The organism is Ruegeria sp. AN11 (assembly GCF_056536005.1).
The window spans coordinates 563109-620779 of the sequence record NZ_JBQFJD010000001.1; the positions used below are offsets into that span (position 1 = coordinate 563109).

53 protein-coding genes, 1 tRNA gene and 1 pseudogene (2 of these 55 cut by a window edge) are annotated in these 57671 nt (G+C 54.9%); 27 read left to right on the forward strand and 28 right to left on the reverse strand.

From position 1 onward, the window contains the following. A protein-coding gene (ctaD, locus tag ACR3EQ_RS02780; RefSeq protein ID WP_170616413.1) for a cytochrome c oxidase subunit I crosses the window boundary here: on the reverse strand, positions 1-1051 show its 5' portion. Its footprint begins 608 nt before the window's first position; only the first 1051 of its 1659 coding nucleotides appear in the window; the start codon lies at positions 1049-1051; its stop codon lies off the left edge, out of view. Between the two features lie 288 nt (positions 1052-1339). Between ctaD and ACR3EQ_RS02785 the strand changes: the two genes are divergently transcribed. Beyond that, positions 1340-1759: an HIT family protein gene (locus ACR3EQ_RS02785; RefSeq protein WP_170616411.1), complete on the forward strand. Its 420-nt coding sequence runs from the start codon at positions 1340-1342 to the stop codon at positions 1757-1759. A 2-nt stretch (positions 1760-1761) separates the two neighbouring features. Here ACR3EQ_RS02785 and ACR3EQ_RS02790 read toward each other — a convergent pair whose 3' ends face one another. Further along, positions 1762-2175, reverse strand: a complete 414-nt coding sequence (locus tag ACR3EQ_RS02790; protein ID WP_480489678.1) for a MerR family transcriptional regulator — start codon at positions 2173-2175, stop codon at positions 1762-1764. Between the two features lie 80 nt (positions 2176-2255). On the opposite strand from ACR3EQ_RS02790, the gene ACR3EQ_RS02795 reads away from it, so the two are divergent. Continuing rightward, positions 2256-3188, forward strand: a complete 933-nt coding sequence (locus tag ACR3EQ_RS02795) for a cation diffusion facilitator family transporter (protein WP_480489679.1) — start codon at positions 2256-2258, stop codon at positions 3186-3188. A gap of 308 nt (positions 3189-3496) precedes the next feature. Here ACR3EQ_RS02795 and lipB read toward each other — a convergent pair whose 3' ends face one another. Both lipB and ACR3EQ_RS02805 read right to left on the reverse strand, forming a co-directional pair. Continuing rightward, a complete protein-coding gene (gene lipB / locus ACR3EQ_RS02800) occupies positions 3497-4153 on the reverse strand; it encodes a lipoyl(octanoyl) transferase LipB (RefSeq protein WP_170616405.1) in 657 nt (218 codons plus the stop codon). 39 nt (positions 4154-4192) lie between these two features. Then, positions 4193-4852 carry a DsbA family oxidoreductase gene (locus ACR3EQ_RS02805; RefSeq protein ID WP_170616403.1) on the reverse strand — a complete coding sequence of 220 codons (660 nt, stop codon included), beginning with the start codon at positions 4850-4852 and terminating at the stop codon, positions 4193-4195. A gap of 140 nt (positions 4853-4992) precedes the next feature. On the opposite strand from ACR3EQ_RS02805, the gene ACR3EQ_RS02810 reads away from it, so the two are divergent. The 4 genes from ACR3EQ_RS02810 to ACR3EQ_RS02825 all read left to right on the forward strand — a co-directional run bounded on the left by ACR3EQ_RS02810 (position 4993) and on the right by ACR3EQ_RS02825 (position 8845). After that, a tRNA-Leu gene (locus ACR3EQ_RS02810) sits at positions 4993-5079 on the forward strand. 107 nt (positions 5080-5186) lie between these two features. Beyond that, a complete protein-coding gene (locus tag ACR3EQ_RS02815; protein WP_480489680.1) occupies positions 5187-6764 on the forward strand; it encodes a site-specific integrase in 1578 nt (525 codons plus the stop codon). 297 nt (positions 6765-7061) lie between these two features. After that, on the forward strand, positions 7062-7586 hold the full coding sequence (locus ACR3EQ_RS02820) for a hypothetical protein (protein ID WP_170616399.1): 525 nt from the start codon (positions 7062-7064) through the stop codon (positions 7584-7586). A gap of 266 nt (positions 7587-7852) precedes the next feature. Beyond that, a complete protein-coding gene (locus ACR3EQ_RS02825; RefSeq protein ID WP_480489681.1) occupies positions 7853-8845 on the forward strand; it encodes a hypothetical protein in 993 nt (330 codons plus the stop codon). 151 nt (positions 8846-8996) lie between these two features. On the opposite strand, the gene ACR3EQ_RS02830 is transcribed toward ACR3EQ_RS02825, so the two are convergent. Continuing rightward, complete coding sequence (locus ACR3EQ_RS02830) at positions 8997-10430, reverse strand: sensor histidine kinase (protein ID WP_170616395.1); 1434 nt, start codon at positions 10428-10430, stop codon at positions 8997-8999. A 271-nt stretch (positions 10431-10701) separates the two neighbouring features. Here ACR3EQ_RS02830 and ACR3EQ_RS02835 point away from each other — a divergent pair, with 271 nt between their 5' ends. Beyond that, entirely contained in the window at positions 10702-12066 is a 1365-nt protein-coding gene (locus tag ACR3EQ_RS02835) for a cytochrome P450 (protein ID WP_170616393.1), read from the forward strand. Positions 12067-12129: 63 nt separating this feature from the next. Here ACR3EQ_RS02835 and ACR3EQ_RS02840 read toward each other — a convergent pair whose 3' ends face one another. Next, positions 12130-13266 (reverse strand): response regulator, encoded by a 1137-nt coding sequence (locus ACR3EQ_RS02840; protein WP_480489682.1) that lies wholly within the window; start codon positions 13264-13266, stop codon positions 12130-12132. Positions 13267-13669: 403 nt separating this feature from the next. Beyond that, a complete protein-coding gene (locus tag ACR3EQ_RS02845; protein ID WP_170616389.1) occupies positions 13670-14410 on the reverse strand; it encodes an acyl-homoserine-lactone synthase in 741 nt (246 codons plus the stop codon). A 556-nt stretch (positions 14411-14966) separates the two neighbouring features. Here ACR3EQ_RS02845 and ACR3EQ_RS02850 point away from each other — a divergent pair. Further along, positions 14967-15908, forward strand: a complete 942-nt coding sequence (locus tag ACR3EQ_RS02850; RefSeq protein ID WP_170616387.1) for a response regulator — start codon at positions 14967-14969, stop codon at positions 15906-15908. Between the two features lie 352 nt (positions 15909-16260). Here ACR3EQ_RS02850 and ACR3EQ_RS02855 read toward each other — a convergent pair whose 3' ends face one another. The 13 genes and pseudogenes from ACR3EQ_RS02855 to ACR3EQ_RS02915 form a co-directional block, all read right to left on the reverse strand. Continuing rightward, complete coding sequence (locus ACR3EQ_RS02855) at positions 16261-17289, reverse strand: IS110 family RNA-guided transposase (protein WP_480489683.1); 1029 nt, start codon at positions 17287-17289, stop codon at positions 16261-16263. Positions 17290-17391: 102 nt separating this feature from the next. Next, positions 17392-18149: pseudogene (locus tag ACR3EQ_RS02860) on the reverse strand (IS5 family transposase). Positions 18150-18396: 247 nt separating this feature from the next. Beyond that, the gene (locus ACR3EQ_RS02865; protein ID WP_480491735.1) at positions 18397-19362 is read right to left on the reverse strand and encodes a M15 family metallopeptidase; all 966 of its coding nucleotides are present in this window, start codon (positions 19360-19362) and stop codon (positions 18397-18399) included. Positions 19363-19399: 37 nt separating this feature from the next. Next, complete coding sequence (locus ACR3EQ_RS02870) at positions 19400-20332, reverse strand: IS5 family transposase (RefSeq protein WP_480491737.1); 933 nt, start codon at positions 20330-20332, stop codon at positions 19400-19402. Positions 20333-21293: 961 nt separating this feature from the next. Further along, complete coding sequence (locus tag ACR3EQ_RS02875) at positions 21294-22280, reverse strand: type II secretion system F family protein (protein ID WP_170616074.1); 987 nt, start codon at positions 22278-22280, stop codon at positions 21294-21296. Positions 22281-22296: 16 nt separating this feature from the next. Further along, positions 22297-23265 carry a type II secretion system F family protein gene (locus tag ACR3EQ_RS02880; protein ID WP_170616076.1) on the reverse strand — a complete coding sequence of 323 codons (969 nt, stop codon included), beginning with the start codon at positions 23263-23265 and terminating at the stop codon, positions 22297-22299. After that, positions 23262-24650: a TadA family conjugal transfer-associated ATPase gene (locus tag ACR3EQ_RS02885; RefSeq protein WP_480440180.1), complete on the reverse strand. Its 1389-nt coding sequence runs from the start codon at positions 24648-24650 to the stop codon at positions 23262-23264. Before ACR3EQ_RS02885 ends, ACR3EQ_RS02880 begins: the two co-directional genes overlap by 4 nt. Before the next feature lie 14 nt (positions 24651-24664). Continuing rightward, positions 24665-25891 (reverse strand): AAA family ATPase, encoded by a 1227-nt coding sequence (locus ACR3EQ_RS02890; RefSeq protein ID WP_170616078.1) that lies wholly within the window; start codon positions 25889-25891, stop codon positions 24665-24667. Beyond that, positions 25891-26538 (reverse strand): TadE/TadG family type IV pilus assembly protein, encoded by a 648-nt coding sequence (locus tag ACR3EQ_RS02895; RefSeq protein WP_480489684.1) that lies wholly within the window; start codon positions 26536-26538, stop codon positions 25891-25893. The genes ACR3EQ_RS02890 and ACR3EQ_RS02895 overlap by 1 nt, the downstream gene beginning before the upstream one ends. Then, positions 26535-27032 (reverse strand): TadE/TadG family type IV pilus assembly protein, encoded by a 498-nt coding sequence (locus tag ACR3EQ_RS02900; RefSeq protein ID WP_480489685.1) that lies wholly within the window; start codon positions 27030-27032, stop codon positions 26535-26537. The genes ACR3EQ_RS02895 and ACR3EQ_RS02900 overlap by 4 nt, the downstream gene beginning before the upstream one ends. A gap of 12 nt (positions 27033-27044) precedes the next feature. Continuing rightward, positions 27045-28583: a TadE/TadG family type IV pilus assembly protein gene (locus tag ACR3EQ_RS02905; protein ID WP_480489686.1), complete on the reverse strand. Its 1539-nt coding sequence runs from the start codon at positions 28581-28583 to the stop codon at positions 27045-27047. 8 nt (positions 28584-28591) lie between these two features. Beyond that, positions 28592-29551, reverse strand: coding sequence for a Flp pilus assembly protein CpaB (gene cpaB / locus ACR3EQ_RS02910; protein ID WP_170616087.1), 960 nt, complete (start codon positions 29549-29551; stop codon positions 28592-28594). Between the two features lie 135 nt (positions 29552-29686). Then, a complete protein-coding gene (locus tag ACR3EQ_RS02915; RefSeq protein ID WP_170616089.1) occupies positions 29687-29863 on the reverse strand; it encodes a Flp family type IVb pilin in 177 nt (58 codons plus the stop codon). A 522-nt stretch (positions 29864-30385) separates the two neighbouring features. On the opposite strand from ACR3EQ_RS02915, the gene ACR3EQ_RS02920 reads away from it, so the two are divergent. From ACR3EQ_RS02920 to ACR3EQ_RS02950, 7 genes are all read left to right on the forward strand, one after another. Beyond that, positions 30386-31216, forward strand: a complete 831-nt coding sequence (locus ACR3EQ_RS02920) for a helix-turn-helix domain-containing protein (protein WP_170619042.1) — start codon at positions 30386-30388, stop codon at positions 31214-31216. Between the two features lie 993 nt (positions 31217-32209). After that, a complete protein-coding gene (locus ACR3EQ_RS02925; protein WP_480489687.1) occupies positions 32210-33388 on the forward strand; it encodes an acyltransferase family protein in 1179 nt (392 codons plus the stop codon). 254 nt (positions 33389-33642) lie between these two features. Next, complete coding sequence (locus tag ACR3EQ_RS02930; RefSeq protein WP_480489688.1) at positions 33643-34626, forward strand: glycosyltransferase family 2 protein; 984 nt, start codon at positions 33643-33645, stop codon at positions 34624-34626. 5 nt (positions 34627-34631) lie between these two features. Further along, the gene (locus tag ACR3EQ_RS02935) at positions 34632-35573 is read left to right on the forward strand and encodes a hypothetical protein (RefSeq protein ID WP_170806155.1); all 942 of its coding nucleotides are present in this window, start codon (positions 34632-34634) and stop codon (positions 35571-35573) included. Then, positions 35570-37585, forward strand: a complete 2016-nt coding sequence (locus ACR3EQ_RS02940; RefSeq protein WP_480489689.1) for a hypothetical protein — start codon at positions 35570-35572, stop codon at positions 37583-37585. Before ACR3EQ_RS02935 ends, ACR3EQ_RS02940 begins: the two co-directional genes overlap by 4 nt. Before the next feature lie 128 nt (positions 37586-37713). Further along, positions 37714-38712, forward strand: a complete 999-nt coding sequence (locus tag ACR3EQ_RS02945; protein ID WP_170616101.1) for a glycosyltransferase family 2 protein — start codon at positions 37714-37716, stop codon at positions 38710-38712. Positions 38713-38743: 31 nt separating this feature from the next. Continuing rightward, positions 38744-39724, forward strand: a complete 981-nt coding sequence (locus ACR3EQ_RS02950) for a hypothetical protein (RefSeq protein WP_480489690.1) — start codon at positions 38744-38746, stop codon at positions 39722-39724. 6 nt (positions 39725-39730) lie between these two features. Here ACR3EQ_RS02950 and ACR3EQ_RS02955 read toward each other — a convergent pair whose 3' ends face one another. Next, positions 39731-40033, reverse strand: coding sequence for a DUF6476 family protein (locus ACR3EQ_RS02955; protein ID WP_170616105.1), 303 nt, complete (start codon positions 40031-40033; stop codon positions 39731-39733). On the opposite strand from ACR3EQ_RS02955, the gene ACR3EQ_RS02960 reads away from it, so the two are divergent. The 5 genes from ACR3EQ_RS02960 to ACR3EQ_RS02980 all read left to right on the forward strand — a co-directional run bounded on the left by ACR3EQ_RS02960 (position 40032) and on the right by ACR3EQ_RS02980 (position 44550). After that, positions 40032-41069: an RluA family pseudouridine synthase gene (locus tag ACR3EQ_RS02960; protein ID WP_170616107.1), complete on the forward strand. Its 1038-nt coding sequence runs from the start codon at positions 40032-40034 to the stop codon at positions 41067-41069. The genes ACR3EQ_RS02955 and ACR3EQ_RS02960 overlap by 2 nt on opposite strands. A 142-nt stretch (positions 41070-41211) precedes the next feature. Continuing rightward, on the forward strand, positions 41212-42114 hold the full coding sequence (gene rpoH / locus ACR3EQ_RS02965) for an RNA polymerase sigma factor RpoH (RefSeq protein WP_170616109.1): 903 nt from the start codon (positions 41212-41214) through the stop codon (positions 42112-42114). 209 nt (positions 42115-42323) lie between these two features. Next, on the forward strand, positions 42324-43298 hold the full coding sequence (locus ACR3EQ_RS02970) for a Gfo/Idh/MocA family protein (RefSeq protein WP_170616111.1): 975 nt from the start codon (positions 42324-42326) through the stop codon (positions 43296-43298). A 66-nt stretch (positions 43299-43364) separates the two neighbouring features. Then, positions 43365-43634: a DksA/TraR family C4-type zinc finger protein gene (locus tag ACR3EQ_RS02975; protein WP_170616113.1), complete on the forward strand. Its 270-nt coding sequence runs from the start codon at positions 43365-43367 to the stop codon at positions 43632-43634. A gap of 19 nt (positions 43635-43653) precedes the next feature. Beyond that, a complete protein-coding gene (locus ACR3EQ_RS02980) occupies positions 43654-44550 on the forward strand; it encodes a DMT family transporter (RefSeq protein WP_170616115.1) in 897 nt (298 codons plus the stop codon). A gap of 6 nt (positions 44551-44556) precedes the next feature. Here ACR3EQ_RS02980 and ACR3EQ_RS02985 read toward each other — a convergent pair whose 3' ends face one another. The 4 genes from ACR3EQ_RS02985 to ACR3EQ_RS03000 form a co-directional block, all read right to left on the reverse strand. Beyond that, the gene (locus ACR3EQ_RS02985; protein WP_480440186.1) at positions 44557-44793 is read right to left on the reverse strand and encodes a hypothetical protein; all 237 of its coding nucleotides are present in this window, start codon (positions 44791-44793) and stop codon (positions 44557-44559) included. Continuing rightward, positions 44790-46610, reverse strand: a complete 1821-nt coding sequence (locus ACR3EQ_RS02990; RefSeq protein ID WP_170616117.1) for a M3 family oligoendopeptidase — start codon at positions 46608-46610, stop codon at positions 44790-44792. Before ACR3EQ_RS02990 ends, ACR3EQ_RS02985 begins: the two co-directional genes overlap by 4 nt. A gap of 82 nt (positions 46611-46692) precedes the next feature. Continuing rightward, complete coding sequence (locus ACR3EQ_RS02995; protein WP_170616119.1) at positions 46693-47670, reverse strand: alpha/beta hydrolase; 978 nt, start codon at positions 47668-47670, stop codon at positions 46693-46695. Beyond that, positions 47670-47960: an SCP2 sterol-binding domain-containing protein gene (locus ACR3EQ_RS03000; protein WP_170616121.1), complete on the reverse strand. Its 291-nt coding sequence runs from the start codon at positions 47958-47960 to the stop codon at positions 47670-47672. Before ACR3EQ_RS03000 ends, ACR3EQ_RS02995 begins: the two co-directional genes overlap by 1 nt. Positions 47961-48029: 69 nt before the next feature. On the opposite strand from ACR3EQ_RS03000, the gene ACR3EQ_RS03005 reads away from it, so the two are divergent. The 6 genes from ACR3EQ_RS03005 (at position 48030) to ACR3EQ_RS03030 (ending at position 53883) form a co-directional block, all read left to right on the forward strand. Continuing rightward, complete coding sequence (locus ACR3EQ_RS03005) at positions 48030-48599, forward strand: tetratricopeptide repeat protein (RefSeq protein WP_480440189.1); 570 nt, start codon at positions 48030-48032, stop codon at positions 48597-48599. Positions 48600-48620: 21 nt separating this feature from the next. Beyond that, complete coding sequence (locus ACR3EQ_RS03010; protein ID WP_170619041.1) at positions 48621-51428, forward strand: helicase-related protein; 2808 nt, start codon at positions 48621-48623, stop codon at positions 51426-51428. A gap of 6 nt (positions 51429-51434) precedes the next feature. After that, positions 51435-51800, forward strand: coding sequence for an RNA-binding S4 domain-containing protein (locus tag ACR3EQ_RS03015; RefSeq protein ID WP_170616127.1), 366 nt, complete (start codon positions 51435-51437; stop codon positions 51798-51800). A gap of 66 nt (positions 51801-51866) precedes the next feature. Then, the gene (gene fdxA / locus ACR3EQ_RS03020; RefSeq protein WP_170616129.1) at positions 51867-52205 is read left to right on the forward strand and encodes a ferredoxin FdxA; all 339 of its coding nucleotides are present in this window, start codon (positions 51867-51869) and stop codon (positions 52203-52205) included. 282 nt (positions 52206-52487) lie between these two features. Beyond that, positions 52488-52997 (forward strand): CarD family transcriptional regulator, encoded by a 510-nt coding sequence (locus ACR3EQ_RS03025; RefSeq protein WP_170616131.1) that lies wholly within the window; start codon positions 52488-52490, stop codon positions 52995-52997. A gap of 118 nt (positions 52998-53115) precedes the next feature. Beyond that, positions 53116-53883 (forward strand): ion channel, encoded by a 768-nt coding sequence (locus ACR3EQ_RS03030; protein ID WP_170619040.1) that lies wholly within the window; start codon positions 53116-53118, stop codon positions 53881-53883. Here the strand turns inward: ACR3EQ_RS03030 and cobS are convergent. After that, positions 53880-54644 (reverse strand): adenosylcobinamide-GDP ribazoletransferase, encoded by a 765-nt coding sequence (gene cobS, locus ACR3EQ_RS03035; RefSeq protein WP_170817259.1) that lies wholly within the window; start codon positions 54642-54644, stop codon positions 53880-53882. The two genes, ACR3EQ_RS03030 and cobS, sit on opposite strands and share 4 nt — an antisense overlap. Positions 54645-54723: 79 nt before the next feature. Here cobS and cobT point away from each other — a divergent pair, with 79 nt between their 5' ends. Then, positions 54724-55737, forward strand: coding sequence for a nicotinate-nucleotide--dimethylbenzimidazole phosphoribosyltransferase (gene cobT / locus ACR3EQ_RS03040; protein ID WP_170616135.1), 1014 nt, complete (start codon positions 54724-54726; stop codon positions 55735-55737). 31 nt (positions 55738-55768) lie between these two features. On the opposite strand, the gene ACR3EQ_RS03045 is transcribed toward cobT, so the two are convergent. Both ACR3EQ_RS03045 and ACR3EQ_RS03050 read right to left on the reverse strand, forming a co-directional pair. Next, positions 55769-57649 (reverse strand): monovalent cation:proton antiporter-2 (CPA2) family protein, encoded by a 1881-nt coding sequence (locus ACR3EQ_RS03045; protein ID WP_170616137.1) that lies wholly within the window; start codon positions 57647-57649, stop codon positions 55769-55771. A gap of 19 nt (positions 57650-57668) precedes the next feature. Next, positions 57669-57671: the end of an Lrp/AsnC family transcriptional regulator gene (locus ACR3EQ_RS03050; RefSeq protein WP_170616139.1), read on the reverse strand. 453 nt of this gene lie beyond the right edge of the window; the window shows 3 of its 456 coding nt (coding positions 454-456); its start codon lies beyond the right edge, outside the window; its stop codon occupies positions 57669-57671.

Below are 57671 nucleotides of genomic sequence, written 5' to 3' on the forward strand. Positions count from 1 at the left end.
AGAAGACCTTAACGCCTGTCGGAACCGCGATGACCATCGTGGCAAGCATGAAGTAGGCCTGCTGACGCAGCGACATGCCAACGGTGTACATGTGGTGCGCCCAAACGACGAAACCCAGAACACCAATCGCGATGATCGCCCAAACCATCGGCAGGTAGCCGAAGATCGGTTTGCGCGAGAAGGTCGCAATGACATGACTGATGATGCCAAAACCAGGCAGGATCACGATGTACACTTCCGGGTGTCCAAAGAACCACAGGATGTGCTGATACAGGATCGGGTCACCGCCACCGGCCGGATCAAAGAAGGTGAAGCCAAAGTTGCGGTCCATCAACAACATGGTGATCGCGCCTGCCAGAACCGGCAGCGACAGCAGAATCAGCCATGCAGTGACGAATATCGACCAGCTGAACAGCGGCACCTTGAACAGGGTCATGCCCGGGGCGCGCATGTTCAGGAAGGTGGTGATCATGTTGATCGCGCCGAGGATCGAGGAGGCGCCCGATACGTGCACGGCGAAGATCGCAAGGTCCATGGACATGCCGCCCTCGGTCGTCGACAGCGGCGGATACAGAACCCAGCCCACGCCCGAACCGGCCTGATCGTTGCCGCCCGGAGCCAGAAGCGAAGCCACACCGAGCGAGGTACCCGCGACGTACAGCCAGAAGGACAGGTTGTTCATCCGCGGGAAGGCCATGTCCGGTGCACCGATCTGCAACGGCATGAAATAGTTGCCAAATCCGCCAAACAGGGCGGGGATGACCACGAAGAACATCATCAGAACACCGTGATAGGTGATCATCACGTTCCATAGGTGTCCGTTGGGTGTGCACGGGTCGGCCATGAAGCCTTCCAGGCACATGTACTGAACACCGGGGTGCATCAGTTCAAGCCGCATGTAGACGGTCATCAGAACCGAGATCAGACCGGCCAGGGCCGAAACGATCAGGTAGAGAATCCCGATGTCCTTGTGGTTGGTCGACATGAACCAGCGGGTAAAGAAACCGCGATTGTCTTCATGCTCGTGACCATGAATGGCTGCGTCTGCCATTTAGGTGCCTCCTGTTACAACACTACCGCACAGTCGGACCTCTCCAACGCGCGGGATTCCTGCTGGTTTTAGATTGCGAGGGGACGACCTTCAATGGTCGAGTTTGATCTGGATCAAGATTAATTGTCGCGGGCAGGAGGCTTCCACGACATTTTTGACCCGGTGGTGCCTGCTATTTGGCTATTGCAGTACGGTTTTCAAGAGGTGCGCCCGGTTCCCGTTTCCGTGCTTGACCCCTGGCAAGTTGGATCGCAGAACGGGTAGCAGTACCAAATCGGGAGAAATGCCATGACGGGCTACGACAATGACAACATCTTCGCCAAGATCCTGCGTGGTGAAATCCCAGCGACCCGTGTTTACGAAGACGATGACACGCTTGCCTTCATGGATATTATGCCACGCTCGGACGGTCATCTTCTGGTCATACCCAAAACACCGTGCCGAAACGTTCTGGATGCCTCACCCGAGCAACTGGCTGCTGCAATGGCGACCGTGCAGAAAATGGCGAGGGCGGTAAAGGCGGCCTTTGACGCGGACGGCGTCACTATTCAGCAGTTCAACGAAGCCGCAGGCGGACAGGAGGTTTTCCACCTGCATTTCCATGTCCTGCCTCGGCACGAGGGCGTTTCGATGCGCCCGCCGGGAAATATGGGTGATTTCGACCTCATCGCCCAACATGCCGAGAAAATTCGCGCATCTCTGACCTGACTCTAATGCGCCCCATCGCAGGTGTCATGATCCCCGAATGCATGCAGAACGGCACAGACATGATCATGATGCCCGTCACATGCTTTGGTGATGCGGGCCAGTTCTTTTTCCAGCCGGGCCAGACGTGCGATCCGGTCGCGGATGTCAGCCAGTTGACGCTCGGCGATGTCATGCGCGCGGTTCAGGTCATCCCCTTGCGCGCCTTCCAGGGTCAGTAGAGCTTCGACTTCGGCAAGGGGCAGCCCAAGATCGCGCGTGTGGCGGATGAACTGCAAGCGCCGCAGCGCAGCCGCATCATACCGCCGCTGGTTCCTGGCTGTGCGCGCAGGTTTGGGCAACAGCCCTTTTTCTTCGTAAAATCGGATGGTGGGAACCTTGACCCCAGTATGGCGGGACAAATCACCGATTGAGTACATTTTATTGGCCTGCCACTTGAACCTCTAGTTACTAGAGGAATTACATTGCTTTAAGAACCGAAACAACAGGCGCTCTTTACATGGCACATCAGCACTCGCACTCTGGTCACAGCCACCATCATCACATCGACCCAAAGGCCGGAGATGCCCGTGTCGCCTGGGCAATCGCCGTCAATTTGTTCCTTACACTGGCGCAGATTGTCGGCGGCATTCTGTCCGGCTCGCTCGCGCTGATCGCCGATGCGCTGCACAACCTGTCGGATGCCGCAGCGCTGTTCATCGCCTTTTTCGCCCGCAAGATCGCACGGCGACCCGCCGACCCGCGCATGAGTTTCGGGTATGGCCGGGCCGAGGTCGTGGCAGCGCTGATCAACTACACAACGTTGATCGTGCTGTCCGTCTACTTGATGTACGAAGGTGTCACGCGGTTCATCCAGCCGGAACCGGTCAATGGCTGGATTGTCGTCTGGATTGCCGGGATTGCTTTGGTCGTCGACCTCATCACTGCGGCACTGACCTACTCAATGGCCAAGGAGAGTATGAATATCCGGGCGGCCTTCCTGCACAACGTGGCAGACGCGCTGGGGTCTGTTGCCGTGATTATCGCCGGAACATCGGTCATTGTGTTTGATTGGACATGGGTCGATCCCGCAGTCACGATCATGATCTCGGTCTACATCCTTTGGCATGTCAAAGGTGAGATCGGTGAAACGATCCGGGTTCTCATGCTGGGGGCGCCCCCCGATCTGGAGCCGGAACAGGTTGCCACGGCCATCGAAGAAGTCGAAGGCGTAACCGCCGTACACCACGTGCATATCTGGAGCATGCAGGAGCGCGAACCGGCGCTGACCGCACATGTCATTGTAGACGAGGCGTCCTGGTCCGACGCCGGGGCCGTCAGATCAAGGATCAGGCAGAGCCTGAAAAACCGATTTGGGATTACGCACGCAACGCTGGAGTTGGAGCGAACTGACCAATGCTGTCCCGCATCTTCCCGCTTTGGACATCAGTGAAACATGCGTTTAATGAGAATTGCCGTTCCGATTTGGGGTCGGAACGGCAGACTCGTAACCAAACACATATTCGGATTCTCCGGGCAAGCCCGTGATCACCGGTTAACATACCACTCACTTTAGAACGGTGAACTCATACTACTCGTTAACGTCTTCTTTGTATCGGCCAGAATTAAACTTTGCATAAATATCACCGGAAATGTGGGTAATAATAGTTAATGAACCCACTGACCGGGAAACAGATGCCAGAGGAGTCGGTGATTGTTACTGCATGTTGGGCAATAGGCGCCTTGCCACCGGCCGATCGGTCAGGAATCACCCGCGGAAAAAGCGTCGTCAAAGGTTCTCTGGAGGGCAGAATCCACATCCGCCAGTGTCACCGGCAGCCCCAGATCGACAAGGGATGTCACCCCATATTCGGTGATGCCGCACGGTACGATGCCCGTAAAATGATCAAGATCAGGTTCGACATTGATCGAAATTCCATGAAAACTGACCCATTTCCGCAGGCGTAGCCCAATGGCCGCAATTTTGTCTTCGGCAGGCTGGCCCGTAACGATAAGCGGCTTGTCATCCCGCCGCACCCAGACGCCGACACGACCGTCGCGGATCTCTCCGCGGACGTTGAACTCGGCAAGTGCTGAAATCACCCAGTTTTCCAGCTGTTTCACAAACCTGCGCACATCCCGGCCACGCTTGTTGAGATCCAGCATGACATAGGCCACACGCTGGCCTGGTCCGTGATAGGTGTATTCGCCGCCGCGTTTGCTTTGGTAAACAGGAAACCGTTCCGGATCGGTCAGATCCTCAATACGCGCGGATGTCCCCGCCGTGTAAAGCGGGGGATGTTCCAGCAACCAGATACACTCCTGCGCGTCGCCCGAGGCGATCGCGGCCACGCGCGCCTCCATGAAGGCCACGGCGTCTTCGTATTCGGTCAGCCCTTCGGTGATCTTCCATTCCATACCGGCCTCTTATCCTGCACTGGGGTCAGGGAAAAGGGGTCAGGCGGCTTCGGACAGGCATCGCTGCAATACCTGAGCATACGTGTCCTGACCCTGAGCGCCGGTCAGCATGTACTTGCCCCCAAACACCATAGCCGGAACACCTGAAATACCCCGGCTTGTCCAGAATTGCTGCTTTTCTCGCACGGCAGCCGCGTGGGTGCCGCCAGCCAGTGCGTCCCGTGCCGCGTCAGGGTTCAAACCTGCCGCTCGCACTACCTGCATCAATACATCAATGTCCGAGACATCCTGCTGTTGCGTGAAATAGGCATCAAACAAAGCCAGTTTCAGCGGATGCTGACGCCCCTCATGTTCTGCCCAATCCAGCAATTGGTGTGCGGCAAATGTATTCACGATCCGGCTGTCATCGTTGAAGTTGAAGGTAAACCCAAGCTCAGCCCCCAGCGCTGTCAGCCGTTCGCGTACCTGCTGGCTTTGTTCACGTGTCGAGCCGTATTTTTCGACAATATGCTCTCTCAGGTTCTGACCTTCCGGCGGCATGGCGGGGTTCAGCTCAAACGGATGCCACCGAAGACGGGCAAGCACACCTGTTTGTTGCAAAGCAAGATCAAGCTGACGAAATCCCACAATACACCATGGGCATACCACATCCGAAATGATGTCGATCTGAACAACGGGACGGGGATCGGATGTTGTCATCGAGAGCTCCTGCGCGGGAATCCTGTAGTCGGTTTGGTTGATTAGATAAGCAGAGGGCAGGGGATTTCAAACAGGTGTCTTTTGCCTCTTCACAACGTCTTCATCAGCGTCTATACGCCCTCTACCAAGTCACTGGCAGTGCGGTCGTGGCGGAATTGGTAGACGCGCAGCGTTGAGGTCGCTGTGGGGTAACTCCCGTGGAAGTTCGAGTCTTCTCGACCGCACCAGTAATTCACCCATAAAAATAAAGAACTTCGTGAAAATAGGGTCTTAGCCTTGCAAAGCGTCACATTGGTCGTCACATTAGATAATGTGACGATTGAGGGATTGGTGGATGAAAAAGGTTGCTGACACTATTCAGTTGCGTGGGCGGTATCATGTGAAAATCGCGATACCCGAGTCGATTAGGGCGCATTGGGCTGGAAAAGATGTTTACCAAAAATCCACCAGATCGACGGACCCGGTTGCTGCCGCAAAGGAGGCGCGGCGCATTCGTGCAATCATGGATGCGCAGCTTGAACAGGCTAAGGCCGAAGAGGGTTGGCGGGCATTGGCCCGACACTTGCCGCCAGATCAAAGAGCGCTGCTGGACAAGGCCGGTGGATTGTCCGGGCTTTTGGATGAGTTCGAGCGAAGCAAGAAAGCACTGGCTTTCTTAGAGGCCGGTAAGCCCGCTGACGCGGGCGCATTCGACGTTGAGGTCGGGCCAAGAGGCGCGCCCACTAAGGTGCTGATTGACGAGTTGGCTGACCCAGAAGAGCTACAGTTACAGCAAGCAGAAAACCACGCCGCGTCAGCGGCGATACGCGCCCAGACAAATGCGCGGGGTAGGGTGTTGCGCCAGATTGGTCAAGACGTTGATCTTGTCGGCGACGTGTTCAGCTTGCGCGATCTGGTCGAAGATTGGGCACCGTCCGTTGATGCACATACCGCAGAAAACGGGCGTACATACGTCAGGCGGTTCACTGAACTGCATGGCGAGATTGGATTGCAGGACATTACCGGCGCTCACCTGCGGGAGTTTACCGACGCACTCAAAGGTCTTCCCAAGGTCCAGAGCGGCAAGCGTCGCGAAATGACAATTCAGCAGCTAGTTGCAGATGCCAAGAAGACCGGGGCGGACACCATCGGTTATGCCACTCAGAAGAAATACTTCGACATGCTCAAGGGTCTCATGTCTCACGCTGTTGGGCGTCGCTTCGTCGAAGCCGACCCTTGGGTGGGCATGAAGCTGGTTAAGCCCAAGGTGAAGCACAGCGCCGAAAAGGCCCGCCGCGCCTTCACGGGTGAGGAAGTTGGCAAGATATTGGAATTCGTCAAAGGATCGAATGCGGACCAATATGGTAGCACGACCGTGGACCGCTGGGCACCATGGATTGCTGCCTGCCACGGGTTGAGGATTCAAGAGGCCTGCCAGCTTCGGACAAAAGACTTCGAGGAAATCGGTGGCGTTTGGTCAATGAAGATCACCGATGAAGGCGAAGACCAAAAAACCAAAAATGCGGCATCTGTTCGTTGGGTGCCTGTCCATCCCGCATTGATCGCAGCCGGATTGCGTGGCGTGGTCGAAGCCCGACCGGCTGACGCTTTCGCATTCAACCAATTTGGGCGATACGCTAAGAAGCTGGAAGAAATGACGCCGGACACTCGTGGGCGCGTCAGCGCCGACTACGGCAAGCGGTTCTCATACCTGTTGCGTTCCAAGCTAGGCATCAAGGACCCCAAGGCGGTCTTTCACAGCTTCCGTCATCGCTTTCAGGACGCCTGCGACAACGCCAATATATCTGATGCGCATCGTCGTTACCTGACAGGCCGCGCCAACAGAGATGCTGTTGAGGGTGGCTATGGTGATGGTGCTGGCATGCGGTATCTGTTTGACAGCTTGAAACAGGTTGACCCGCTCGATCATTAATCAGTCAGTTTTTTGTGTTCTGGATGCCTGCTGTTTGCACCGGCTGTGCAGAAAACGGAAACTCAGCTAATATGATCAAGGGTCAGGGTATTTTCGGTGGCTCAGGTAATTGGTTGGCTCATTTAGTGTTGATTAGGCACGCACGTATTTTGTTCTTGAGAGGAGATAATTCAGTGACAGATCAAATTGAATCCGAGAGTGCGACTTTTGACGGTTCAACCATTAGAATTCAAAGGGACACTCGCGGTCGAGCTGCCTGCGTCGTTGAAGGTACAAGAGTCCTTCTGAAAGACGGGCATGAAAAGCCAATTGAAGATATTCAGCCATTTACTGCGGACAAGGCTGGAGACGAACTTATGTATCGAAGGTTCGACGGTATATCCGGTTGCTTTGATAGCAGGCCCAGAAAAAGAATTCCCCGTCGTCGTGGTGGAAGTCGAAACTGATAGAGCGAAGTACAAAGTAAAGGTTTCTAAATGGCACTCGTTAATGAGAAACTACTACTCATTGGTACAAGCTTACGTTTTAAAGCCGGGAGACAAGCTTCTAACATCAACGGGCACGGGTACAGTCAAGTCCGTTGGCTTTGAGCCTTATGATGGCGACGTGTGGAATGTTTTCTTAGCGAACAAGGCGTTCATCGATAACCTTGGTGATATGACGATGGAGATGATTTACGCCTTCCGTAGGAACTCGTTGCTTGGATTGAAACCCAAAGAGCACATCATACTAACTGATGGGTTGGCTTCAGGTTCGTTTGTTATGCAAATGCAACAGATCGACTTTGTCAGAGACGGAATGAACATAAACGAGTTCGCATAGCACTTCACTAAAGTAAGCCTGCGTAAGCAGGCTTTCCATTTAACGCGTTGCATCTTTTAGGTCAGCATTGCTGACCTTGAGCCGTTTTTGCGGTTTTCTTGCTTTGTTCCCAGCTCAGGTGCATAATCCGCACAGAACGGGATGAATGATCCAAGGAAAACTTTCTTTATTTGTGAGTAGGTTAACAAGTGTTGACTGTAAGTCAAAGCGATCTGGCCCACGCGGTCGGGCTAACGCGGAATACTGTGACGGCCCGTGCGCGTGGGTTGGATTATACCACAGGTGCAATGGGTGCGCGGCTCTATCGGCTGGCGGATGTTTTGCCGTCGATCAAACCGAGAGAAAGAGGCGCTGTTCCCGAACTTTTCAAAGCTGCTCGAAGTGACGGTGAAGAGCTTTGGGTGGGTGATAACGCTGTTACCCGAGCCCGCCGCTTGGAAAGATGGTTACGGGGTGAACAGGTCGAACGCCTGTTGCCTCTCGCATTCATCTCGAAGCCAAAGGTTGCCACCGGCGCGTCTCTGCTTGCCGCATCTTCATACATCATTGCTGCCGGTGTATCGGAACCATCGGCTGCACTTCCTTCGTCTGAAGAAGAACGCCGTAAGACGATCTTTGCCAGCCTGCGGAAGCAGAAGCCTTACGGCCTTTTTGACAATGTGTCCGGTGAAATCACGTCTGATGCATTGGCCTCAGTACTGACGGCGACGACTTTTGAGGGGCGAGTTCTCGGGAAGTCTGAGATGGCAACCGTATCGGCAAACGCAATGTTCGTGATGACGTCGAACAATGCTCGCCTGAACGAAGACCTAAAGCGACGTGCATTCCTGATCCGCCTAGATGCCAGGATGGAAAACCCAAAGGACCGGAAGGAATTTAAGTTTGATCTTGAAGGCACTTACGTTTCGGACCATCGCGGAGAACTACTGTGGGCCGCGCTGACGCTCATTAAGGCGTGGGTAGTGAACGGCGTGCCCCGACCGGAGAAAGTCCCGCAAATGGCCTCCTATGGCGAATGGGTTAGGGTACTTGGCGGGGTTCTCGAAAACGCGGGCGTCAGTACGTTCCTTGGAAACGAAGACCAGAAGGATGCTGTTGCGGCTATCAATGAAGCTGAGGGCATCAATAACTTGATCGCGGTCTGGTGGGAAAAGGCAAATGATCCTCAGCAGCAGTTTGTCACAACAGAGATGGTTGCTGGCACGGATGAAGGTTTGGTGGCCTTGTGTTTCGCTGAAGATATTGAACTTGAGGGGTAAAGAGAACCCGAAAAGACGCAGACCTTATCTATGATGCTACGGCATTGGGCAAATTCCTCGGCGATCACGCTGACGCGTACTTCAATATTGAGGGTGTGGAAAAGGGGAACCTCGGCGTTCAGCCGATTTGTGCAACAGAGCTGGGATTCGGCTAAAGTTGCTTGGTTTGCACGGCGCAGGTTAGTGAGGTGTGCTCGGCTCCGGCGGAACCTACCTCGTGCCCGCTTATCGCGGGAAACATAACAAAGAACTCTGTGCCTTCACCAAGTTTGCTTCTGTAGTCTATTGTTCCGCCAAAATGCTCAACAATTTCCTTTGAAATGTGCATCCCGAGTCCGGTACCGCCTGCGTGACGTTCATCGGAGGAGTCTATCTGGGAAAAGCGATCGAAAACTTTGTCATGGAACCCCTCAGGTATCCCGATGCCATGGTCTTTGACGAAGAGGCGAATATTCCCGCCGACCTTCTCGCATCCGACGGTTATCTCGCCTCCATCAAGGGAGAATTTAGCTGCGTTGGAGATAATGTTGGCCAACACCTGAAGAAGGCGGGAAGCATCACCTTTAACGTACAGATCATTGTTTCCTCTTAAGTCTTCTACAATTTCTACGTTGTGAGCACTGGTGTATCCCATGTTACAGGCAATCGCTTCCTGAATTAGCGCATGTACATCAACAGTTCCTTCACGGTAGTTCATCTCGCCCGCTTCCATTTTTTGAATGTCCAGCACATCATTGATTAGGGATGCGAGCCGTTCGCAGTTTTTACCTGCTAAATGAATGAGGCTTTGCATTGAATCTGGAGCTTCACCCAATGCGCCTGTGTTGATTAGGTCAAGTGATCCCTTGATCGAAGTGAGAGGCGTGCGCAGTTCATGGCTAACTGTCGATATGAACTGAGTTTTCGCAATGTAGGCCGCTTTTGTTCTTTCGTGCTCTGCTTTGAGCTTTTCGAGTTGTTCCAAATTCCTGCGGTAGAGCTTCAGGAACACCATCGAACAGTCAATCAGAAAGTACATTACAAAGATAACGGTGAAGAAGTGCAGCCAGAGTTCAGATGAAAGCTCGGGGCGTTCGGTCCAGATATCCTTGACGACAATCAACATGAACGATACGCCGTACATGGTCAGACGGACAATCATTGCCCACAGAAACTGATGGTTGTTCATTGCTGCAAACAACGCCGCAGCGAACAAGAAGAACATTGGAGTAAAGTGACCACCGGCGGGCTGTGCGAATGCAACTGAAACAGCATACAGGCAGATTGCAGATGAACTGAGGATCGTGTTCAACAGAATCCAAACAACCATCATACCAATTGCTTTGTGCTGATCTGGCTTTAAGCGCGGTACGCGTTTGGCCAGCAATAAATCTTGCGCTTCGCAAATGAGAATTGTCCCATAGAACAGCATGGCGTTAACGGGATCGAAGAAGAACGCAGTCAAAATGGTCGTGGCCAGATAAATAGCCTGCCGCTGCCACAGAAGCGCAAAGCTCATGGCAGTATAATCTATGATGTTTTGCAGAAGCCGGTTTTCCGTTTCACCGGAGTCCCGGTCCGGTAGATTGGCGTCGATGGCTGTCATCTAAATGTCTTCGTTTTTTGCGCTTGGACAGTACCATTAGCGGCACAATGAGGACTTAGTTGGTCTGAATTGGGTTCACAGTTTGGCGCTAATCCTTTGAAGGCCACCGTGATTGTTGGCGTTTCACGCAAGATTCTGGTGTGAGAGGTTGAAAAACTTTTGTTGCGCAAATGCAGTGTGGGGCGCCCAAAATTGACGATCTCGTTGCTAAGTGCGTTTTTTTTTATCTTAATGTGCCAGAAAGAAGGAGAAAATCTTAAAGGGTTGGGGTTTGACTGCTGTTGAATTTACGAAGTTGGGGCAGGGCGCTGCCGCTCCTGTTTCGGCTAGGCTTGCAAAAAAGCCGGTGACACTGCTTCAGTTTGCAAGGTCCGCTGGTCGAAACATGTTTGAAGTCATCCCGGCCGAAACTCTACGTGAAACTTATGTTCGTGGGCCTTTGAACATACACTATATCTGTGATCCTGAAATAATAACCGAGTTACTTGTCGGGCAGGGCCGTTCTTTTCCCAAAGCCAAGTTCACTAAAGACATTATTGGATCGGCTGTAGGCAACGGGTTGATACTCTCTGAAGGGGAAAAATGGCGTCAGCAGCGGCGTAGGTATTCTCCACTATTCGCCGCCAGGAACCTCCCGGTTTTGGCCCGGCATTTTGCAGAGACTGGTGTCGAGATTGCGGATTCATTGGCGGAACACGAAGGCCCTGTAGATATTGCACAAATTGCGCCTGCATCAACGTTGACGAATATTTCTAGGGTAATTTTTTCGGGTAACAAGAAAGTCAGTTCAGAGCAGATACGCATGGGGCTGATCAAGTATTTTGAGTACATTTCTGATTTGTCTCTTTTCGATTTAATGGGTTTGCCAAAGTGGGTGCCGCGCAAGAATTGGCTACGCAGCCTGGCCCCGGTCACCAATATGCGGAACCTCGCCGGACAGGTCATTGATCAGCGTCGCGCCGAAAGCCGCAGCGAGCCACAGGACTTCCTTGATTTTATGATTGAGGCGTTGAAAACAGATTTCGAGGATGAAGCGACAACCGTTGACAACCTTTTAACCTTTGTCGTCGCTGGCCATGAAACTTCCGCCAACGCTCTGGCCTGGGGGTATTATCTGCTGGCGTTGCACCAAGATATGCAAGCTAAGGTTAGACAAGAAATTCGGTCGGTTCGCCCAAAAGGTCCAATGGAGTTTTCTGACCTGGAAGCAATGCCACTCCTGCGCGCCCATGTAAAAGAGACGCTGCGGCTTTACCCTTCAGCCGCGTTCTTTGCTAGAGACGCATCTGCCGACCTTGAAATCAAAGGGGTAAAGATTGCAAATGGTGACGCGCTGTTCTTCCCAGTTTACTCTTTGCACAGAAACGAAAAACTATGGGATGCTCCTGACCACTATCGACCCGAACGGTTCTTGGGATCTACACTACCTCGAGGTCAGTACATTCCATTTGGAGATGGTCCCAGAATCTGCATTGGTGCTCAGTACGCTGAAACTGAAATCATGGTACTTATGGCTTCGGTGCTCCGTCGAATAAATTTTTCGATTACAGAGTCTGAATTGCCGGAACCAGTTTTGACATTCACCATGCGTACCAGTGGCCCACTCATCCTCAACGCCGAACGGGTTCGCGAATAAAGTTGATATCTAAACTCCAGTGCCTGACCTTTGATCGACGTCAGGCCTGGCGATAGAATTCGCTTACTGCCGGCGAGTGAGGTAAGTGTTATCGCCGTACAGCTCACGCAAGACTACATCAAACAGTCTATCGTTGACCATTTCTTTGCGATGCGGTGTGGGCTCAGAAAATGTGGAAGAGGTTGTAACCAGGCCCTTTCTGAGATTGGCCTCACGATGATTTACGTTTTTGATAGCCATGTCCAAAGAGGCGAATGCTCCAACCTTCGTAAAAGAACGAAGCGATACCGGTGTACCTTTCACCACTTTAAGATGGACAGATGCGCAGCGGTTGCTGAGAACAGTCCCTAGTTCTTGGTTTAGGAAAGCTTCGGTCGGAATATTCTGGGTGCATTCCCGCCCATGTGTAACAATGAGAAATGCGCCACTCCCGCGATAGGAATAGATTCCTCCAGCAGCCTGTGTTGTTCTTTCAATGCAGAATCCAATGTCGGAAACAGATCGCCGAAAATCACCAAAATTCTTCAGATCAAAGTGATACTCGGCGTCACGAAATTTGATTGCGGTGACCCAGGTGTCAAATCGACGCCTCCGTGAAAGCTGCTCGACATAGTTGTCGAATTCGACATACCCCAAGCAGTGTTCTTGCTCGTCGATAGACAAAGGATCCTTGAAATTGAATTTCTGGTTGAAATCCAATTCACTGCGAAGATTTTCTATCGACGCCGATGAGGATTGGGTTTTCTTTCTCTCCATCATCAGAAGGTGAGCGGCGTTCATACGGCTGCGCAATTCAAAGAAGTCGAAGGGTTTAGTTACATAATCAAACGCGCCTTCTAAAAATGCCTTCTCGATGTTCTGCCTGTCATCCAGTGCAGTCAGCATTATGACAGGTGTTTCCAGATTTTCCGGCAGGTTTCGGATTTGTGAAAGCAACTCTATCCCCGAGGTTCCAGGCATCTGAATGTCAACAAGCAGACAGTCGAACGGGGATTCTGCTGCTTCTATCATCCCAAGCGCTTCATCAGCTGAACTGGCAGCAGCCACATTGCAGTTTTCGAGTTCAGGAAGTGCTGACTGGAGCAATTTCAAGATGTCAGGATCATCATCAACCGCCAGTACAGTAAGTGCGGTCTTTCTTTGTGCTCGATGCTCTAGATTTCTTTGGAACCGATCACTGCCAAATGTGGAATGTCTCATAACTGGTGAACCGTCGATATCCTCATAACGGGGTAAACTTATGAGGAGAGTGGGTCGAAACAGCGGCAAAAATGGAGAAAGTCTTCGTAGAAAGGGGCTTTTTCTTGACCTTTATTTGGCGCCAACGGCCTCAACAACGAATTGCCAGTTATTGTTGTGAACTAGCGTCGCTTTCTCGTAACGTTATTATTTCGGCAATCTGTTGGCGCCAAAGGGCAGTATACGATTGCAAAACTACGGAATTGAACAACGGTTAGAAGTCCAAGCATCGACTCTGGGAACCCCACGAAAATGCAATACAGCCGAGTTTTCCCAATAGTCTTAAAATCAACCTTAGTTGCAATGAAATATGCGTCGGGCGTCCAAGAGTAAATAAGACAATCTAGTGGGTGAGGTGTTCCATTTACTTGTGGATGTTGAATAAAACCGACTGACTGATGGTGCCATCGATGGAAAACTTTGCGCCGACAGGCGAGGCATTGATGCCCAGTCGCCGTGACCACCGTGCCCAGACTGAGGGGACGATGCCCAGGATGCTGGTTGCACCACCTTCCATCGCGACAGTAGTCATCTGGTGAAACAACTCCTGTTGAACCGGAAGCCTGCGTGACGATGCAACATCCTTTGCCACGAAGAAACGGGATGCTTCCCAAACAGAGCGCTTTACCGGGGCGTCAATAAATAGAACGTCAGATGGTATTCCTTTAAGGATACCTCTTTGCGCGTCGCGCAGCATATAACTATATATCCCGCACTCTGCAGTCGTGGGCAGAAGTCGCACACCTCCTAAGACCTCACCGAATTCATGCAACACAACCCATCGACAGGCTGGTGTGTCGTATTGGTCAAATTCCATCCCGTCAGCTTCACCAACTTGCCACTTTAACTGGTCAATGAAAATTGATTTTCTGGTTTCAAGGTATTTTGCCAGAAGGGTGCCATGCTCGTAAATATTGCGAAAATTAAGTGTAGTCGCGCGAATATGGCCAATGTTGCCACGTGGCTTTGGCGGCTTGCTATTGACAGCAAAAATTTGTAGACGCGCCAAAGTATTTGGTGCGCCTGAAGTGCCGTTAGCAGGTGTCAGTTCCGGAAGCCCCTCCGGGACCGGGTATGTCTGCTTATACCTGAGTGGTTGGTCCATATTTTACTCATATTTCCGACACACTTATGGCAAGATTCAACTCAGCAAGTCCACAACCCTATGCGGTAGTTGCCCGAATAGATGGATAGGTGTGTCTAAATCTCCTCCCTTCCTTTGGTTACCTTCGCCGCCTGACCAAAAACTTTAGAAAGTTCTTGGCTTCTATTTTTTCCCGCAGGTTCCAATTATTTCCCCATGTCTGGCAACACACTGAAAAATATAGATTCTTTTATGTATTCCTTTCAAATTTTTGATGGATCAGGCGCGGTTTCGCTATCCGATAGTATTTCGAGGCAGTCGTGACGGTTGATAGAAGCAAAGTTATAATGGCATCAATAATTGGAGGGATTTGCTTTTCAGTATGCGCTCTCGCACGGGAAGAATTGTACAAGGTAAAAATAATGCACAGACATAAGGAAGCCCACCTTATGTCACCGTTTTGCCGCCTTCGTAAGAGAGGATGAGAACACCCTGAGTGTATCATGCGCCAGCCAACCGTTGCCTGAAGTCTGCAATGCCCAACGGTTGGCGAGGCGTAAAAGGTTGGTGAAAAGTTATGCGTATACTTGCTGTAGACGACGATCCTAGCATCCTGGAGTTGCTAGATAGAGTTCTAGACGCGTTCGGTTATAAAGACGTCGTCACCGCCAGAAGTGGGCCAGAGGCCATTGAAATACTGTCACGACCTAACGAAGCGTTCGACTGCTTGTTACTGGATGTGCAGATGCCGCAAATGAACGGCATAACTCTTTGCGAAGAAGTGCGAAAATTACCAGAATACAAGTACACGCCCATTATCATGGTGACCGCCATGGTGCAAAAAGAGTACATCGACGAAGCATTCGGAGTTGGGGCAACGGACTACGTTACAAAGCCTTTTGAGTTCTCTGACCTGAAGCAGAGGTTGTCTGACGCCTATAGAATGGCAGCGGAACGAAGAGCCGCAATCGAAGTGCTGGAAGCTGAAGCGGATTTTGAGTTGTGTTTTGGCAATAGTCCGGACGTTCGCTTAATTGATCCGCAATGTTTCGGAGATTTGCCCGGTTTCATTGGGTTAGCTGAATTTGAGAACTACGTAATTCAGCTTTCAACGATGCACTCCATGGCTGCAAAGCTTGTGGCGGTGAAATGCATAGGCGCCGAACAAATCTATGAGACGAGCACGGTCAGTGAATTCCGTAGTGCCATGACTTTAGCTGGTACAGCGGTTCTGTCAGCTAGTCAGGAAGGGCGTAAAGTGGCGACCTATTGGGGAAATGGCGTGTTCTTGGTGATCTACGACAATCAAATTAATTTGAGCGTGGACCAGTTAGGAGCTCCGCTTCCCGAGGCATTGAAAGAAATTTCCGGTGACACCACTTCAGGTCGGCCAATTGGCTTCCAAGTTAGCGAAGAAGTTATGCTTAAAGCCAAAACCAAGATGGAGGCGTTGTTCTTGATAGACAAGGCCGTCGAAATGGCTGAAATGTCGGAGGGTCGAGCGGCGAATATCGCTTGAAAAACTGCATATATGGATGGTGATTAGGGTCAGGACTTCGGTAACGGGGTCGTCTCAGTCAAGCGATTTACGCAGTCAATTTGATCCGCCAGGGCGGTTCGCTGGGATCGGGTTTGCTTGCCTTAGCTGTCTGGCTGTCTTCGGTTGAGGTCCTTCGGGTACATGCTTCGGTTCGTGGTCAGCGCGGCGGCTGCCAACATGATGCGGGTTCGATGTAATTCCGATGTGCCCATCTCATAGGCGTGCTTGACGAATGTCAGCTACTGTCCTGACCTCGGCATCATCGGAACCACGTCCCTGCGGGACCTCGACAGCCTGCGATCAGGCAGGCAACGGGTGACGTGGCGACCGGTCAGGCAAGGTTTGGCGCGGCATCCGCTTGGAAGGTTGTGCCATTGATCCAAATCCGATGGAGGATGACAGCGATGCGGCGTGCGAGGGCGACCATCGCGATTTTGCGACCACGCCGCTGTGCGAGCTGCGCTCCCCATGTTCTCAGCCATGTCGATCGGCCACGGTTCATCATGACAGTTGCGGCCTGACATAATGCTCGTCTTAGATTGACGTCACCAGCTTTGGTGATACCGCCTGACACGTCCCGTTCACCGGACTGGCTGCGTGAGGGTGTCAGGCCAACCCAGGGACCAACCCTCTTCGAAGACCGAAAGCGGCTCGGATCATCGACAGCTGCGCAAAAAGTCAGCGCGACGACTGCACCGACCCCTGGCATCGTCATGAGGCGGCGGCATACGGGGTCATTCCCAGCCAACTGGCGCACGCGCTTTTCAAGACCGGCCAGTTCCTGTCGCAGGGATGCTCTGGCCCGAAGCATAGGTGCTGTCGCGGTTTCCAGCATCGGATTGCCATCCGCCAATTCCCGAATGCGCGTCTCGAACCTACCGCGAGAGATCGTGCCGACCTTAAGGCCAAAGTTCCGCAGCAGTCCGCGCAACGACATTTCCAAAGCGATCATATTCTGCTGGATAGCCTTTCGAGCGCCGAGAACGGCTCGGGTTTCCTTAGCAGAGACGGATTTACAGTGGACCGGACGGAACCAGCCGAGATGAAGAAGGCGTGCAATCCCTTCTGCATCGCGTCGATCCGTCTTGATCGGCATCGCCTTCAGCGCTCCTTTCACCTGGCGCGTTTCCATGAGCACGGCATCAAGGCCAGCTTCTGTCAGCCCTCGGTGCAGCCATTGCGACAGTGGCCCGGCTTCCAAGCCAATTACCACGATGCTGCCGTCAAGTTCGTCCAACCAGCGTGCCAGAGCTTCGGGTTCACTTTCGGTCTCCGCCTCTTTGACGATCTGGCCATGCTCGCTGACCACACAAACTGCAGTCTTCGCCAACGACACATCCAATCCAATAAACAACTCCATCCCGTCGTCCTCCATGTGGGTTCAATACGGGAATGGCGACAACTCAACGCGGATCTGGCAAGTGGCAACGGCGGTGCGTGACGCAGGCCCCGTTACAGCATCTCATAGCCAATAGATAACGAGTGCTGCGAGGGCGATTGCTGACAGGAAGACCTTCGGGCACCTGTCATAGCGGGTTGCCACACGCCGTCAATCCTTCAACCTGCCGAACATGATCTCGATCCGGTTGCGCCGTCTGTAACGACGCTTGTCGTACTTAACCGGTTTCTTCCGCTGCTTCCGGCCAGGGATGCAGGCGCGTATCCCCTTGTCTTTCAACGCTTCCCGGAATCAATCGGCGTAATAGCCACGATCCCCGAGCAGCCAATCAACATCCGGCAGGCCGCTCAGCCGTGCCCGCGCACCAATTTAATCGCTGACCTGACCGGCGGTGATAAACAGGTTGAGCGGACGTCCCCGGTCGTCGCAGATGGCATGCAACTTGGTGTTCATGCCGCCCTTGGTGCGACCGATCAGGCATCCACGCCCCCTTTTTTGACGCCCAAACTGGTTGCGGTACGGTGGGCTTTCAGGTAGGTGGCATCGATCATCACGGTCTTCTCTTCACCGTGTTCGGCAGCCAGACCGGCCATCATCCGGGCGAAGATGCCTTTGTCGCTCCACCGCTTCCAACGGTTATAGAGCGTCTTGTGTGGGCCATACGCCGAAGGGGCATCGCGCCATCTCAACCCATTGCGATTAATGAAGATAATGTCGAATAACACACGTCGATCATCAACGCGTGGTTTGCCGTGGGACTTGGGGAAGAAAGGCTCAAGAAGTGCCATCTGCGCATCAGTCAGCCAGAAAAGATCAGACATGGTCACCGCCCGATTTTCGAACCGTGAACCACGCAGCCAAGCGGAAATCAATGGGTCCTGACCCTAGACCTTGCCTCCGCTTGTAAAAGTCCATGCTGTGGAAAATCAAGCAGATCAGAAACCCGTGTGTCTTGATCTAAAAGCACCCCTTTTGTGGTGACCCGCAGAAAGGGTGCTTCTGTTGTTTTTGGGTTCACAAAACTAGTGAATTGGACACGGTGCCAGCTTCTGGCAGGGCGGAAAACGCTCACTTAGCCATTTCAAAGTGCATTCCATCCTTGGTCTTGTTGTAATGTCCGCCCCAGTAGAAACCCGCATTATTCGCGATTTCGACGAGCTCGCGGACAGACCCTTTGTTCCCGCATAGCGCAGGCGTCTTCTTCCAGCGGTTCCAATGGGTGCTGATGTCGATTGCAGATCCAAAAGAATGGTTGCTCAAATTGCTAACTTTTGCACTGCTCTTTTTCCCATGACCTTTAGTGGGATGGGGAGCCTTGTCTCGTTTGTAACGAGGCACGAAGCAACCTGCGTAATTGAGAACAAGGTGAAGCAAACTCGCGTCCTCCCAATCATCAAGGAGGCTTTTGATCCTGGGAACCATAGGCTTGTGACACCTGATGTAACCTCTGTATCCCGAAGCGAACTCAAATCGGTTGTCGTAAAAGTTGACGATGAAGTCTTCTTCCCAATCTGAAGATTTTCCGTCATGCGACCCTTTTACGACGATAGCTTCCTCATCGTGCCGTGGCGGCTTGGACTTTTGAATAAAGTCAAAAGCCGTAAACTTCTTGTTTCGCCAAGCATTAGTGGGCGACTTCAGCTTAGCAGGTTTGGGTAGCCAGTCGATCCCAGACCGTTTTTTGTAGTAGTCCTTTGGCAGAATATTGTAGCCCAAAGTAGCTGCAGCTTTCAGAGTTTTTTCATCCACCCTGCCATTTGCGGTTAAGCCATTCTGCATCTGAAAAACCTTAGTACCTGTTTCAGAATTGCTCCCGAAAATAGCATCGATGATGCCCACTTGAGGGATGTTATTCTTTAACAGAAAATATTGCCATCTTTGGACTTCCGCAGGAACGTTGTTCCCACCCCGTGAGAGCTTAAATATAAAAAACCTCCATCGAAAACTATAGCTAATGGGTTGTATAATAACATAAATCCAAAATTTTCGAAGGCTTCGAGATCTTTGCGATTGCGAGGGCTCTGTTGCACAAATCGGCTGAACGCCGAGGTTCCCCTTTCCCCGAACGGACTTATCTCACAGCTCCCGTGACGGGTATGCCGAGCGCGGTGTAGCCGTTCAGGACGGCGATGCGGACCTGGAACTCGGCGACCTGTCGCTCGAAGTCCCTCGCCATGAGCCGTTGTCCCAGCAGTTTCACACAATGCATCTTGGTCTCGACGCGGCTCCGGCGGTGGTAACCGCTCCATCTTCGCCAGAGGGCGCGGCCGAGGTATTTCGATGCCCGCAGCGCCTCGTTGCGCGCTACGGCACCAGCGGTGACGGTCTTCCATGGCTTGGCGTTCTTGCCGGGCGGGATGACGGCGTGGGCGCCGCGGTCAGCGATGGCATCGTGGCAATTGCGTGTGTCGTAGGCCCCATCTGCCGTGACGATGCCGATTTCCTGGTCCGCCGGGATCTGGCCGAGCAGGTCGGGCAAAACCGGTGCTTCACCAATGTGGCTCCCGGTGATCTCAACAGCCCGGATCTCCAGCGTTTCCTCGTCAATCCCGAGGTGGACCTTGCGCCAGACGCGATGCTTCGGGCCACCATGTTTGAGGGCGTGCCATTCGCCTTCGCCCTCGACCTTGATGCCGGTGCTGTCGATCAGCAGGTGTAGCGGACCCTTGGAGCCGCAATACGGGATATTGACGGCCAACGTCTTTTGACGGCGCGACAGCGTGCTGAAGTCGGACACCGTCCAGTCGAGGCCAACCAGTCGAAGCAGACTTTCGACGAAGCCAGTTGTTTGCCGGAGCGCCATCCCGAACAGCACCTTCATCGAAAGGCACGTCTGTATAGCGGCGTCGCTGTAGATCTGCTGGCGGCCACGCCTGCCTGTCGGCGCGCCATCCCAGCTCATCTCAGGGTCGAACCAGATCGTCAGCGAACCCCGGCGCTTGAGCGCTTCGTTATAAGCTGGCCAGTTCTTGGTCCTGTAGGTTGGGGGTGTAGGTCTGCTAATGCATCCCAGCTACCACACTGGATTCACAAGATGAATCCCTCACGCGTTTTGTGCAACAGAGCCGATTGCGAGACTTCGATCAGTGAGCGCGAGACGATTATCGGCGAGTGCTTGCTGCAATCGAAGAGCTTCCTTCAACTTTCCAGAGCTGGTACGTTAGGTGATCAATTCCCGATACTAGCAAAGAAGAGATATTGGTGTTCGCGGAAGGAAAAGGAACTTCGCTCAGCCCCGGGGATTTCTTCCCAATAGCAAAGAGGCGGAGGCCGCAAAATGAGGCATGCAACCTCCGCCCAAAGGGTTTCGTCATCAAATCAACAATCAACATGCCAAGCAATTTGGGATCATGATTTGGCCATTACACGGCAAATCAAAGAAGGCGGATTGCTATGAGAATCAACCAGATCGGGCCTCTCACCTCGCCTCGCCTCGTCGACATAGAGAACTTAGCGGGAGGACACTGAAACACTTCTTGTAATACCCAGTAGTTACTTGGTTGCAGTATGTAGAGTGTTTCTAGGCCGAAATATTCTACGGGCCGATACATTTTCAACACGTGTATTGACAAAAACAGACAACACACAATACCACTCAGGACAGCATACATTTTGGGAAATATGTAGGCTGCCCTATGGGGGTTTACCTATAAACATAAGGTTTCATGGGCGCTAGTTCGATTGTTCTAGATGCTTCTCGACCGCACCAAAAATCCTTTTAAAGCAATGTAAAATTACCCTGAAAGTGAGGCGGATTTAGGCTGCCTTAGATTGCGTCCCGCGCTTGGCAAAATATGCTTGCTGGCCATGTAGCGCTTTACGTCTGTGAAATAATTGATCTGGCGGATCGTTGAGGCAGTTTTTTGCAAGCCGAAGGTCACCGGAGCATATCCGAATTCTGGATGTGGCTAAAGTCACCACGGAATGACCGCTTAGTCGAAGATCTCATTACCACCAGCTTTGCATCACCCAAACATGTTCACCCAGCGGATCAGCATTGGCGCAAGGCAAATCAACAACAAAACGGGCATCATGCACATGGCCATAACGGCGGACATTTGCACTGGAAGGCGGTTTGCCTTTTCCTGAGCACGTAGTTCGCGATCAAGCCTCATGTCAGTCGCAAACCTGCGCAACGATGCGGAAATGCTGGTGCCATACTGGTTGGATTGCAAAAACGCGTTGGCAAATGAACTCAACTCGTCGATTCCGACCCGGTCGGCCATGTCAAGAAAGGCGGCCTGTCGTTCCTTGCCCGCCTGCAATTCCAGCTGAAGAATTGAGAACTCCTGCGAAATCTCGGGCGCCGCACTTGCCATCTCATGTGACACACGGATCATCGCTGCATCAAAACCCAGACCGGCTTCAATTGCCACCTGCAGCAGATCGAGTGCGTTTGGCAGGCTGTGTTCAATTGCCTGGCGGCGTTTCTTTATGCGAAAGCGCAACCAGATTGCGGGTCCATAGAAGCCCGAGACCATCAAAACCGTTACGATCTGCAATGTGTTCATCCAAGTAACACCCTGCAATATGCCGGCGATCCCCAATTGAACCTGGGTTTCTATTGGCAGCGCCATGGCTGCGACAAACGTGGCCGGCAGGACAAATCCCAAAATTACACGGCAGGTGTAGTATGTGCGAATGGCGTGCTTTCGTTGAATGCCAGCCTGTCTTAGGAGCTTGCCAATCTTGGAACGTTCGTTCTTCGACGACGGAACGAACGCCTTGAGAAGCCCGTGCGGATCACTGTTGTCGCCTTGTATGAGGTCAAAATCCTGACCGTGCCCACTTGAAACTGACCCTCCACGCATGCGCTGCGCCGCCGTATTGTCGGCCTCGGTTAACCCGGACAGGCCCATGACAACAAAGAACACGCTAAGGGCAATTCCTACGAGCAAAAAGAACTGCGGCGAGAGGCTTTGCTCACTCAGAAACTCTTGAATAATATCCATATCATCAGCCCCTTTTTTAGAACTTGAACTTAACCAAGCGGTTCAAGATGAGCCCCTGCGCAATTGTCAGGCCTACAATCACGCAGGCGAAATAGGGAAACAGTGGGTCATTGCGAACGTCGCCGTAGAAGGTAGGCGTGGAAATTTCGATCGATAGGTAGATAATTATCGGCAAGATCGTGAGGATTAGGCTGCTCAGACGCCCTTCAGCGGAAATCGCCTTGATCTTTTTCTGCATGGTGTGCCGGTCCCTGATGGTCTGGGACAGGATGGTCAGAACCCGCGCAAGGTTGCCGCCGGTTCCATGCTGAATGCCAATACTTACGGCAAGGTACTTTGCGTCCTCGGTGCCAACGCGTTGCGCAAAGTCGTGAAAGGCAGTCGCGACATCATCGCCGTAATTGATCTGATCTTTGATGATGCCAAATTCCGTGCCGATTGGATCCGGCAAGTCCGTTGCGACGTTTCCAACCGTAACAGCAACCGGATGACCAACCTTCAATCCCCGGGCCATCAAATCCAGAGCGTCCGGCAGTTGTTTTGTCAGCTTCTTCGATCGAGCGTTCTTCATGGCGACCAGCACGATGAACGGCCCAACGAGACCGAGAACCGCGCTCAGAAGGGCTGCCAATTCCTGGACGAGAAACCGGGACGCGCCTGCGAAGGTCAACAAGGCCAAGAACACGACTGCGAGGGCAGCCCATATCGGACTGATCGTTAACCCCGCTTGAACGAGCAAACGGCGAAAACGAACTATTGGACCGGCTTTTTCTCCGGCGGCGAGCATCGCGGGATCCCGAAGGACTTGCAGTACTTGATCACTTGAGGCTCCGTCCTGAATCATCTTCATGCGCCGGTTCCTGGCTTCGCTTTGGGTTTCCCTGCGAAGCAGAAGCTGGTGCAGACCCTCGTAAACCAGCAGAATGCCCAGAAAAATCGCGATATAGATCAGAATGTTCAGTGTGTTTGGTTGCAGATCAATCATGACGTCATTGCCCCGCGAATAAACATGTCGCTATCCACATCAATGCCCGCGGCAACCAGTTGGTCGAAGCATTTTGGGCGGATGCCGGTCGGCAGGAACTCTCCCAATACATCCCCGTTTTCAGACTTTCCGCGACGTTTGAAGACAAAGATGTCCTGCATGGTGATCGTGTCGTCCTCCATGCCGGTGATTTCCGAAATGCTGACGACCCTGCGTGTGCCATCGCTGAGGCGGCTCAGTTGCAACACGATTTGGATGGCCGAAGCGATTTGAGACCGGATGGTCTTGATGGGCAATTCTGCCCCCAACATAGTCACCATCTGTTCCACCCGACTGAGCGCATCACGCGCTGAGTTTGCGTGAACGGTCGTCATCGACCCGTCATGGCCGGTGTTCATGGCCTGAAGCATGTCAAAACATTCAGCCCCACGAACTTCCCCGACAATGATGCGATCCGGCCGCATCCTGAGCGCATTGCGCACCAGATCGCGTTGAGTGATCACGCCCTGGCCCTCCGAGTTTGGGGGGCGGGTTTCCAGACGAACCACATGGCTTTGTTGCAGCTGAAGTTCGGCGGCGTCCTCGATTGTTACGATACGCTGATTGCCGTCGATAAAGGATGAAACGGCGTTCAGCATCGTTGTTTTGCCGGAACCGGTGCCACCGGAAATCAGGATGTTCAACCTTGCTTCGACCAGCGCCTCCAGAAGCTTGGCAGCTTGGCCGTTCATGCTTTCTCGCTGAACGAGCTTGTCGATCGTCAAAGGATTGCGCGAGAATTTGCGGATCGACAGCGCAGGCCCGTCCACGGAACACGGGCGAATGATTGCGTTGACACGGCTGCCGTCTTCCAGGCGCGCATCGACCCATGGCTGGGATTCATCAATGCGACGACCGACTTTGCTGACGATCTTGTCAATTATCCGAAGCAGATGGCGTTCATCGCGAAAGCGTGCCGTCGATTCTTCTAACAAACCAAAGCGTTCCACGTAGACTTGATCATATGAGTTGACCAGAATGTCGTTGACCGTCGGGTCTTCCAGAAGTGGTTCCAGCGGACCCAGCCCCATCACTTCGTGAATCAACTCGTCGACCAGTGATGTGAAAGCCTCGGACCGCAAATGAAGGTTTTCCGCCTCGATCAGGCCTGTCACCAACGATGCGATCTGACGTTTCAGCTCCGACCGCTCAACCTTGTCGATCACGGACAAGTTTAGCCGGTCAAGAAGTTCGCCGTGCAAGCGGCTTTTGAGCTCCAGATGCGCTTGCAGATCAACGTCCACGGGTTCCGGAATCACCTTGGGCCTGGGCACTTCGATTGGCTGCTCAAGGACCAAGACATTCGAATTGGATGCAGCCTTGCGTGATCTATACTCATTGAACACGGTGATCTCCTTTTTTAAGTCGTTTTTGTCGCCACGGGCCGAACGTCTTCAGACATCGCGCCAGCAAGTTTTGTCAGGGCTTTGCCAAGGTCGGATCCTGGCTTCATGTCCACGATGGGACGCCCAAGATCGACTGAGTTGCGGGCGACCTTGTGGTTCTCGGGCAGCCAGTGTTTCAGCTTGGTTTTCAGGACTTTCTCTGCCTCGCGAACGTGCCCCGGCTTGAGCAGAGTCTTAGGTTCGCGGTTCACAATAACCTCGACCGGAAGAGAGACATTGGCTTCGCGGTAGAAATCAATCAAACGTCGCGCTTGGCGCACGCATGGCACGGTTGTGTCAGTAACCAGCGCAAGCTGGGTCGCACGCTTGAAAATGGGTTCGACCCATTCGACAACGGCACAGGGCAGGTCGATGACAATATAGTCGTAACGACGTTGAAGCAGATCGAGCATACCTTCGAGAAGGTTCGTATGTATCGACTGAAGCGGAACCAAAGGGGCAGGCGCGCAAAGCACGTCGATGCCGAGTTTGTGGCTCTGAAGGATCGATGACAGGAAATGGTCATCGGGCTCATCCGAGTTTTCGATGAACTGAAGGCACCCTCCGTTGTCTTCGAGATCCAGAAACACGTTTGCGTTTCCGAATTGCAGATCGAAGTCCAAAAGTGCGACGCGTTTTTTCTCAGTCTTCCGAAACAAGGAGCCCTTGCTGCCCACCAGCGAGCACGCAAGGTTCACCGCAACAGTAGACGCGCCGATACCGCCACGGGATTTTGCAACCGGGATAACCCGACCCAGAGCAGACAGACCGTTCCTGGTCGGAAGCTGCGGAACGGTGCGCGATATGGTTCTTTCACTGACCGCAGCTTTCAATCCCTCGCCATCGATCGACAAGGGAAGCACTTCGTCGATACCAATTTTCCGCAGTTCACGGGCTTTGGTGATCGAAAGATCATTCTGCGTCAGCGCCACGAACAAGGTGTCATCATCGCGATGCGTCAGCAGTTCTTCGACGGCTTGTACCTCGCCCGAGTCATCCGGGTCGATTTCAAATATCACCACGTCATGCTTGAACGCCATTTCGCGGGCGGTTCCGTTCAGTGTTTTGAACGAGCCAGCCAATTCAGAAACCTTGTTTTCTCTGACAGCGGGAAACGCGTTTGTGACCGCCTGCGCGATTGTTTCTCCTGCTGACAGAAGCATGACCGATTGTGACTTGAGATCTGAAACGTGGTTACTCATTACCCTGACTCTCCTAATGCAAGGTCTTCAGCAGGCAGCGAGACGCTGAAATTGGAATAGCCGGCTGTCGAAGAGATTGTGCTGCTTGTCGCACCCGCGGCGTTGGCCAAAGCGGCCAGAGGCGACACGAACTGAAAATCACTCAGGTTCAGTTCAACAGTGACCATGGGTGTGTAAGGGCCGCCCAGGAAACCCAGATTGGAATTGAAATCATAGGAAAATTGCAGTGCGCTGATGGTTGTGCCCGGTGGCAGAAGCGGACCGACGCGATCCCAGATTTCCGACGCAGTGGCGTTGGTGGCGATACCCGAACACGCAGGGGTCATGGGATCGGCGCATATGCCGATTGAAGCACTGCATGAGGTGCCGAAACGGGGTTGGAGTGCAGATGTTCCTCGCGTGTGAGTTTGCGGAACGCCAGCACACGCAGGTGGACGCACCACGGCGATACGAGCGGCCAACTGCGCTGCTTTTTGTGCGTTCACTCCACTGTACGAAAGCCTGCCAAAATCCAACAGTGCAAGGAACAGGAAAGAAAACAACGACACGACCAGAGCAAATTCGACCAGAACGCCACCATGCTGCTCTTGCAGGAATGAGCGACCGCTCTGTCGCAAACGCGCGTGGATATCCAGCAGGCGTCTCATTGGCCAAAAATCCGCGATGTATCAGCGACGTCCGTGGTCACCGATGTCGCACCGCTGCCGAACAGCGTCAGCATGCCGCCCAGCGGAAACTGAATGGTGATATTGGCACTCACCTGGCCAACAGGGGCGGGGTTCATTCGATAGGTGCCGGACACGCAAGACAGGCTTGGCGTCACGGAATTGACCGTCACGCTGGACGGAAACAGGTTATTTCCGTTGATGTCCTGCTCAACAATGTTTTTCAAAGTCGTGGTCAGCCCCGCAACAGAGCCACCGGATGTGCAGATATCTGCAGGTGTAACTCGCGACAAGTAGCGGCTGGCATCGCGCACACCGGCAATAACCGACTGGTACGACCACATAAGGCGCGCCGACTCCAGAGTTACGGCCAATAGAAGCAACATGACCGGCATAACAAGGCCGAACTCGACAAGGATTGCGCCGTCGTCGTTCCTGGCGAAACGTTTTAAAGGAAATCTGTGCCTCATACTCATGAACGTGCGCCTTTAACGATACAACTGTACGACGTCGCGGAAGATGCCACCGAAGCCATTACCGCCGCTCCCAACACCGGTGACATCCGGGAAGCCGACGACCTCGCCGTGAATGTCAAAACTGGGTGGCGAGCTGCCATCATCGCCCACCGGTTCCGTCAGGAAGACGGCAACGAATTTTGTTACGGGAACCCCGGTCGTCGAACCGGAAACAGGGTTTTGTGCGCAATCAACGCCGGCCGCTGTTACAACGCGCCGCGCCGGGTCATTCGACATTTGGCTTGAACACATTGGGCGGCCGGTTTCGGCAAGCGAAGGATCAAGGATGGCGTTTGCGTTTGGTGCTGCGTAAGGGTTTGTATTCCCGTAGGCAATTTCCCGAAGATACATCCCGTATCGCGTGCCCGCGAATACTGAATTCGACCCTGACAACGGGGGCAGGTGAGTGTCACTGCCAACACCGTCTGCCAGCCCATCGGCCAGATCGTGGTTCTGGTTCAGGTAGCCGGCCCGATCCCAGGTGCCATCGCCGAAACGGTTGTTTCCGCCGCAGGTACCCGCCGCCATGCACAGGTCGCGACCAAGGCCGGTTGTGTCGGGTGTCGGTTGTTCGTTGCCTTGAATGCAAGCGCCGCCACCGTTCTTTTCAATGCCCTTGATCACGTTCGGCGCCGGTGCGAAATCTATGTTGTTTTTCTCGCCATTGAGAACAGAGCGGTAGATGTCAAAACGCACGTTGAATGCCGCGTTTGTGATGCCGACTTTCTGCCCTGGTTCCGTGTCCAGCCCGTTGGTGAGAATGCACTGGGTGATCTGGTTTTGCGCCGCGATGAGGCACGCCAGTTTGTTACCTCCTTCGTCTGCACACACACCCGAGGTGTCCTGGAAGTTTGCCAGATCGATGAAGCCAAAATTACCGGGCCCCCAGGCAGTACTGTTGCCGCCACTGCGAAGCAGGATTTGATCGCCGACTGTCAGAGTGGACTCCCAATTCGGCGGAAGGCAGAACATGAGAGGTGAAATATCGCACGCGGCTTTCGAGTATCCGGCCACCGCTTCGGCCGAAACGCTGGCCGCCGAGAAACCGCTCCCTCCAAGCATTTTGTCCAGTGCGGAAGCAAGGCTCATGCTCAGCGATTTCGGTGTTAAGACGACGTGCGCGAACTTTGCTTGACGCGGGTCTGTCGTGAGGTCCGCGCCGAGCGGCGTAAGATCTGAAGCAGGAAGCGCGGAGTGAAACGAGAGGGTATAGTCAGATGAACCTGAAAGCGCGGCGCTGCCATTCGCAAATGTCTGACTGTCACTAATCAGATTTGCCGCCGCATTTGTGGCCCGCGAAATCGCATTTGGTTGTCCGTCCAGCTCAGCGGCCGCGGCCAGGGCCACATTGTCCGCAAACGACTGAAGCTCGGCATGGGTAGAGTTCAACCGGCCAACATCCAGAGTGATCGCAAAGAAGCCGAGGAAAGCGACCAAGGCGGTACCCCACAGGATTGCTACCGTACCACGGTCATCCTTGATGAAATCGGATATGAAAGCAGCTACTCGCATGGCAGGGCTTACTGGCTGGGTGCCTGGCTGATTTTTATCGTTCGAGCGCGAGGTTTGACCTGCGGCGTCGCGACCGCCGGTGCAAGCTGAGCATCCTTCTGGGGGGGCGTTTCCAGTTCGGTGACAGGCTCGGCGTCTGTTCTCTCTTCCGCTTCGTTGAGCTGCCTTTGGATGGTTACAACCTCGGTCTCGGTTCCCCGACGTACCGTTACAGTTGGTTGAGCTTCGACTTTCTCCACCGGGCCTTCTTCCTGCAGAAGATCGCGCAGGCGAACCATTTCCATGGGTTCATCTTCAACATTATCCAGTGTTCTGAGCGTCAGACTCAGTGTTCCGGCCTTTTGAGCCAGCGCCAGACGTTGTCCCTGCTGTGGAGTGACCTCAACGGTTATCGTCCGGGCGATCTCAGGTTGATCGCTGAGTTCCTCTGACTGCTGATCCACGCCAATCACGCGGATGTTCTGCAAGATGGTCACCGCGCGAAGTTCCTGCTTCGCACCTTGTGTCAGGACGATGTCTACATGATCGCCCGGCGTGACAAATCCGCCAACCGCAGTCACGGCATCGACCTCGATCGCCATGGCGCGGGTGTTTTCTCCAAGTTTCTGAACCAGCGTGACTTTTTCACCAAAGTTCGAAACCTTTGAAAGAAGCATCACTTCGCCGGGGTAGAACCGCCCTTTGGCGCGGCGCAATTGGCGGCGGTTGTCGGGAACAAGAACGTCGATTTCCGTGAAAACTCCGGCCGGAAGTGCTTCGCGCGGCCAGGGGTGGATCGTAACGTTGTGAGCTTCGATCGTTTGGCCAAATGCGATCTCCGATCTGGCCACATAAATTTCGACCAAATCTGCATCAGGCGATACGCTTGCTGTGTTGGCCTTGAACTGAATATGGTCTTTCGCCAGGTAAACGGAACCGGAAGCTATCGCAATTCCAAACAGCGTAGAAATGATTGGTCTGATACGCATATCTCTCTCCAAAAGTCTCGCACTCAAATACGGAACTTCGGTTTTCCTGTTTTTGCGAAATTCCTGGCGGTAAATTCTGCGCCGCCAAACTTGAGTGAGGGCGCAGAATTTTTTGATGTTCTGACCTGGTTTCGGTCAGCAGGTTGCACTGCCCAAAGCAGCACAGGCACCAGTCACGTTTGTATTGGTGGTAGTGCCCAGATACGAAAATGCACCGACTGCAATCGAGGCGACCACCAAAAGGGCCAGTCCGTACTCAACAATTGCCGCACCGCTTTCGTTCTTGGCAAACTTCTTCACGAATTTGATCATTATTTCCCCCAAAAGGTTAAGTTAGTTTCAACGCTCCACATTAATGCAGCGCAAGCCAGGCAAAAAATGCTTTAGCTTGGAATCAGAATAGGGGCGTGGGAAACAGCATCCTTCCCTCAAAGGTAAAAATATTACACGCAAAGGATGTAAGTTGTATGTTGCTATCACTTAAAGGATTAAAAGAATTAACCCAGCATTAACAGGGTGTTAAAGCGCGAAAGAATCATCTCGGCTGTCAACAATGGCTCGGCCAAAGCTTCAATTGTAATCAATTTGATAGCCAGTTTTGGGGTGTGGAAATTTTTCTCTGGAGGGAGCTTGGTAGTTGAGAATATGCAGATATTTGAAAAAAATTGATAAATATGAATGAGTTATAGCAATCTGCTTGTGGCCCGTTTGAACGCGGATGTGCGCCCTGCGCGGTGAAATCGGTTGCTCATGGATTACGTGTAGAACAAATTTGTCGTCCAGGTTCGGACGTGTTTGGTTCGAAGATTTTTTTATCTAGTTGGGTTGTGGGGTATGAGTGTCAGTTTTGTTAAGAGCACCCACGCGAAGGACAGTTTTAACTTCGTGATGGAGTGGACGCGGGCCGTAAATAACAATGGCTCTATTCTAAATGCAGCAAATTTTTTAATGCGTCTGCTAAATGCGGATGCGCTTTTAATTGTCAGGGTTTCGAAAGCTGGTTGGAAAGTTAAGCACATTGCACGGTGTTGCGTCCAACAAGGGAAGATATGGCCGTCGCAACCTCAAACCCAAGCGGAATTGGTTTTCGGGGATTGCATCTCAAATGCAAAGCCGGGATCTATCTGGACATTAACGGATATGATGCTATCCGGTGCGGCACCAATGTCTCGCTATCAATATCATAAACCTGAAGGGTTGGTCGAAGTCATTGTGGTTCCGCTTGAGACAACCGCGTCACATATCGACTACATTGAATTGCACTACAGTGTCAGCCCTCTGGGACCCGATCTGGATTTGTTAGCTGTTTTGACTTCAACTCTTTCGTCTGGATGGAAGAACCGTTTGCCCGGTGCGATTTCTGCAAAGTCCGAGCAGCCCCGCAGCCATCGTCTGTCCGAAGACAGCGGCGGCGACTATGTCCCGATCCTTGATCCTCAGAACCCGGCGGCGCTCAGCAGATGCGAGTTCCGGGTTTGTGCGATGATGAGGGAAGGAATGACGGTAAAGCTAATCTCGGAAACTCTTTCGGTTGGCCCCGCAACTGTTCGTTCACACCTCAGTTCAATATTCTCTAAAACCGGAACGTCCAATCAGGTCGAACTGTTGCACCTGTTAAATCGGAACGCCCAAGCTGGAGGAAAGCTCAAGGGTTTTGCTTGTTGACAAGGCAAGCTTGTTACAGGTGATCGAAGCGTCTTGGCTGACGAAAGAGGGGTCGGCGTGTGAATTGCTCAGACTTTTGCCCGAAAAAACAAACCCTTTTACGTGATGGTCAACTGAACTCAAATCGGGTCATGTGAGTGACGAGGGACCCGGCGCTTTCCTTAATTGTCGATGACGTGGAGCTATAGCGTAAGGCTGCCCTGTCGTCGTACAGACGTTCCGGTCTGGCCTAGAGTACCGTCAGGCCCGGTTTTCAAATGCTGCGTCGTTTCTGTTGGCCTCGGTTTCTTCGCGCATCCATTCACGCTCTGATGTGCGATCTATTGCCCATGGCAAGGACGCCGGCCCATTGCATTTTGTTCTTGGGCTTTCGTAAGTGAGACTTTGGGGTGGGGACCCAGCCCGATTTTGATCCGCTACCGTCGAGAGGTTGCCCGTGTCCCCGCTTGCTATTGCTCTGGCCCTTCAAGCACAATAGGCCGTCACCGTTCTGTAGTATCGTGCCGTTCTTCGTGTTCTTGATATGTGCTGCTGATTGCTATGCCATCCAGGCCCCCATCTTGTGGGAGGTTGGTTGCTACATGTTGACCCAATCCGAGACGGTCGGCATCCGCAAAACACACCGCAGCAAAGTGGTAAGGGTTACTTGCAACATTTAGCGGGGGTAACATGGTGCCTCTCGATCGCACCACTTTTTCAACGAAAATAGATAAGTTACAATAACTAACGTTCATTTGCGCTGTTGCGGACCAACCTGTAGCCACCCTACAGTTTCTCCATCTGAAAAATACCCGGTTTAGGCTTTATTTGACAGGCAATCTGGTCAAATAGGAGCCTTCTCTGTGTTCTGGTGCGACGATCAAAGAGACTTCGTCGCACGCGCGAAATGATGTGTATCCGGAAGCCTGAAAGACTGGTGTTGACCGCAACTGTCGGTTATGGGCAACGGGCATCGCGAAACCTACAAACCAAGCAGTACTTACTGAGGCGAAAATGGAGCACTCCGTTCAAAAGAACATTGATATCGAGACCCTTCGAGGGATTTCGATATTTTTGGTCCTGATCGCGCACCTGCCCTTTCTGATGCCTTGGACGCAGCTTACCTATGACTATACCTCTCGACTGCAGTTCGGTGCTGGCGTTGATCTGTTTTTCGTAATCAGCGGGTACGTAATCTCACTTTCCATTTTTAAAGAACTGGAAACCGGAAAATACTCGGCCAAGGAGTTGTTGCTTCGGTTTTGGATCAGAAGGTTTTTCCGCCTAATTCCCGCGGCGGCAATCGTCGTTTTGGTGACATTCGCCTCGGTTGTTCTTTTGTCCGGGTCAGACTTCTACACACAGTATGGCGGCATCGAGCATACAGGATACGCGGCTTTTGCCGCCTTGACCCAATGGCTGAACCTTTGGGGGTTTGTGCAGATTGAAAATGGGCAACCAATCTCTCTGCTTGCGCATTTTTGGAGCTTGTCGCTGGAGGAACAGTTCTACTTTTTTTGGCCCATATTGGTTGTTGTGGTGCTGCGCAAGCAACGTCTGGTTTTTGGGTGTGCGATTTTTCTGGCCATATTTTCCTTTTTGCAGCGGACGGATGTTTACGATTTGGCATGGTGGTTTCGGCTGGACGGCGTGATCTGGGGATGCTTTCTCTATCTCACAGTCCCTGTGCTAAAGGCACGCTATCAAATCCCGCGCAACAGGGTCGTGGCTGTTTTGACCACGGGACTGGGTTTGCTAATGGCCTTGGGAAGCCCTGCTGTATTCGGACCCGGACCATTTGCCAGCACGCTCACAAGCATCGGGTGCGCGCTGTGCGTGTTCACGGCAATAATTAATGAGCGAGCTTTGCAATTCGCCGGATGGCCAGTCCGGGCAGTGAACTATATGGGGTCCCGATCCTATACAATTTACTTGTGGCACATCTTGATATTCTCGCTGGTCAAAGTGATGTGGGTTGAACTTTATCCCGGCGTTGAAAGCAGTTTTTCCGTTCCTATCGCGGTTCTGGTCGTGCTTTGCGTTGCTCCGTTTGGATTGATCATTGAATTCAGTTTTAACACCGTTGAAGCGCGAACCCGCGAATTCGGGCGCAACGTGGCGGCTTTGCTGGTGCCGGGCCAGACACACCAATCCTCACGCCGCATTGAGACTTCGGTTCAAGGCGTGCGTTAGCGCAAAATACACCGAGCAACACTCTGAAGGCTTTCACCTTGTCGATTTGATGAACGTTTGGTGCTGTTTTTGGCTGAGTGCAGATCTTATGGATCTGGTGGCTGCTTGGGATTCTTTTGGTTCCCAATCCCTTTCAAAGGCGAGTGCGAAGGTGCATCAGTTTGTTCGGGATTGCCGGTTTGCTGGATTCCCGTCTCGCCCCGTTCTGCGTGCTTGTGTAAGACAGTGGGCAATTCAGATTGGGAACGGCTTGAATGTCACAGACCATTACCATCTTTACGACGATGAAAAACGAAGGCCCCTATATGCTTGAATGGGTGGCTTTTCATCGGATTCTGGGCATCGACCATTTCGTGATATTCACCAACGATTGTGAGGACGGTACTGACGAAATGGCCCGCAGGTTGCAGGATCTGGGGCTTGCGACACATGTGTCGAACGAGGTGAAAGAAGGGGGAAACCCTCAGCACCAGATGTTGCGGCGGGCGCGGCGCAAGCCCAAAGTCAAGGAGTCTGACTGGTTGTTGTGCCTGGATGTCGATGAGTTCTGGAACATCCGCTGCGGCGATAACAGCTTTGGCGCGCTGATTTCCCAGGTGGAACATCGCGCGGGGCAGCCAGTGGATGCAATCTCGTTTGCGTGGAAGCTGTTTGGCAGCGCCGGAAACATCAGCTTTGAAGACCGGCCCGTGACCGAGGCGTTTGTGATGGCGGATATGGAATTCCCGTATCACTCCAGCCGTGCTTTCGGCTTGAAGACGCTGTTTCGCAATAACGGAAAATTCACCCGGTTCGGTCCACACAGACCAAAAGGCATTGAAGAAGGAAAAGAGGGCGACGTTGCCTGGTCGGATGCCAGCGGCAATCTGTTCCCTGCGGCAAAGGTCGGCTGGCGAGCCTGGCGAAACTTCGATCACAGCTTTGGTCGAATTCACCACTACTCGGTCCGGTCGATGGACGGGTTTCTGATCAAGCGTGACCGCGGGAGAACCAATCACATTAAAGTGGATCAGGGGCAATCCTACTGGATGGATATGAATGCCAACAAAGAGATGGACCAGTCCATCCTGCCGGCGGCCCGCCGCGCCGCGCCTTTGCTGGCCGAGTTGAAGGCGGATGAGGAATTGGCCCGCCTGCACGAACAGGCTTGCAACTGGCACACGGCGAAAGTTCAGGAAATCAAAATGCGCAAGGACTGGGTGGACTTCCGGTCCTGGCTTGCGGACAATCTTGTTTGAGCATCATGACCGACCTGTCCAAAGAGCAACTGAAACCCGAGCACCCTGACCGCAAGACAGGGTACGAACGCATCCTGACCGACCCCGCACCGCCATGGTTTGTGGAGCTGTATCCGGGCGGAGAAGGCAGGGGCTTTCTGCAGAAACTTGAACGCCACGCGTTTCTGTTTCACCATCGATCGGCCTCTCGCCTGATTGTAAGCTTTGATAACATCGCCAACGCCAACGACCTGTCCTTTGCGCGCGAACCATGGGGTTGGAAGTTTTTCAGGGACGAAGGGTGGTCTCATCTTGGGGTGTTTGCCCGCACCAAGGCCTGGTATCGCGACACGGAAATCATTTCGTATCTGGAAGGAAAGGCCCGCGAAGGTTTTTTTGCCCAGTTCGATCAGGTGGTTTTTGCCGGTGCATCCATGGGGGGCTACGGCGCGCTGGCGTTTTCCGCTTTGGTGCCGGGGTCAACGGTGATTGCCTTCAACCCGCAGACAACGTTAGACGAACGGCTGGTACCATGGGAAACCCGATACCGGTTCGGCCGGGTTCAGGACTGGGATCTGCCGCTCAGCGATACTGCCGAAACCATAAAAACCGCGAAACGGGTTTATGTGGCCTTTGATCCCTTTTTCGATCTGGACCGGCAGCAGGCGGCGCGCTTGCAGGGGGGAAATGTCATCCCGCTGAAGACCTGGTGTTCGAACCATTTCGCGGCCCCGATGCTGCGAAAGCTCGATTTGCTCAAGCCGGTTATGCTGGGTGCGATGGACGGCTCGCTTGAGGCCGCAGATTTTTTTCGGATGATCCGGGCGCGCAAGCGATTGCCGGTCTACATGAACAGACTGGAAGAGATGAGCCGTGACCGGCATCCGAAACTGGCACACGCAGCACGTCAGAGGTTTCGTGCCCTTCGCAGACAAGCGGCTGCCGACACTGCCCAGGCAACCTCATGACCCCAGGCAGGGGGGTCTTCATCGGTCAACGCAAGGACAGGATGGGCGCGCGCCTGTTGATGTTGTTGACATGTATCCGCCTGGCCGAGGATTTCGATACTGATTATCGGGTGAACTGGTTCCCGCAAGGCGCGGATGCACCTGAGTTGGAATATCCACAAGAACTGTTTTCCCAAGCGTGGATGGCGGACCATTTCCTGGATACCGACGCGTTCGAGGCGCTGTCACAAAAAGCCCAACCGATCTGGAAATTTCAGAACGATAAGACACCGGACCGGCTGATCAAGCATCTGGACGCCGGGCGTGCGGTTCTGGTCGAGGAGGGGTTCCAGATTCTGGCGTTCCCCTGGGAAGACATTGAAACGATCCGCCCCCGCTATCGAGAGTTCATTCACCGGATCGGCTTCACCGACGAAATCCGCGCCATCATGGATCGTGCGGACCAGGCGTTGTCGGGGCAGGGGGTGTCAGCCTACCACATCCGCCGGGGCGACATTCTGAACGGGTTGCCGTGGAAACACTCGACCTGGCCCGCGAAGATTGAGACCGAAGAGCTGTACGAAGCCCATCTGGACAAGTTCGCCGACAATCCGGCGATCATGTTTTCGGATCAGCCAGAACTGATCACCCGGTTTCAGAAGCGCTATCCGCAACTGATGCGGATGTCGGACATTGCAGATCTGTCAGAGATGACCCGGGCCAAGCGTGATTTTCTAGAGCTTTATGCAATGTCCCGGGCGGACCAAGTGGTTGCCCCCCCCGTATCGGCATTTTCGATGGCGGCGGCCAGGCTTTCCGGGCAAGAGAACAAGATGTTTCGCGATGTTTTGTCCCCGCAGGAAATAAGTGAGGCCAACGAAAAGACAGTGGATCGGCTGCGCAAGGGGGCGAACGGATTTATCAACGCGTCAGAGGCTGCACATATCTACGCCAAGGCGACCTTCCACTTGTTCTCGCTCCAGGCTGAAGACCGGGCAGAAGAGTCACGCCAGTTTGCGGAGTCTTTGCTTGAAGCCGGGGCGGACAACGCGTTCCTGCCTTTGTTGAATGCGCTGAACTACTTTTACCTGCGCCGCTGGAAAGAGGCGCTGAAGCTGACAGAGCAGGCTTTGGAAAACCCCCATATCTGGCCCGAGGATCATGCCGTAGCCTGTGCATTGCAGGCCGCAATTCTGGGCAGTCAGAAAAAGCGGTGGCTTGCAGCACAGGCGTTCACTAGGTCCTTCTGGGCAAAACCGTTGAGGCCCGACGTCATCATATTTGGATCGCGACTGGTGTTTCGGGATCAGGTTTCTTATCGGGCGATGCCGCCTGTGGACTGGACCATTCAAAAGGCGGTCCGCAGATCCTGGTTCAACTTCAATGCCCATGTCGCTCAGCGTCGGGTATTGTCACGCCTTCCGTGCAACTTTGACGTGATCTTGCTGGACTGGAGCGATCTCGCACTCGACCAAAAGGCGCGCCGGCTGAATTCGAGCAGGGACAGGTTGGTTTTGTTGCAGGATTGGCTGGGAAACATGCAAAACCTGTCGGAGAAGTTGCAGGTGCCGCTGGATAGCCCGGAGTACCAGAGCTTTTCTACGATCCTTCGGTACCGGCTGGATGATCTACCGTTGGAAAAAGCAATAGATGTTTCCCGGAACGTATCAGGCCTTCGCCCTGAAAACACGCTGTATCTCAAACGTTTGGCCGAGCTGTACGAGGCGGATGGTGATTATTCTCAGGCGCGGCTCAAGATGGCTGAGGCTGTTGGAAATGATCCGGGAAATCCATTTCTGGTGTTTGCCATGGGTGGCTTGCTGGAACGGATCGGCGCGTCCGAGCAGGGGCAAAACCAGATCATCGAGGCGGCGGATCTTGACGACAATACAGCGGCGATTCAGGGGGCGGCCGGTCAGTTGTTGCTGAGGCGGGGGGACAAGAAAAAAGCCGCCGGATATCTGCGCAAGGCACGGGATCTCTGCCCGCCATACAAGCGGTTCGCCAATCAACTGAAACGAACAGAAACCTGACCGGGCGGGAGGATGACAGCGTTTGGGCGGCTTGAAGGCAGGTTCAAATATGTGAAAACTCGTGTAGGACTAACAGGTGATGTATCCGCCGAAACCGGGACAATAAAACCAACAAAGGGCAGTCAGTCATGAAGGAACAGGACCCACGCTTTGTCAGCGTGACCCCGATGAAGAACGAAGGGCCGTTTGTTCTGGAATGGGTGGCGCATAACCGGGCCATTGGTGTCGATCATCAGGTGGTTATGACAAATGACTGTACCGACGGGACGGACGCTTTGCTGCAAAGGTTGGACGAGCGTGGATTTCTGACCCATGTCGACAACAATTCACGCCGGAAGACCAGCCCGCAGAAACGGGCCTATAACACGTTTCTGAAAATGGAAGTTGCCCGCCCGCAAGACTGGGTTGTCGTGATCGACGCGGATGAACAGATCGTGGTCAAGACCGGAGATCACACACTGCGCGCCCTGACCGAGGCTATTCCGGACGCCCGCACGATTTCGATGACATGGCGGTTGTTCGGAAATGCGGGTGTTGTGCGCTACGAGGATCGGTTCCTGTCGGATCAGTTCAGACAGGCCGCGCGCGAAATGACCATCCGGCCGTTTCAGGCGTGGGGATTCAAGACCATGTTTCAGCGCGAACTCTGGGACGGGTTGGGGGTTCACCGGCCGAAGCGTCCGACAGTTGAAACCATGGCGGAATGCCACTGGTACAACGGATCGGGTCAGTTGATGCCCGATCGGTATTACGAAAGAAGCTGGCGGTCCGCCCGCGATTCCGTCGGGTACGAGTTCGTTCAGGTCAACCATTACGCGCTGAAGTCCTGCGAAAGCTATCTGGTCAAGAAGATGCGCGGTCGCGCTCATCATCTGGGTGAAAGCCTGGGGATGGAATACTGGAACATGATGAACCAGAATGCCGAGACGGACAGCGCGATCGACGTCGTTGCTGACCGCAAACGCGAATTCTATTACGACATGCTTTCTGACCCTGAAACCGCCCGACTGCATCACCTGACCTGTGATCTTCACCGTCAGCAAATCGCGCAGCTGCGGGAAGTCCCCGAGATGCAGGATCTGATGCAGCAGATGACTGACGGAGCCGTAGCCGGGAAGGTGGGATGACGGTTCTTTTTCAGGTTTGCGGAGACGCCTGATGCTTTGGCTTCATATCGGGATGCCCAAGACCGGCACCACCGCCTTGCAGGGTTTTGTTCGCACGAACGGCGGAATGCTGGACAAGGCCAGGCTGCGATACATGGAAACCGGTCGCCGGCGCCACGAAAACAGCCGGCTGACGATCAGCCACAATATCATCGCCTTCCACATAAACCAGACGCAGCAGCCGACAGACGGGTTCCGCGAAGCCATGGCTCTAGAATACGAGGCGCACAAGGATAAAACCTGCCTGGTCTCGTCCGAGATGCTTTATTCGGTAGATCTGGACCGGCTGGCGCAGATTTTTTCCGATATTCCGGCCCGGCAGATGCGCATTACCTTCTACTGTCGGCGATATTCCGACTTTTGGGAGGCGGACTATAAGCAGCGGGCAAAGAATGGTCGCTTGCCCGCTGGCGGAACGCAATACATCCGCGCTCGTCTGGACGAGATCGCCGAAAACCCCGAGCGGCTGAGTTACAGCGCCATGCTGACCCGAATCCGAAGCGCGTTTCCCGGCGTGACGGTCGCGCCTTTCCTGTATGATCGATCCGTAATGGCCAATGGAAATATCGTGGACGATTTCATGTCACGCATTGGTGTCACGCTTCCCAAGGGTAGCACGGAAAATCTGCCGTCCAATCCTTCACAGTCCCGCGCGGCAAGCGAGGCTTTCGGGATTCTAGCCCGGTCCATCGGGCGCCAGCGAACCCGACAACTGCGGCGGCTCGTTGTCGACGATCCGGTAATGATCCGGCGAAATGACGTGCTGGAACCGAAAGAGCGTTTGTGGCTGGACGAACATCTGGCCGCACAGGACACTGATTTTCAGCAGGAATTTTTCCCGGATCGCGATCAGTTGTTCCCGCCCGTGCAACTGAGTGACGCCGATTTACAGTTCCGCCGCGACTCGTCCGAAGAATATGAAGCACTGCGGTTGGCGTCAGAGATTGTTTTCCGAATGGCGCTTGAAGAGTGATCGCGCCTATTCGACAACGATTTCCTGCCTCTGCCGCCCGGTTGTCTTGTCGAATATCAATATCCGGTTGTCATCCGTTACAACCGCGTACCAGTTGTTTCCGATGGTCACGGCCTGTGCTTTGGCGCCGTCCGGCAGTTCGATCTGGTCGGGCAGGGTGGGGGTGCGGTCCGATAGCCGGATGACAATCAGCGCGAATGTCACTAGAACCCCGCCAATCATCACCACGGTCAGCAACATGACCATGCGCCGCAGCAACTTAAGCTGGGGCGTTTCCTGCGGTTCTTGGGGTTCGGAAGGGACAGTCATGGGCACCCGGCAGATTGAGTTTCAGATCGCGGCCGCTCCGCCGCCACGTCTTGATAAGGCGCTTGCGCGGGATGTGCCAGCCGAAGAAAACCTGTCCCGTACACGCCTGGGGCGTCTGATCGACGAGGGGGCGGTGCAGGTCGATGGTGTCGTGGTGGCCGATCCCAAGGCAAAAGTCACGGAAGGCGCGCAGGTCGTTGTAACCGTTGCCCAAGCCGAAGACAGTCATATCGGCCCCGAAGACATCCCGCTGGACATCATTTACGAAGACACGGATCTGGTCGTGATCAACAAACCTGCGGGCATGGTCGTTCACCCGGCACCGGGTTCGCCCAGCGGAACGTTGGTGAACGCGCTTCTGTTTCATTGCGGCACGGATCTGTCCGGCGTCGGCGGTGTCAGGCGTCCGGGCATTGTGCATCGCATCGATAAGGAAACCAGCGGGTTGCTGGTCGTCGCCAAATCGGATGCGGCGCATCACGGTCTGGCGGCGCAGTTCGAAGCGCACAGTGTCGAGCGCTATTATCGCGCGATCTGTTACGGAGTGCCGGACGCCAACGATCCACGCCTGCGCGGCGTCAAAGGTGTCAGTTTCGAACCGGGCAATGTCATGCGCCTGACCACGCAACTGGCCCGGCACAAGACGGACCGGCAAAAGCAGGCCGTGTACTTTCACGGCGGCCGCCACGCTGTCACGCGCGCCCGGGTCGTCGAAACATTTGGCGCGCCCGCGTCTCTGTCCCTGGTCGAGTGTTGGTTGGAAACCGGTCGTACACATCAGATTCGCGTGCATATGGCACATGCGGGCCACGGGTTGGTCGGCGATCCGGTCTATGGCGGTAAGCGCAAACTGGCCGCCCGCGCGTTTGATCCGGCGACGGCCGAGGCTGTCCGCGCTTTTCCGCGTCAGGCACTGCATGCCGCGGTTTTGGGGTTTGAACACCCGGTCAGTGGCGAAAACCTGCGGTTCGAAGCGTCCTTGCCGAATGATATGGAAAGCCTGATAGAACGGCTGCGCGCGCCGCTGACACAATAAGCAAACCCCTGTGAGTAAGAGTTTCTTATCTTTCCTTTATCAAAGTTTAATCTCAAACTGTTAGCAGCACCTCTTGAATGGGCAGGGTTCCTTACCCATATCCTATGTTAAATACTTAAACATTTGTCGGAGGGACATGAACATGGCAAATTACGCAAATCTCCCCGCGCCGACGCCCGAGGGCGGCCTGAACCGCTATATGCAGGAAATTCGCAAGTTTCCCCTGCTTGAGCCGGAAGAAGAATACATGCTGGCCAAGCGCTGGGTGGAAGAACAGGATACCGAGTCGGCGCATAAGATGGTGACATCGCATCTGCGTCTGGCGGCCAAGATCGCCATGGGCTATCGCGGCTATGGCCTACCGCAGGCCGAGGTGATTTCCGAGGCGAATGTGGGCCTTATGCAGGCCGTGAAACGTTTTGATCCGGAAAAAGGATTCCGTCTGGCGACCTATGCGATGTGGTGGATCCGCGCCTCGATCCAGGAATATATCCTGCGGTCTTGGTCGCTGGTGAAACTGGGCACCACCTCGGCGCAGAAAAAGCTGTTTTTCAACCTGCGCAAGGCGAAGGCCCGCATTGGTGCGCTGGAAGAAGGCGACCTGCGTCCTGAAAATGTTGCGCAGATCGCCAACGATCTGGGCGTGACCGAGGAGGAAGTCATCAGCATGAACCGCCGCATGTCCGGTGGGGATGCCTCGCTGAATGCGACCGTTGGGTCCGAAGGCGAAGGTACCATGCAGTGGCAGGACTGGCTTGAGGATGAAGATGCCGACCAGGCCGGTGACTACGAAGCCCGCGACGAGTTGGAAGCGCGCCGCGAGTTGCTGAGCGCTGCGCTGGACGTGCTGAATGATCGTGAGAAGGACATCCTGACCCAGCGACGCCTGATGGATCAGGCCGTGACTCTGGAAGAGTTGAGCACGCAGTACAATGTCAGCCGCGAACGCATTCGCCAGATCGAAGTCCGGGCGTTTGAGAAGTTGCAGAAAAAGATGCGCGAGCTGGCCCGTGAAAAGGGCATGCTTGGAAACAGCTACAGCTGACCGGACAGCCTTAGCAGACCGGCCGGAATTTTCCGGCCGGTTTTTTCGTGCCTGCGCTGCAGGACCCGGTTTCGAATTGCTCAGCTTAGAAAATGGCTGGATTTGCCTGACTTGGGTGTGATTCACTGCTAAAGGTACACCGACGCAGGCTGAACCCAGCCTTGCGACGAGGCTGCAACATTTCAGCAGGACAGTATTCGGAGTTCACGATGCAAAAGCCGGTTCAATGGGGCATTCTGGGTGCCGCCAAATTCGCACGACAGTTTATGGCACCTGCCATTCATGCCGCAGACGGGGCAAGACTGTCAGGGCTGGCTACTTCAGACCCTGCCAAAGCTGAACCGTTTCAGCAGTTCTGCCCGGATCTGGTGGTCTATGACAGCTACGATGCGCTTCTCTCGGATCCTGAGATTGACGCGGTATACATCCCGCTGCCCAATCACCTGCATGTCGAATGGAGCCTGAAAGCCCTTGATGCCGGAAAACATGTGTTGTGCGAAAAGCCGATGACCATGAAGGGCGAAGAATTCGACGCCCTGATCGGAAAACGGAATCAGACCGGTTTGTTAGCAGCCGAAGCTTATATGATCGTGCACCACCCTCAGTGGCAGTTCACGAAAAGGTTGATTGCCGACGGGGCGATCGGAAAGCTGGCACATGTGACCGGGGCCTTCAGCTTCGACAACCGGGCGGACACGACGAACATCCGTAATCGCGCGGAAACGGGGGGTGGTGGATTGCGGGACATTGGCGTCTACGTTATCGGCGGCGCACGTTTTGCGACGGGGCAAGAGCCTGTCTCGGTACAATCGGCAATTCGCTGGCAGGACGGTATCGACACGTTTACGGAAATCCGGGCGCAATTCCCTGACTTTACATATTCCAGCTATGTTTCGATCCGCATGCACCCGCATCAGGAGATGGTATTTCATGGCGAAGGCGGCGTGATCCGGCTGACAGCGCCATTCAACGCCCGGGTCTTTGGCGAGGCCCGTGTCGAATTGCATCGCCCGGGGCTGGAAGTGCAGGTCACGCGTTTCCCGGCGGATGATCACTACAAACTCCAGGTCGAAGCGTTCTGCCGGTCTGTTCGGGAAGGGGCTGACTACCCATGCCCGCTTGAGTTCTCGCGGGGAACGCAAGAAATGATCGATCAGGTTTTCAGTCTGGCCGTACCACTCTGATCCACCCACTTGCCTACCATGGCGAGCCTCGGTTAGCCTGTCGGGTACCCATTCAGGAGGTGCCCTATGGCTGGTGGTTGGGCGCGCGATGGCGCGGTAAGTGAACAGATTGAGGCGTCAATATCCGATGAGCTTGCACGGATGCAGGCGCAAAAACGCCCTTTGGGTGAAAGCCTGACCCATTGTGCCGAATGCGAAGAGCCAATTCCCGAGAAACGGCGCAATGCGATCCCGGGGGTGAAACTGTGCCTGGACTGTCAGCAGGAACGTGACGGGGCGTTCAAAACCCGCAGCGGCATCAATCGGCGCGGGTCGAAAGACAGTCAGCTGAAGTAGGTTCCAGCGGAGCGGCCCCTTGCAAGACAACTCTGCCAAGCACGTATCCCTCCTGCAAAACGGTCTGGTCCTTGGCTTTTTGGCTGCGTTCTTGTGGGGCACACACAGCGTTATCGTTCGCTATCTGACTAGTGATCTGGGCGGAATGCAGATCGCCACGACGCGGTTGTTCATCGCCGCGTTCGCAATCTACTGCATGTTGCGTGCGATGGGGGCGTCAGTTTCGATCCGGTTTGGGGACTGGAATTTCCGTCTGGCTGTGTTGTCGACGGTGGTGAACTACATTCTGTTCCACATCGGATTGGAGCATACAGGCGCGGCCAACGCGATGGTGCTGGAAAACACAGCGCCCTTCTTCGTTCTGGTGTTTCTCTACTTTTTCGCGGACACACCAGTTGGCCGGACCGAAGTCCTCGCGACGGTATTGGCGATCTTTGGCGTGTTTCTGACGGTCTACCAGGATTTCAAAGGTGGCGGAGAGCCTCTGCTTGGCGATGTGATGGAAATCGGTGCTGGCCTAAGCTGGGCCGTGTTCCTGATTTCCAGCAGCCGGGCTATGAGAGCCTCTGAATCCACGCCCGAACGTTTGAATTTCCTGTTTGGGATATTCATCTGTTCCGGCGTTATTCTGTTGCCGCTTTCCCTGTTCGGAATTCAGATGCCGACAGCAAACGATGTTGTTTTTCTGGTACTTCTTGGTGTGTTGCCAACGGCGTTGGCTTACTACCTTTGGTACGAAGCGGCAGCGCGGGTTTCGACCCTCACGGCCACTTTGATGTTCGCCGCTTCTGTGGTGTTCACCTTCATCAACTCAGCACTGTTTCTGGGGGCGGCCATCACGCCGCTGGCTGCAATAGGCGCTGCGCTGATCGTCCTGGCCATATTCCTCACGACCAAATCAAATGAGAAAGACTAAGGAAACCTAGCGAGATTTGCGCCTCCATCGCCGATACAGGTTGATGTCCATTGCCGCCACCATGATGCCCAACGGGATCATCCAGAAGCCTAGAATGGGAAGAAACCCAAGAACACCGCCGAGTATCAGCAGGATGCCCACGATGATCCGCCAGCCCCGTGGCACGGTTCGGCGAATTCGGTTCATGGCAGGGCGCAGGCGCGACTTCAATGCGGCCCAACGCCCTGTGGATTGGGTGCTCACCCCTCCATCGCCTCAAGTTCGTCAATGAAGCCAGAGATCATGGACAGGCCCTTGTCCCAGAACTTCGGATCGCTGGCATCAAGGCCAAACGGTGCAAGCAGTTCCTTGTGGTGCTTCGATCCGCCGGCACGCAGCATTTCGAAATACTTGTCCTCGAACCCTTCCGAGCCGCTGGCGTAAACGGAATAAAGAGCGTTCACCAAACCGTCGCCGAACGCATATGCATAGACGTAGAACGGTGAGTGGACGAAGTGTGGGATATAGGCCCAGAAGGTCTCGTACCCCTCCATGAATTCGAACGCGGGCCCAAGGCTTTCGGCCTGAACGCTCATCCAAAGGGCGTTGATGTCGTCCGGTGTCAGTTCGCCCTCGCGGCGGGCGGCATGCAGTTTGCACTCAAAGTCGTAGAAGGCGATCTGGCGGACGACAGTGTTGATCATGTCTTCGACCTTACCGGCCAGCAGCACCTTGCGCTGTTCTGGCGTTTCGGCCTGATCCAGCATCTTGCGGAAGGTCAGCATCTCGCCGAACACCGAAGCGGTCTCGGCCAGGGTCAGAGGTGTTGACGATAGCATTTCGCCCTGACCTGCGGCCAGCACCTGATGTACGCCATGGCCCAGTTCATGCGCCAGTGTCATCACGTCGCGCGGTTTGCCCAGATAGTTGAGCATTACGTAAGGATGCACCTCGGTGACTGTTGGGTGGGCAAAGGCGCCGGGGGCTTTGCCCGGTTTCACGGCGGCATCGATCCAGCCTTTTGAGAAGAACGGTGCTGCAATCTCACCCATGCGTGGGTCAAACGCGTTGTAAGCGTCCATCACCGTTTTTTCGGCTTCGGCCCAGTTAACGATGCGCGTGTCCTCCATCGGCAGGGGTGCGTTGCGGTCCCAAACCTGCATTACGTCCAGGCCCAGCCACTTGCGTTTCAGTTCGTAGTAGCGGTGGCTCAGCTTGGGATAGGCGGCGACCACCGCTTCGCGAAGGGCATCGACAACCTCAGGCTCGACATCGTTCGACAAATGACGCCCGGTTTGCGCGGTGGGCATTTTGCGCCAGCGGTCGACGATTTCCTTTTCCTTGGCCTGCGTGTTGTGAACCCGGGCGAAGGTTTTGACATTCTCCTGAAACACCGAAGCCAATTCCCGTGCCGCAGCCTCGCGTTTGCTGCGGTCCTGTTCGGTCAGCAGGTTCAGGGTGCCTTCGATATTCAGCTCTTCGCCATCCACGGTGAATGTGAGGCCGGCAATCGTCTCGTCAAACAAGCGCTCCCATGCGTCTCCGACAACGCCCAGATCGTGCAGGAATTTTTCCAGCTCGTCGGACAGCTGATAGGGCTTCATCGCGCGAATACGGCGGAAAACCGGCTCGTAACGCCCCAGATCCGGGTTTTCATCAAAATGGGCACGCAGCACGGTGTCATCGATGCGGTTGATTTCCAGCGTGAAGAATACCAGCGGTGTCGTAAAGATTGTTATCTTTTCCTGCATGTCCGACAGGAACTTGGCTCGCTCGGCATCCGTGGTCAGCTGATAGTAGCGCAGACCGGCAAAGGACATGATGCGGCCGGCGATTGCATTGATCTTTTCGTTTCGATGCACGCATTGCAGCAGCTCACCCGCGTCCAGATCAGCCAGTTTGCCTTCGTAGTCCGAGGCAAAGGAGGCGCATTCTTTCTCCAGCCACTCAAGATCACGGCCAATCTCGGGTGCGTCTTCCGCCTTGTACAGATCACTCAGATCCCATTCCGGCAAGTTGCCAAGATTGTCGCCCCCGCCGACAGCGTTTGCGTCACGGACGGGAAAGGGAAGGTCGCGCATGGATCACCTCGATGTTCTGCTTTCGGAAACATCTAGGCGCGGGCGGCAGGGATCACAAGCGGCCAGAGTGACGGATCGGCGATTAACTCTGCAAAGCCGCATTAGGTGCGGCGTTTGGCTGGCTGGCCCTGAAATGCGCGGCAAGTTGATCAAAGACCGGTCCCCGAACTTCGGGTGATTCCATCATGACCTCATGTTCGCCCTCGGGAACTTCAATCAGCTTGCCTTTGGGCCAGTTGGCCATTCGGGCCCGAATGGCATCACGATCCACGATCCGTTCGTTTCCGCCCAGATACGTCAGGCATGGTACATCCGGCGCAGGCTGTTTCATCAGCCAATCACATTCCGTCAGCGCCTCGCGCAGCCAGATTGTCGACGGCGCCCCAAGCGCCATTTCCGGATGCGCAGCCAGTTGATCCTGCATCATCCGGTACATATCCGGATCGCGGGTCAGCATATTGTCTTCGAAGGGCTGAATGGTGACATAGCTGTCCAATGTCGTGGTCGGAGGCGTTTTCTCGCCCAGTCCGAATTTCGGCCCCCAATAGGCCGTCATCCAGCTGATCGGCCGCATGATTGTGGAAAAGTAAATGCCCCACATTGGCCCGGTGAAGGCACAGGCCGCAAAGCAGTTCTGCTCGATAATCGCCCGCAACGCTATGGCACCGCCCATTGAATGGCCGATCACGTACCAGGGCTTTGGCAGGTTCAGTTCTGTTGCCATGTGCAGAACGGCGCGGACGTCCTTCTGGTAATCCGGAAATTTCGCGACATGTCCGATCCGGGGGTCGTCCAGAAGGCGATCCGCCAGACCCTGACCGCGCCAGTCTATCGCCAGGAAGGCAAAGTGCCGTTTTGTGAACTCTCCGGCCGCGTTTCCGTATTTTTCGATATATTCCGTGCGTCCCGGAAACATCAGCACAGTACCGTTTGCACTGTCTTCAGGCACCCAATGCGCGACACGGATGCGTTTGGCATCCGAAGTTTCCAGCCAATGGGCTTTGCCACCGGCAGGAGCGCCGGCCACAGCTTCAAACAAAGGGGCCGGCGAAAAATCCATCAGGCCAGCACCGAGGCAAGTTTCATGGCAATCCCCATGTCTCCGTCCACGCTCAGCTTGCCGGACATGAACGCGCCGGTCGGGTTCAGGTCACCGCTGAGGATCTGCTCGAATGTATCAGCATCCGCGCTCAGGGTCACGTCGGCGTCTTCGTCGCTGACACGCGCGCCGTCTGCATCCAGAACGATTGAACCCAGATCTGCGATGGCGAATTTGGCCGAAGCATCAAAAGCCCCGCCGGCCAGTTTTTCATTCAGCGCGGCTGCGGCCTTTTCAAGAATCTCGCTCATGATCTTCCTCATTTTGTTTATGCGCCGAGAATGGACATCCCCGGTCGCAACGCTACACTGAACAATGTTATGAGCATTGCAAACCACAATCTCAAAGGTATCGTCGCGGCACTTGCAACACTGATGGTGTTTTCCACCATTGGTGCGGCCCAGCAAGCCGACTCCAAGGACGAATCCGTGCTGTTGGAGCAACTGGCACAGTCCACGCCCCGGCAGGCGATCAGCATTGACCGTCAGTTGCAGTCGCTCTGGTCGCAATCTGGCTCGGCCTCGGCCGATCTGTTGCTGGAACGCGGGCGCGAGGCGCTTGAGGACGGAGACGTCAAGGCGGCGATTGAACATCTGACGGCTTTAACCGACCACGCACCGCAGTTCGCCGAAGGCTGGCACGCCCGGGCATCGGCGTTTTTCGGTATCGAACGCTTTGGCATGGCGGCGGCTGATCTGGAACATGCCCTATCCTTGAACCCGAACCAATACGAGGCCATCTATGGCTTGGGTCTGATCTTCGAGATGCTGGATCAGCCGGAAAAAGCGTACGAGGCCTATTCCCGCGCTTTGTCTATACATCCCCATCACGAAGAAGTAACCAATGCCGTGAATCGTCTAAAGCCTCAGATCGAAGGCAAGGCGCTGTAAGGTCCGGGGCAGGGGGCAAAGGTGAACGGGTCATCCCGAATCGTGGCCGTTCTTGGCCCGACAAACACAGGTAAAACCCATTACGCGATCGAGCGGATGCTGGGACACAGGACTGGTGTGATCGGTCTTCCGCTGCGTCTGCTGGCACGCGAGGTCTATGACAAGATCGTAGCCGTCCGTGGACCCTCCGTCGTGGCCCTAGTCACGGGCGAGGAACGGATCGTGCCACCGCGTGCGCAATATTGGGTCTGCACGGTCGAGGCGATGCCCGAAGGCATGGGCGCGGATTTTGTGGCCATTGATGAGATCCAGCTCTGCGCCGATCCCGAGCGTGGCCATGTGTTCACGGACCGCCTGCTGCGCGCGCGCGGGACCAGTGAGACGCTGTTTCTAGGGTCAGATACGATGCGGGGTCCCATCGCTGCGCTGGTGCCCGAAGCACAGTTCACCCGCCGCGAGCGGATGTCGCAGCTTGTCTACTCCGGCTCGAAAAAGATCAGCCGAATGTCTCCGCGCAGTGCCATCGTCGGGTTCTCGGTCGACAGCGTCTATGCGATCGCCGAACTTCTGCGCCGTCAAAAGGGTGGTGCAGCGGTTGTTATGGGGGCGCTCAGCCCGCGTACACGCAACGCACAGGTCGAGCTATACCAGAATGGCGAGGTTGACTATCTGGTCGCCACTGATGCCATCGGAATGGGTCTGAACCTGGATGTGGATCATGTGGCGTTTTCGTCCCTGACCAAGTTCGACGGTCGCAGGATGCGACCTCTGGCGCCCAACGAACTGGCCCAGATCGCTGGCCGGGCAGGGCGCGGCATGTCCGACGGCACGTTCGGCGTAACGGGTGAGGCCCCGCCTTTGGATGATGGCGTGGCGCAGGCGATCATGGACAGCCGTTTCACGCCAATGAAAAAGCTGAACTGGCGGAACGCCGCCTTGCGGTTCGGCTCGATCGAGGCGCTGATCGACTCGCTTGAGGTCAGCCCAGACTACGAACACCTCATCAAGGCGCGGCCAGCCGATGATCTGAACGTGCTGAAATCTCTCTCGCAAGTGACCGAGGTCGCGGCGCGCGCCAGCGACGGTCCGTCGATCCGTTTGCTGTGGGATGTCTGCCGAATTCCAGACTTTCGTGGCATCAGTCATGCCGAGCACGCAAGTCTGTTGGAGGTGATCTACAACTACCTGCACGAGCGTGGAACGATCCCGGATGACTTTCTGGCGCGGCAAATCCGCCGGATCGACCGAACCGACGGAGATATTGATGCGTTGTCCAAAAGGTTGGCATATATTCGCACATGGACATATGTTGCGCAACGAAACGGTTGGGTACGTGACGAATCCCATTGGCGCGAGGAAACGCGCACTGTAGAAGACAGGCTGTCGGACGCTCTTCACGAACGTTTGACTCAAAGATTTGTGGACCGGCGCACATCCGTTTTGTTGCGCCGGCTCAAACAGAAGGAGGCCCTTTTGGCCGAAGTAAATGACAAGGGTGAAGTGACCGTCGAAGGCGAATTTGTCGGTCGTCTGGAAGGGTTCCGGTTTATCCCGGACAAAAGCGCGCAAGGAACCGAGGCGAAAGCTCTGAAATCGGCGTCCCTGCAAGCTCTCGCGCCGCAATTCCATCTGCGTGCCGACCGCTTCTACAACGCGCCCGATACTGAAATTGATTACACAGATCAGGGCGGCCTGATGTGGGGCGAATACGCCGTTGGCAAACTGGTTGCCGGGGCGGAGCCTCTCAAGCCGGTCGTCGAGGTTTTTGTGGATGAGGCTGCGGGGCCGGATGTGGAGCAGAAGGTTCAGCGTCGTTTGCAGCACTTCATCGACCGCAAGGTCGCGGCGCTGTTTGAACCGCTGCTGAACCTGTCGCGCGACGAAGAGCTGTCAGGCCTGGCCAAGGGGTTTGCCTTCCGAATGGTCGAAGCCTTGGGTGTGCTGCCCCGTACCGGCGTCGCGCAAGAGGTTAAGGATCTGGATCAGGACGCCCGTGGCGCGCTGCGCAAGCACGGCATTCGGTTTGGACAGTTCACAATCTTCATGCCGCTTCTGCTGAAACCCGCACCGACGCGTCTGCGACTGGTTTTGTGGGCCCTGTCCAGCGGATTGCAGGAGTTTCCCGAAGCGCCCCCTCCGGGTCTGGTCACCGTGCCTGTCGCCAAGGGCGCGCCCGAGGGGTACGACACGATGTGCGGATACAGGGATGCCGGCGAGCGTTCGATCCGTATCGACATGCTGGAGCGTCTGGCCGACATGCTGCGTGCAGAAGACAGCCGCGGTGGGTTCGAAGCCAAACCCGACATGCTCTCGATTACCGGTATGACGCTTGAACAGTTCGCTGATCTGATGCAGGGGCTGGGCTACAAGGCCGAGCGTGGCGAACGTGAGAAGGTCAAACCGGCGGCTGTCGAAACAGAACTTCCTTCGACGGATGCAGCCGAGCAACCTGTCGCCGAAGAAGTGTCCGCACCCCAAGAGGCAACCGAAGAGGTCGCAGCACCCGCCGAGGCGCCTGCCGAGGCCGCGACAAGCACCGAGGCGGCAGCCGAGGCACCTGCTTCGGATGAGCCGGAGGTCGAAGTATTCTACACCTTCACCTGGGGTCGTCAGCGGCAGCCGAACCGTGGCCCGCGCCGCGAGCAGGGGCAAGGCAAGGGCAAGCCGCGTGGCAAACCGCAGGAAGGCCGTGGAAAACCACACGGAAAGAAAGGCGGCAAGCCGCAAGGCTCCAAGACTTTCTCCTCCCGTCCTCCGAAAAAGGAAAAGGCGATCGATCCTGACAACCCGTTTGCAGCTGCGCTGATGGGTTTGAAGGACGGCAACTGACCTGAGATGGCCGAGGCCCGGCTGCGGATTGACAAATGGCTGTGGCAGGCGCGGTTCTTCAAGACCCGCAGCCTGGCCGCCAAACAGGTCAGCGGCGGACACGTGCGGGTAAACGGAAACCGTGTGGTGAAACCGGCGCATGCGGTCGGCCCCGGCGACGTTCTGACGTTCACTCAGGGGCGTATCGTGCGCGTCGTTCGTGTTGAAAAACTGGGCGAACGGCGGGGACCGGCACCCGAGGCGCAAACGCTGTACTCGGACATGACCGAAAAGCAGAACGCACCACCGCGTAATCCGGGTTTTGAAGGAAAAGGTCGTCCAACCAAGAAGGATCGGCGCGCACTTGATCTTTCTCGACCTCCGGAATGCTGATCCTCACTTGAAGAGCAAGCCATACTGAATTAGCTAGACGCCCAAACCGCAAACGGGAACGCCGCCATGACCTATGTTGTCACCGAGAACTGCATCGCCTGCAAATACACCGACTGTGTCGAAGTGTGCCCGGTGGACTGTTTCTACGAGGGCGAGAACACACTGGTCATCCACCCAGATGAATGCATCGACTGCGGCGTGTGCGAACCGGAATGCCCCGCCGACGCCATTCGCCCCGATACCGAGCCGGGTATGGAAGAATGGGTCGAGTTCAACCGCAAATACTCCGAGCAGTGGCCGGTGATCGTGACCAAGAAAGATCCCCTGCCAGACGCGGAAGAACGTGATGGGGAAGAAGGCAAGATGGAGAAGTACTTCTCCGAAGCGCCGGGTGAGGGCGGTTAAACGATTCGTCCTGGAATCTGGTGGGAAACTGAAAAGATTGAGGGATATCCTTCTGATTCCCAAGCAGCTTTTCGAAATTTCCCCGGCGTAAGCTTTCAGATGCCACTTTTTTGTGGTATACTACCTTCCTACATGATGATCGAGATTGGGGTGCGCTCCGTAAGTATGCTTGCTTTGGAGTTCTGAGTTTTCAACACAACCGCCGCCAGACGGGGCTTAGATGTGCCCTGTGGTGGTGTTTTTGTTGTCTGTACCCCGGTCCGCAACGAAGGAAAAAAGTGAATGTCAAAATCGAAAAAGCTTGAGTTCCGCCCTAACGATTACGTTGTCTACCCTGCGCACGGCGTGGGTCAGATCATCTCGATCGAAGAGCAGGACGTTGCGGGGTTTTCGCTCGAGCTGTTCGTGATCTCATTCGAGAAAGACAAGATGACCCTGCGGGTTCCGACCAACAAGGTCACCGAATCCGGTCTGCGCTCGCTGAGTTCGCCGGACGTGATCAGTCAGGCGATGAAGACGCTTAAGGGTAAAGCCAAAGTCAAACGCGCCATGTGGTCACGCCGGGCGCAGGAATACGAACAAAAGATCAACTCGGGCGATCTGATTTCGATCGCCGAAGTGGTTCGTGACCTGCACCGTACCGATGACCAGCGCGAGCAGAGCTATTCCGAGCGGCAGCTTTACGAAGCCGCGCTCGAGCGTCTGACGCGCGAAGTCGCCGCAGTATCCGGGCATGGAGAGATTTCGGCTGCCAAGCAAGTCGACGAGGTTCTGATGTCGCGTGCCGCCTGATCTCAATCGGCTACCTGGTTTCGGGCCGTCCCTCATCGGGGGCGGCCTTTTTTTATTCTGCTGCTTGGTCCCCGGTGGGTTTGAGGGTAATTTTGCCCTGAACAAAGGGGGATAGGCAGTGAAGGTAAAGCAAGCGATAAAGTTCCTCTATATCGGAAAAGACCCGATATCGGTGCGGTTCAGGTATACCTTGATCCTGTTTGATGCTGCTACGATCATCTTCTTTGTCGCGACCGCACATGGCGGTCATGGGCCCGGCATCACTCTGGTCAGTATGATTGTGGGCCTGATCATCCTTATGGATTTTTCGGCGCGGCTATGGATTTCGAAGGATCGCAAAAGGCTGCTGCGCAAGATCTACACGCTGGCCGATATCGTCGTGATCCTGTCATTGATCCTGGATCCGTTCCTCACCGGCAGTCTGGCCTTCCTTCGAATATTGCGCGCGCTACGTCTGATCCATTCCTATCATCTGTTGCGCGACCTGCGACGCGACAGCCCCTTTTTTCGAACGCATGAAGACGCAGTAATTGCTGCGATCAATTTGCTGGTTTTTGTGTTTGTGACCTCGACGGCAGTTCTGGTCTACTTCATCCCGGAAACCAGCCAGACGCCATATATTGACGCGCTGTATTTCACGATGGCGACGCTTACGACGACAGGATTTGGTGACATCACGCTGTCGACACCGTGGGGCAAGCTGTTCTCGGTTTTCATCATGGTGGTCGGTGTCGCACTTTTCGTGCGGCTGGCGCAGGCGATATTCATGCCCCAGAAGGTCAGGCATAAATGCCGAAGCTGTGGACTTTATCGGCACGACCCGGATGCCGTGCATTGCAAACATTGCGGAGAGGTGTTGCGGATTGAAACCGGCGGTGTCGCCTAGAGCAGTGTGATCAACGCAACAAGGATCGTGATCTCGGCCAATTGCTGCGCCGCGCCCAGAATATCCCCGGTCTGGCCGCCGATTTTTGCCTTTGCGACGATGGCCAACAGGCCGACGATCAGCGCCGCGCAAAGTGCCGGGAAAAAGGCAGAGCCACCGATCAGCGCCACAGAGACTGCACAAGCAACAATCAGGCCTGCAATTGCACTCATCGGACGGGGGCGACCTACAGAGTGACTTAGTCCGGATGAACGGGCATTTGGTAAGATGGCCATCAAAACGGGCATCATCGCACGAGACATTACGCATGCGGTCAGGATGGCGCTGATCCCTCCGGCCGTCAGCAGGGATGCCACAGCAAACACCCGGATCAATTGTGAAAACAAAAGTGCCAGAACACCATAGGTGCCGATATGGCTGTCTTTCATGATCTCAAGCCGCCGGTCCCGGGTGAACCCACCCCAAAGCCCGTCAGCGGTGTCTGCCAGCCCGTCTTCGTGCATTGCGCCGGTTGCTGCAATCAGAACTCCCACCAGCAACCCGGCAGAGACAAGGGCCGGCACGTTCAGGGAGATGGCAATCCATCCCACCAGACAGGCAATTATTCCGACGGCCAGCCCTGCAATCGGGAAAGCCCACGCAGCCTGAGCCTGACGCGCGAATACATGATCCGGCAGCCGGGGAACGGGCAGGCGGGTCAGAAGCACCAAAGCCAGGGGTATATCCCAGCCGGAAATGAGTTTGGTGTCGTTTTTGAGCACTCCCGCGCCTTTCGGGGTCTTGTTGGTCTGGATGCTTCGGTTAAACACACAGGACCACTCTGATGCAACGAGGCTTTCGATGCTGCCCGAACTTACCGACCTGAAAACTTTCCGGAATGCGCTGAGCTCTGCACCCGGCCCGGACGAAACCGCAACAACTGGCGCGTCCGAGCGCAACGGCCAACTGACCAAGCCTCCGGGCGCGCTGGGTCGGCTCGAGGATCTGGCGATCTGGTATGCGGGATGGCGTGGGGATGCCCGGCCGCAGATTTCCGCGCCTCAAGTGATCGTTTTTGCCGGAAACCACGGTGTTACGGCGCAAGGCGTATCAGCATTTCCACCTGAAGTGACCGTTCAGATGGTGATGAATTTTCAGCATGGCGGTGCGGCGATCAACCAACTGGCCAAATCGGCTGGTGCGACGATGAACGTACACGCGCTGGATCTGGACACGCCAACTGCGGATTTCTCAAAAGCTCCGGCAATGGATGAGCAAGAGCTTCTGTCAGCGTTGCGTACAGGCTGGCAGGCGGTCGATCCAACGGCGGATCTGTTGGTGGTTGGCGAGATGGGGATCGGCAACACAACTCCGGCGGCCGCAATTGCCTGCGCCCTGTTTGGAGGCGAGGCGGCCGAATGGACCGGGCGTGGCACCGGCGTTGATGATGCGGGTCTGGCCAACAAAACCCGGGTGGTCGCTGAAGGTGTCGCCCTGCATGGTCAGGCTGGCGACGGGCTGGATATCCTGCGCTGCCTGGGTGGGCGCGAGATTGCCGCCATGGCCGGTGCCATCGCGGCGGCACGTGTGTTGAGGATTCCGGTTATTCTGGACGGATTCATTTGCTCTGCGGCTGCTGCGTGTCTGGCGGACGTGACCGAAGGGGCGCTGGACCATACAATTGCCGGCCACCAGAGCGCCGAGGGCGCACATGGCGCGGTCCTAGCGCAGCTTGGCAAAGAACCCTTGTTGAACCTGGGCCTGCGGCTTGGTGAGGGGTCGGGTGGTGCGCTTGCGATCAACATCCTGAAAAGCGCCGTCGCCTGTCATTCGGGAATGGCAACGTTTGCCGAGGCCGGTGTCTCGGACGGCTAAACGCTATTTCTGACCCGGGTAGGGGCCTGGGTCAGGCAGACTTCTTGGCGTTTTCTTCAGCCATCTCCAAAAGCGCGGTTTCCAGCTCCTTCTGAAGCTCGCGCGATCTTTCGATGTATTTCTTGTTCTCGGCCGTCGGCATTCCCGGTATCCACAATTCGGCCAACTCGCGCACCGACATCCGGTCATGATGATAGAATGTCTGTTCCGCCTGTGCTGCCTCATAGTCGCTGAGGCCGATGTTCTCCAAGACATAGCGGCCAGCGCGAAGTGAGCTGTCGAAGGTTTCTCGGACGATATCGTTCGCACCGGCCTGATACAGCTCATAAACGTGGTTGCGGTCATAGGCACGGGCGATGATGTGCAGATCAGGGCGTTGTCGCCTTGCGTAGCCAACCAGCCGCGTGACCTGCTTGTGATCGTCCATGGCTGCGACAAGAACGGATGCCTTTTCGATCCCTGCCGCGCGCAGCAGTTCGGGGCGGGTCGGGTCGCCCAAAAACCCTTTGACGCCGAACCTGCGCATCAACTGCACCGTGTCGATGTCGTGGTCCAGAACGACCGTCTTGAAACCACTTGCCCGAACCAGTCGGTTTACGATTTGGCCAAAGCGGCCTATGCCCGCGATGATTACCGGGCCTTTTTCGTCAATCTCGTCCGGTTCCGGCTGCGGGCGCACATCGCCGATGCGGCGCGACAGTTGATCGTAGATGATGAACAGCAGCGGTGTAATCAGCATCGTCAGCGCGATGATCATCAGCAGTTTCTGGGAAAGATCGGTGGGGATGACATTCTGCTGCGTGGAAAAGGCCAGCAGGACAAAACCAAATTCACCCGCCTGGGCCAGACCCAGAGTGAACAGCCAGTGATCGCGCCCGCGAAGCTTGAAGGCACGTCCGACGATAAAAAGGATGATCCCTTTGACCAGGATCACCAGAAGCGCTAGCCCGATCAGGTCAAAGGGATCGTTGAAGAAATAGCCCACGTTGATCCCGGCACCGACTGTAATGAAGAACAGCCCCAGAAACAGACCTTTGAACGGCTCCAGATCGCTTTCCATCTCGTGCCTGAATTCCGAACTGGCCAGAACCACGCCGGCCAGAAATGCGCCCAAAGCGGGCGACAGGCCAACCAGCGTCATCAGGAATGAGATTCCCACAACGATCATAAGGGCCAGTGCGGTATACATTTCTCGCAGGCGGGTGGCGTGAATGAATCTGAACAGGGGACGGGTCAGGTAGACACCCGCCAGAATGACGAAAGCAACGGCGCCGAGCGTGACCAGCGTGACCGCCCAGCCCGGCAAGCCCTCGACCAAGGACAGGCTGTGATGGGCCGCGCCATGCGCATCGACATTGCCACGGTCGATAGAGCCGTCGCCTTCAAGGTGCGGAACGCGCGGAAGGGCCAGCAACGGCAGCATCGCAAGGATCGGAATGACCGCAATATCCTGTGTCAGCAGAACCGAGAATGTGGCCCGCCCGCCATTGGTCTGCATCAGCCCCTTTTCCGACAAGGTCTGCAAAACGATAGCCGTTGACGACAGCGAAAGGGTCAGACCAACCGCCAATGCCACGGTCCACGGGTGGTTTGCGTATATTGAAACACCGGCGATCACCGCCGTCGACATTGCGACCTGAAGCCCGCCCAGCCCCAATAGCTTGTCGCGCATATCCCAAAGGGCGCGCGGTTCAAGTTCCAGCCCGATCAGAAACAGCATCATGACGACGCCGAACTCGGCTACATGCTGCAGGCTTTCGGTTTCAGCACCGACCAGCCCCAGAATGGGCCCGATCACGATACCGGCCGCCAGATACCCCAGTACAGAACCCAACCCCAGACGCGCTGATAAAGGCACCGCAATAACTGCCGCCGCCAGATAGATCGTTGCCTGGTAAAGGAAATCGTCCATGTTTGTCCTCGTGTCCCGGTCA

Bases quoted from the DNA above. Each gene is read 5' to 3' on its own strand.
- ACR3EQ_RS02785 (WP_170616411.1), top strand. From the start codon at position 1,340: ATGACGGGCTACGACAATGACAACATCTTCGCCAAGATCCTGCGTGGT.
- ACR3EQ_RS02790 (WP_480489678.1), bottom strand. From the start codon at position 2,175: ATGTACTCAATCGGTGATTTGTCCCGCCATACTGGGGTCAAGGTTCCC.
- ACR3EQ_RS02795 (WP_480489679.1), top strand. From the start codon at position 2,256: ATGGCACATCAGCACTCGCACTCTGGTCACAGCCACCATCATCACATC.
- lipB (WP_170616405.1), bottom strand. From the start codon at position 4,153: ATGGAATGGAAGATCACCGAAGGGCTGACCGAATACGAAGACGCCGTG.
- ACR3EQ_RS02805 (WP_170616403.1), bottom strand. From the start codon at position 4,852: ATGACAACATCCGATCCCCGTCCCGTTGTTCAGATCGACATCATTTCG.
- ACR3EQ_RS02815 (WP_480489680.1), top strand. From the start codon at position 5,187: ATGAAAAAGGTTGCTGACACTATTCAGTTGCGTGGGCGGTATCATGTG.
- ACR3EQ_RS02820 (WP_170616399.1), top strand. From the start codon at position 7,062: ATGAAAAGCCAATTGAAGATATTCAGCCATTTACTGCGGACAAGGCTG.
- ACR3EQ_RS02830 (WP_170616395.1), bottom strand. From the start codon at position 10,430: ATGACAGCCATCGACGCCAATCTACCGGACCGGGACTCCGGTGAAACG.
- ACR3EQ_RS02840 (WP_480489682.1), bottom strand. From the start codon at position 13,266: ATGAGACATTCCACATTTGGCAGTGATCGGTTCCAAAGAAATCTAGAG.
- ACR3EQ_RS02845 (WP_170616389.1), bottom strand. From the start codon at position 14,410: ATGGACCAACCACTCAGGTATAAGCAGACATACCCGGTCCCGGAGGGG.
- ACR3EQ_RS02850 (WP_170616387.1), top strand. From the start codon at position 14,967: ATGCGTATACTTGCTGTAGACGACGATCCTAGCATCCTGGAGTTGCTA.
- ACR3EQ_RS02855 (WP_480489683.1), bottom strand. From the start codon at position 17,289: ATGGAGTTGTTTATTGGATTGGATGTGTCGTTGGCGAAGACTGCAGTT.
- ACR3EQ_RS02875 (WP_170616074.1), bottom strand. From the start codon at position 22,280: ATGGATATTATTCAAGAGTTTCTGAGTGAGCAAAGCCTCTCGCCGCAG.
- ACR3EQ_RS02880 (WP_170616076.1), bottom strand. From the start codon at position 23,265: ATGATTGATCTGCAACCAAACACACTGAACATTCTGATCTATATCGCG.
- ACR3EQ_RS02890 (WP_170616078.1), bottom strand. From the start codon at position 25,891: ATGAGTAACCACGTTTCAGATCTCAAGTCACAATCGGTCATGCTTCTG.
- ACR3EQ_RS02895 (WP_480489684.1), bottom strand. From the start codon at position 26,538: ATGAGACGCCTGCTGGATATCCACGCGCGTTTGCGACAGAGCGGTCGC.
- ACR3EQ_RS02900 (WP_480489685.1), bottom strand. From the start codon at position 27,032: ATGAGTATGAGGCACAGATTTCCTTTAAAACGTTTCGCCAGGAACGAC.
- ACR3EQ_RS02905 (WP_480489686.1), bottom strand. From the start codon at position 28,583: ATGCGAGTAGCTGCTTTCATATCCGATTTCATCAAGGATGACCGTGGT.
- cpaB (WP_170616087.1), bottom strand. From the start codon at position 29,551: ATGCGTATCAGACCAATCATTTCTACGCTGTTTGGAATTGCGATAGCT.
- ACR3EQ_RS02915 (WP_170616089.1), bottom strand. From the start codon at position 29,863: ATGATCAAATTCGTGAAGAAGTTTGCCAAGAACGAAAGCGGTGCGGCA.
- ACR3EQ_RS02920 (WP_170619042.1), top strand. From the start codon at position 30,386: ATGAGTGTCAGTTTTGTTAAGAGCACCCACGCGAAGGACAGTTTTAAC.
- ACR3EQ_RS02925 (WP_480489687.1), top strand. From the start codon at position 32,210: ATGGAGCACTCCGTTCAAAAGAACATTGATATCGAGACCCTTCGAGGG.
- ACR3EQ_RS02930 (WP_480489688.1), top strand. From the start codon at position 33,643: ATGTCACAGACCATTACCATCTTTACGACGATGAAAAACGAAGGCCCC.
- ACR3EQ_RS02935 (WP_170806155.1), top strand. From the start codon at position 34,632: ATGACCGACCTGTCCAAAGAGCAACTGAAACCCGAGCACCCTGACCGC.
- ACR3EQ_RS02940 (WP_480489689.1), top strand. From the start codon at position 35,570: ATGACCCCAGGCAGGGGGGTCTTCATCGGTCAACGCAAGGACAGGATG.
- ACR3EQ_RS02945 (WP_170616101.1), top strand. From the start codon at position 37,714: ATGAAGGAACAGGACCCACGCTTTGTCAGCGTGACCCCGATGAAGAAC.
- ACR3EQ_RS02950 (WP_480489690.1), top strand. From the start codon at position 38,744: ATGCTTTGGCTTCATATCGGGATGCCCAAGACCGGCACCACCGCCTTG.
- ACR3EQ_RS02960 (WP_170616107.1), top strand. From the start codon at position 40,032: ATGGGCACCCGGCAGATTGAGTTTCAGATCGCGGCCGCTCCGCCGCCA.
- ACR3EQ_RS02955 (WP_170616105.1), bottom strand. From the start codon at position 40,033: ATGACTGTCCCTTCCGAACCCCAAGAACCGCAGGAAACGCCCCAGCTT.
- rpoH (WP_170616109.1), top strand. From the start codon at position 41,212: ATGGCAAATTACGCAAATCTCCCCGCGCCGACGCCCGAGGGCGGCCTG.
- ACR3EQ_RS02970 (WP_170616111.1), top strand. From the start codon at position 42,324: ATGCAAAAGCCGGTTCAATGGGGCATTCTGGGTGCCGCCAAATTCGCA.
- ACR3EQ_RS02975 (WP_170616113.1), top strand. From the start codon at position 43,365: ATGGCTGGTGGTTGGGCGCGCGATGGCGCGGTAAGTGAACAGATTGAG.
- ACR3EQ_RS02990 (WP_170616117.1), bottom strand. From the start codon at position 46,610: ATGCGCGACCTTCCCTTTCCCGTCCGTGACGCAAACGCTGTCGGCGGG.
- ACR3EQ_RS02995 (WP_170616119.1), bottom strand. From the start codon at position 47,670: ATGGATTTTTCGCCGGCCCCTTTGTTTGAAGCTGTGGCCGGCGCTCCT.
- ACR3EQ_RS03000 (WP_170616121.1), bottom strand. From the start codon at position 47,960: ATGAGCGAGATTCTTGAAAAGGCCGCAGCCGCGCTGAATGAAAAACTG.
- ACR3EQ_RS03005 (WP_480440189.1), top strand. From the start codon at position 48,030: ATGAGCATTGCAAACCACAATCTCAAAGGTATCGTCGCGGCACTTGCA.
- ACR3EQ_RS03015 (WP_170616127.1), top strand. From the start codon at position 51,435: ATGGCCGAGGCCCGGCTGCGGATTGACAAATGGCTGTGGCAGGCGCGG.
- fdxA (WP_170616129.1), top strand. From the start codon at position 51,867: ATGACCTATGTTGTCACCGAGAACTGCATCGCCTGCAAATACACCGAC.
- ACR3EQ_RS03025 (WP_170616131.1), top strand. From the start codon at position 52,488: ATGTCAAAATCGAAAAAGCTTGAGTTCCGCCCTAACGATTACGTTGTC.
- cobT (WP_170616135.1), top strand. From the start codon at position 54,724: ATGCTGCCCGAACTTACCGACCTGAAAACTTTCCGGAATGCGCTGAGC.
- ACR3EQ_RS03045 (WP_170616137.1), bottom strand. From the start codon at position 57,649: ATGGACGATTTCCTTTACCAGGCAACGATCTATCTGGCGGCGGCAGTT.